The organism is Bacillus fungorum (genome assembly GCF_002746455.1).
GTDB lineage: Bacteria > Bacillota > Bacilli > Bacillales > Bacillaceae_G > Bacillus_A > Bacillus_A fungorum.
Window position 1 is genome coordinate 1 of the sequence record NZ_NWUW01000016.1, and the last position, 57671, is coordinate 57671.

The 57671-nt window shown below is 35.9% G+C and carries 51 protein-coding genes, 1 rRNA gene and 4 pseudogenes (1 of these 56 running past the window's edge); 19 read left to right on the forward strand and 37 right to left on the reverse strand.

Annotated features, from left to right (window positions below):
* Positions 1–103: ribosomal RNA gene (locus tag CO726_RS20130) — 16S ribosomal RNA — on the reverse strand; the annotation flags it as partial.
* Positions 104–885: 782 nt separating this feature from the next.
* On the opposite strand from CO726_RS20130, the gene CO726_RS20135 reads away from it, so the two are divergent.
* Positions 886–3930, forward strand: coding sequence for an efflux RND transporter permease subunit (locus CO726_RS20135; protein WP_099685467.1), 3045 nt, complete (start codon positions 886–888; stop codon positions 3928–3930).
* 42 nt (positions 3931–3972) lie between these two features.
* Here the strand turns inward: CO726_RS20135 and CO726_RS20140 are convergent.
* The 4 genes and pseudogenes from CO726_RS20140 to CO726_RS20155 all read right to left on the reverse strand — a co-directional run bounded on the left by CO726_RS20140 (position 3973) and on the right by CO726_RS20155 (position 7412).
* Positions 3973–4478, reverse strand: a pseudogene (locus CO726_RS20140) (P-loop nucleotide/nucleoside kinase family protein).
* 150 nt (positions 4479–4628) lie between these two features.
* The gene (gene pstA / locus CO726_RS20145; protein WP_099685468.1) at positions 4629–5549 is read right to left on the reverse strand and encodes a phosphate ABC transporter permease PstA; all 921 of its coding nucleotides are present in this window, start codon (positions 5547–5549) and stop codon (positions 4629–4631) included.
* Positions 5550–5551: 2 nt separating this feature from the next.
* Entirely contained in the window at positions 5552–6442 is an 891-nt protein-coding gene (pstC, locus tag CO726_RS20150) for a phosphate ABC transporter permease subunit PstC (RefSeq protein WP_136699777.1), read from the reverse strand.
* Positions 6443–6512: 70 nt separating this feature from the next.
* On the reverse strand, positions 6513–7412 hold the full coding sequence (locus tag CO726_RS20155; RefSeq protein ID WP_000245119.1) for a phosphate ABC transporter substrate-binding protein PstS: 900 nt from the start codon (positions 7410–7412) through the stop codon (positions 6513–6515).
* A 512-nt stretch (positions 7413–7924) separates the two neighbouring features.
* Here CO726_RS20155 and CO726_RS20160 point away from each other — a divergent pair.
* From CO726_RS20160 to CO726_RS20170, 3 genes are read left to right on the forward strand one after another with little or no spacing between them, the layout of a single operon-like run.
* The gene (locus CO726_RS20160) at positions 7925–8182 is read left to right on the forward strand and encodes a FeoA family protein (protein WP_000252989.1); all 258 of its coding nucleotides are present in this window, start codon (positions 7925–7927) and stop codon (positions 8180–8182) included.
* Positions 8179–8901: a FeoB small GTPase domain-containing protein gene (locus tag CO726_RS20165; RefSeq protein ID WP_099685470.1), complete on the forward strand. Its 723-nt coding sequence runs from the start codon at positions 8179–8181 to the stop codon at positions 8899–8901. The genes CO726_RS20160 and CO726_RS20165 overlap by 4 nt, the downstream gene beginning before the upstream one ends.
* Positions 8879–10279 (forward strand): nucleoside recognition domain-containing protein, encoded by a 1401-nt coding sequence (locus tag CO726_RS20170; protein WP_099685471.1) that lies wholly within the window; start codon positions 8879–8881, stop codon positions 10277–10279. Before CO726_RS20165 ends, CO726_RS20170 begins: the two co-directional genes overlap by 23 nt.
* 202 nt (positions 10280–10481) lie before the next feature.
* Here the strand turns inward: CO726_RS20170 and CO726_RS20180 are convergent, their stop codons facing one another.
* The 7 genes and pseudogenes from CO726_RS20180 to CO726_RS20210 form a co-directional block, all read right to left on the reverse strand.
* Entirely contained in the window at positions 10482–11648 is a 1167-nt protein-coding gene (locus CO726_RS20180; protein WP_136699779.1) for a Ger(x)C family spore germination protein, read from the reverse strand.
* Positions 11632–12753, reverse strand: coding sequence for an endospore germination permease (locus CO726_RS20185; protein WP_099685474.1), 1122 nt, complete (start codon positions 12751–12753; stop codon positions 11632–11634). The genes CO726_RS20180 and CO726_RS20185 overlap by 17 nt, the downstream gene beginning before the upstream one ends.
* Complete coding sequence (gerLA, locus tag CO726_RS20190; protein WP_136699781.1) at positions 12754–14232, reverse strand: spore germination protein GerLA; 1479 nt, start codon at positions 14230–14232, stop codon at positions 12754–12756. It abuts the gene before it with no gap.
* 48 nt (positions 14233–14280) lie between these two features.
* Positions 14281–14769: pseudogene (locus CO726_RS20195) on the reverse strand (sodium:solute symporter family protein); the annotation flags it as partial.
* Complete coding sequence (locus CO726_RS20200; RefSeq protein ID WP_099685475.1) at positions 14766–14963, reverse strand: DUF3311 domain-containing protein; 198 nt, start codon at positions 14961–14963, stop codon at positions 14766–14768. The pseudogene CO726_RS20195 and the gene CO726_RS20200, both read right to left, overlap by 4 nt.
* A 1-nt stretch (position 14964) precedes the next feature.
* Positions 14965–16140, reverse strand: a complete 1176-nt coding sequence (locus CO726_RS20205) for an amidohydrolase (RefSeq protein ID WP_099685476.1) — start codon at positions 16138–16140, stop codon at positions 14965–14967.
* 131 nt (positions 16141–16271) lie between these two features.
* Positions 16272–16982 (reverse strand): C39 family peptidase, encoded by a 711-nt coding sequence (locus CO726_RS20210; protein ID WP_099685531.1) that lies wholly within the window; start codon positions 16980–16982, stop codon positions 16272–16274.
* Positions 16983–17083: 101 nt separating this feature from the next.
* On the opposite strand from CO726_RS20210, the pseudogene CO726_RS20215 reads away from it, so the two are divergent.
* From CO726_RS20215 to CO726_RS20255, 8 genes and pseudogenes are all read left to right on the forward strand, one after another.
* Positions 17084–17227: pseudogene (locus CO726_RS20215) on the forward strand (amino acid permease); the annotation flags it as partial.
* Positions 17228–17518: 291 nt separating this feature from the next.
* Positions 17519–18394 carry a cytochrome aa3 quinol oxidase subunit II gene (locus tag CO726_RS20220; RefSeq protein ID WP_098761510.1) on the forward strand — a complete coding sequence of 292 codons (876 nt, stop codon included), beginning with the start codon at positions 17519–17521 and terminating at the stop codon, positions 18392–18394.
* Between the two features lie 33 nt (positions 18395–18427).
* Positions 18428–20362, forward strand: coding sequence for a cytochrome aa3 quinol oxidase subunit I (qoxB, locus tag CO726_RS20225; protein ID WP_136699783.1), 1935 nt, complete (start codon positions 18428–18430; stop codon positions 20360–20362).
* 13 nt (positions 20363–20375) lie between these two features.
* Complete coding sequence (qoxC, locus tag CO726_RS20230; protein WP_098761514.1) at positions 20376–20978, forward strand: cytochrome aa3 quinol oxidase subunit III; 603 nt, start codon at positions 20376–20378, stop codon at positions 20976–20978.
* Positions 20979–21290: a cytochrome aa3 quinol oxidase subunit IV gene (gene qoxD / locus CO726_RS20235; protein WP_000531382.1), complete on the forward strand. Its 312-nt coding sequence runs from the start codon at positions 20979–20981 to the stop codon at positions 21288–21290.
* A 371-nt stretch (positions 21291–21661) separates the two neighbouring features.
* Positions 21662–23491, forward strand: a complete 1830-nt coding sequence (locus tag CO726_RS20245) for a monovalent cation:proton antiporter family protein (RefSeq protein WP_099685478.1) — start codon at positions 21662–21664, stop codon at positions 23489–23491.
* Between the two features lie 52 nt (positions 23492–23543).
* A complete protein-coding gene (locus tag CO726_RS20250) occupies positions 23544–23801 on the forward strand; it encodes a DUF4022 family protein (protein ID WP_136699785.1) in 258 nt (85 codons plus the stop codon).
* Between the two features lie 14 nt (positions 23802–23815).
* Positions 23816–24253: a GNAT family N-acetyltransferase gene (locus tag CO726_RS20255; protein WP_099685479.1), complete on the forward strand. Its 438-nt coding sequence runs from the start codon at positions 23816–23818 to the stop codon at positions 24251–24253.
* Between the two features lie 39 nt (positions 24254–24292).
* On the opposite strand, the gene CO726_RS20260 is transcribed toward CO726_RS20255, so the two are convergent.
* The 3 genes from CO726_RS20260 to CO726_RS20270 form a co-directional block, all read right to left on the reverse strand.
* The gene (locus CO726_RS20260; RefSeq protein WP_099685480.1) at positions 24293–24721 is read right to left on the reverse strand and encodes a hypothetical protein; all 429 of its coding nucleotides are present in this window, start codon (positions 24719–24721) and stop codon (positions 24293–24295) included.
* Between the two features lie 4 nt (positions 24722–24725).
* The gene (locus CO726_RS20265) at positions 24726–24926 is read right to left on the reverse strand and encodes a helix-turn-helix transcriptional regulator (RefSeq protein ID WP_000301182.1); all 201 of its coding nucleotides are present in this window, start codon (positions 24924–24926) and stop codon (positions 24726–24728) included.
* Positions 24927–25064: 138 nt separating this feature from the next.
* Positions 25065–26357: an NCS2 family permease gene (locus CO726_RS20270; RefSeq protein ID WP_099685481.1), complete on the reverse strand. Its 1293-nt coding sequence runs from the start codon at positions 26355–26357 to the stop codon at positions 25065–25067.
* Positions 26358–26637: 280 nt separating this feature from the next.
* Between CO726_RS20270 and CO726_RS20275 the strand changes: the two genes are divergently transcribed.
* Together CO726_RS20275 and CO726_RS20280 are read left to right on the forward strand one after the other, a co-directional pair.
* On the forward strand, positions 26638–28029 hold the full coding sequence (locus CO726_RS20275) for an amino acid permease (RefSeq protein WP_099685482.1): 1392 nt from the start codon (positions 26638–26640) through the stop codon (positions 28027–28029).
* 182 nt (positions 28030–28211) lie between these two features.
* On the forward strand, positions 28212–29759 hold the full coding sequence (locus tag CO726_RS20280) for a DNA-binding protein (RefSeq protein ID WP_099685483.1): 1548 nt from the start codon (positions 28212–28214) through the stop codon (positions 29757–29759).
* A gap of 35 nt (positions 29760–29794) precedes the next feature.
* Here the strand turns inward: CO726_RS20280 and CO726_RS32160 are convergent.
* Positions 29795–30013: pseudogene (locus CO726_RS32160) on the reverse strand (DUF2339 domain-containing protein); the annotation flags it as partial.
* Positions 30014–30019: 6 nt separating this feature from the next.
* Positions 30020–31321: a branched-chain amino acid transport system II carrier protein BrnQ1 gene (brnQ1, locus tag CO726_RS20290; protein ID WP_099685484.1), complete on the reverse strand. Its 1302-nt coding sequence runs from the start codon at positions 31319–31321 to the stop codon at positions 30020–30022.
* Between the two features lie 252 nt (positions 31322–31573).
* Here brnQ1 and CO726_RS20295 point away from each other — a divergent pair, with 252 nt between their 5' ends.
* Positions 31574–32959 carry a peptide MFS transporter gene (locus CO726_RS20295; protein ID WP_098761524.1) on the forward strand — a complete coding sequence of 462 codons (1386 nt, stop codon included), beginning with the start codon at positions 31574–31576 and terminating at the stop codon, positions 32957–32959.
* 29 nt (positions 32960–32988) lie between these two features.
* Here CO726_RS20295 and CO726_RS20300 read toward each other — a convergent pair whose 3' ends face one another.
* From CO726_RS20300 to CO726_RS20315, 4 genes are all read right to left on the reverse strand, one after another.
* Entirely contained in the window at positions 32989–33621 is a 633-nt protein-coding gene (locus tag CO726_RS20300) for a class A sortase (protein ID WP_098761573.1), read from the reverse strand.
* 116 nt (positions 33622–33737) lie between these two features.
* Positions 33738–34211 (reverse strand): DUF2178 domain-containing protein, encoded by a 474-nt coding sequence (locus CO726_RS20305; protein WP_099685533.1) that lies wholly within the window; start codon positions 34209–34211, stop codon positions 33738–33740.
* The gene (locus CO726_RS20310) at positions 34204–34422 is read right to left on the reverse strand and encodes a helix-turn-helix transcriptional regulator (protein ID WP_061531504.1); all 219 of its coding nucleotides are present in this window, start codon (positions 34420–34422) and stop codon (positions 34204–34206) included. The genes CO726_RS20305 and CO726_RS20310 overlap by 8 nt, the downstream gene beginning before the upstream one ends.
* A 112-nt stretch (positions 34423–34534) precedes the next feature.
* Positions 34535–35806: a 3D domain-containing protein gene (locus CO726_RS20315; protein ID WP_099685485.1), complete on the reverse strand. Its 1272-nt coding sequence runs from the start codon at positions 35804–35806 to the stop codon at positions 34535–34537.
* A gap of 484 nt (positions 35807–36290) precedes the next feature.
* Between CO726_RS20315 and CO726_RS20320 the strand changes: the two genes are divergently transcribed.
* The gene (locus tag CO726_RS20320; protein ID WP_425427812.1) at positions 36291–36971 is read left to right on the forward strand and encodes a methyl-accepting chemotaxis protein; all 681 of its coding nucleotides are present in this window, start codon (positions 36291–36293) and stop codon (positions 36969–36971) included.
* Positions 36972–37103: 132 nt separating this feature from the next.
* A complete protein-coding gene (locus CO726_RS20325) occupies positions 37104–37916 on the forward strand; it encodes an undecaprenyl-diphosphate phosphatase (RefSeq protein ID WP_099685487.1) in 813 nt (270 codons plus the stop codon).
* A gap of 116 nt (positions 37917–38032) precedes the next feature.
* Here CO726_RS20325 and CO726_RS20330 read toward each other — a convergent pair whose 3' ends face one another.
* Entirely contained in the window at positions 38033–38236 is a 204-nt protein-coding gene (locus CO726_RS20330) for a hypothetical protein (protein ID WP_098761528.1), read from the reverse strand.
* A gap of 172 nt (positions 38237–38408) precedes the next feature.
* Here CO726_RS20330 and CO726_RS20335 point away from each other — a divergent pair, with 172 nt between their 5' ends.
* Positions 38409–39560 (forward strand): VanZ family protein, encoded by a 1152-nt coding sequence (locus CO726_RS20335; RefSeq protein ID WP_099685488.1) that lies wholly within the window; start codon positions 38409–38411, stop codon positions 39558–39560.
* A 7-nt stretch (positions 39561–39567) separates the two neighbouring features.
* Here CO726_RS20335 and CO726_RS20340 read toward each other — a convergent pair whose 3' ends face one another.
* From CO726_RS20340 to bdhA, 6 genes are all read right to left on the reverse strand, one after another.
* Positions 39568–40881, reverse strand: coding sequence for a D-arabinono-1,4-lactone oxidase (locus CO726_RS20340; protein ID WP_099685489.1), 1314 nt, complete (start codon positions 40879–40881; stop codon positions 39568–39570).
* Positions 40869–42041, reverse strand: a complete 1173-nt coding sequence (locus CO726_RS20345; RefSeq protein WP_099685490.1) for an amino acid deaminase/aldolase — start codon at positions 42039–42041, stop codon at positions 40869–40871. Before CO726_RS20345 ends, CO726_RS20340 begins: the two co-directional genes overlap by 13 nt.
* 109 nt (positions 42042–42150) lie before the next feature.
* Positions 42151–43152 carry a sphingomyelinase C gene (gene sph, locus CO726_RS20350; RefSeq protein ID WP_099685491.1) on the reverse strand — a complete coding sequence of 334 codons (1002 nt, stop codon included), beginning with the start codon at positions 43150–43152 and terminating at the stop codon, positions 42151–42153.
* A 72-nt stretch (positions 43153–43224) separates the two neighbouring features.
* Positions 43225–44076, reverse strand: a complete 852-nt coding sequence (gene cerA / locus CO726_RS20355; RefSeq protein ID WP_000731010.1) for a phospholipase CerA — start codon at positions 44074–44076, stop codon at positions 43225–43227.
* Positions 44077–44333: 257 nt separating this feature from the next.
* On the reverse strand, positions 44334–44678 hold the full coding sequence (locus CO726_RS20360) for a potassium channel family protein (protein ID WP_000948239.1): 345 nt from the start codon (positions 44676–44678) through the stop codon (positions 44334–44336).
* A gap of 118 nt (positions 44679–44796) precedes the next feature.
* On the reverse strand, positions 44797–45849 hold the full coding sequence (gene bdhA, locus CO726_RS20365) for a (R,R)-butanediol dehydrogenase (protein WP_098761533.1): 1053 nt from the start codon (positions 45847–45849) through the stop codon (positions 44797–44799).
* A 225-nt stretch (positions 45850–46074) separates the two neighbouring features.
* On the opposite strand from bdhA, the gene CO726_RS20370 reads away from it, so the two are divergent.
* Positions 46075–47247 (forward strand): MFS transporter, encoded by a 1173-nt coding sequence (locus tag CO726_RS20370; RefSeq protein WP_098761534.1) that lies wholly within the window; start codon positions 46075–46077, stop codon positions 47245–47247.
* A 289-nt stretch (positions 47248–47536) separates the two neighbouring features.
* Here the strand turns inward: CO726_RS20370 and inhA2 are convergent, their stop codons facing one another.
* The 9 genes from inhA2 to CO726_RS20420 all read right to left on the reverse strand — a co-directional run.
* The gene (gene inhA2 / locus CO726_RS20375) at positions 47537–49936 is read right to left on the reverse strand and encodes a M6 family metalloprotease immune inhibitor InhA2 (protein ID WP_099685492.1); all 2400 of its coding nucleotides are present in this window, start codon (positions 49934–49936) and stop codon (positions 47537–47539) included.
* 468 nt (positions 49937–50404) lie between these two features.
* On the reverse strand, positions 50405–51052 hold the full coding sequence (gene fsa / locus CO726_RS20385) for a fructose-6-phosphate aldolase (RefSeq protein WP_000667664.1): 648 nt from the start codon (positions 51050–51052) through the stop codon (positions 50405–50407).
* A gap of 34 nt (positions 51053–51086) precedes the next feature.
* The gene (rbsB, locus tag CO726_RS20390; protein WP_099685493.1) at positions 51087–52013 is read right to left on the reverse strand and encodes a ribose ABC transporter substrate-binding protein RbsB; all 927 of its coding nucleotides are present in this window, start codon (positions 52011–52013) and stop codon (positions 51087–51089) included.
* Between the two features lie 14 nt (positions 52014–52027).
* The gene (locus CO726_RS20395; protein WP_099685494.1) at positions 52028–52963 is read right to left on the reverse strand and encodes an ABC transporter permease subunit; all 936 of its coding nucleotides are present in this window, start codon (positions 52961–52963) and stop codon (positions 52028–52030) included.
* Positions 52964–52965: 2 nt separating this feature from the next.
* Positions 52966–54450, reverse strand: coding sequence for a ribose ABC transporter ATP-binding protein RbsA (rbsA, locus tag CO726_RS20400; RefSeq protein WP_099685495.1), 1485 nt, complete (start codon positions 54448–54450; stop codon positions 52966–52968).
* An 18-nt stretch (positions 54451–54468) separates the two neighbouring features.
* Positions 54469–54864, reverse strand: coding sequence for a D-ribose pyranase (gene rbsD, locus CO726_RS20405; RefSeq protein WP_099685496.1), 396 nt, complete (start codon positions 54862–54864; stop codon positions 54469–54471).
* Positions 54861–55757 (reverse strand): ribokinase, encoded by an 897-nt coding sequence (gene rbsK / locus CO726_RS20410; protein WP_098761540.1) that lies wholly within the window; start codon positions 55755–55757, stop codon positions 54861–54863. The genes rbsD and rbsK overlap by 4 nt, the downstream gene beginning before the upstream one ends.
* A 13-nt stretch (positions 55758–55770) precedes the next feature.
* Positions 55771–56742, reverse strand: coding sequence for a ribose operon transcriptional repressor RbsR (gene rbsR, locus CO726_RS20415; protein WP_098761541.1), 972 nt, complete (start codon positions 56740–56742; stop codon positions 55771–55773).
* A 137-nt stretch (positions 56743–56879) separates the two neighbouring features.
* Positions 56880–57671: the 3' end of an MDR family MFS transporter gene (locus tag CO726_RS20420; RefSeq protein WP_099685497.1), read on the reverse strand. Its footprint extends 822 nt past the window's final position; only the last 792 of its 1614 coding nucleotides appear in the window; its start codon lies beyond the right edge, outside the window — the gene reads right to left on this strand; the stop codon is at positions 56880–56882.

Here is a 57671-nt window from a genome sequence, read left to right on the forward strand (position 1 = left end):
CCGCTAACTTCATAAGAGCAAGCTCTTAATCCATTCGCTCGACTTGCATGTATTAGGCACGCCGCCAGCGTTCATCCTGAGCCAGGATCAAACTCTCCAATAAAGTTAGTTTGTCTAGCATCTAAAATAAAAATTGACGTTTCACGTTGTTTGTTTCGTTCAGTTTTCAAAGAACTTGTCCGCCGCTCAGAAGCGACTTCATCATATTAACATCTTCATTTTTTGATGTCAACTAAGTTTTAAAATTTCTTTTTTGTCGTTTTCTGCGTTTCCGCATCAGCGACGTTTATTAATATACCATCATGAATTTTAAATAACAAGTGTTTTTTATAAAAAAACAAAAAAAAATATCCACCCTACTTTCTTCTATATAGATACACCTCATCCTCCTCTACGGAAAACAGCTATTTAAATTGTATACCAATACACTCTAATTGACCAAACTGCATTTCATAATCCCTTCCTAGCTTTTCATTCTCTTCTATACTAAAGCACGTAATCATTTACTTCTCTATAAACTAACAATATAAAAAAACAAATCAATCCACACTAAAAAAAGAAAATATATACGCAACTTCTCTCTCTAATCAATATCTTCACTTCCTAAATAAAGCGAACATGCTGATTTTTTATTTTGTTCCTCCACACAAATTATTAGTTGAACGAATCAGGTGTTTACAGGTATCCCGACTCCAACCGAAATTTCAGGTGAGAGTCTTATCGCCCTGCGAATAGCGGGATGAATAACAAAATCCCAACAAAAACATTAACTTAAGATTATTGTTAGAATTTTTTTGCATTTAATTAATGAAAAATATCCAATTTTTGTTATATAGTAAGAGAGGACGTACTCAACTATAAATAAACCAATGGAGGAATTATTTTATGGATAGGTTAACAAAGTTTTCATTAAAAAACCGAGCAGCTGTTATCATCATGGTTTTTCTCATTTCCATACTTGGTGTTTATTCCGGCTCTAAATTACCTATGGAGTTTTTACCAAGCATCGATAATCCAGCAGTCACTGTCACAACCCTATCTCCAGGACTCGACGCTGAAGCAATGACGAAAGAAGTAACTGATCCCCTCGAAAAACAATTTCGCAATTTAGAGCACATCGACAACATCACTTCTTCTACGCATGAGGGGTTATCACGTATCGATATTGCGTATACATCCAAAGCAAATATGAAAGACGCAGCACGCGAAGTCGAAAAAGCCATTAATACAATTAAATTACCTAAAGATGCAACGAAACCCGTAGTTAGCCAATTAAATACTTCTATGATTCCACTCGCCCAAATTGCGATTCAGAAGCAAAACGGATTTTCAAAAGCAGATGAAAAACAAATCGAAAAAGAAATCGTACCACAACTTGAAAGTATTGATGGTGTCGCCAACGTTATGTTTTTCGGGAAATCAACTTCCGAATTATCCATCATACTAGACCCAAACAAATTAAAAGATAAAAACGTAACAACAGAGCAAATATTAAAGGTTTTACAAGGAAAAGAAACTTCCACTCCAGCTGGATCCATTACCGTTAAGAAAGAAGAATATAATCTTCGCGTCATTGGGGATATAAAAAATGTAGATGCCATTAAAAACATCACCGTTGCACCTCAAGTAAAATTACAAGATGTTGCTCAAATTGAACTTAAACAACACTACGATACAATCTCACATATAAATGGAGAAGAAGGCACTGGATTAATCATCATGAAAGAGCCAAGTAAAAATGCAGTTGCAATCGGAAAAGAAGTTGATAAAAAAATCAAAGATATAAGTACACAATATAAAGATCAGTTTTCTATTAAACTTTTAGCCTCAACTCATGAGCAAGTTGAAAATGCTGTTACTAGTATGGGAAAAGAAGTAATCCTTGGAGCAATTGCTGCAACTCTAATTATCTTAATCTTTTTGCGTAACTTCCGAACGACACTCATCGCCGTTGTCAGTATTCCATTATCTATTTTATTAACACTCTTTTTACTACACCAATCTAATATCACGCTTAACACCCTAACGCTTGGTGGTTTAGCTGTTGCAGTGGGACGTCTCGTCGATGATAGCATCGTTGTCATTGAGAATATTTTCCGTCGTTTACAAAAAGAATCTTTCTCTAAAGATATTATTCTCGATGCAACGAAAGAGGTCGCCGTCGCAATTACTTCTTCTACTTTAACAACAGTCGCTGTTTTTTTACCTATCGGCCTCGTATCAGGAGTGATCGGAAAATTAATGTTACCTATGGTATTAGCAGTTGTATATTCTATACTATCATCCTTAATCGTCGCACTAACAGTTGTTCCACTTATGGCTTTTTTACTACTCAAAAAAACAAAACACAAAAAGCCAAGTTCTTCACCACGATATGTCGCTACATTAAAGTGGGCTCTTTCGCATAAATTTATTATTCTACTTACTTCTTTTTTATTATTCGCAGGATCGATTGCTGCCTATGTATTACTACCGAAAGCGAATATAAAATCTGAAGACGACACAATGTTATCTATTAACATGACTTTCCCTGCTGATTACGCTCCTGAAACACAAAAACAAAAAGCCTTTGATTTCGAAAAGAAGCTACTTTCTAATTCGGATGTAACGGATGTTATTTTACGAATGGGATCTAGCGCAGAAGATGCACAATGGGGGCAAACGACAAAAAATAATCTTGCCAGTATATTTGTAGTCTTCAAGAAAGGCTCTGATATTGATCAGTATATTAAAGAGTTAAAAAAAGAACATAAGACTTTTGAGCCCGCTGAACTTGATTATATAAAAACGAGTTATTCAAGCTCTGGCGGCGGCAACAATTTGCAATTTAACGTAACAGCCACTAACGAAACGAATTTAAAAGAAGCAGCTACTATCGTCGAAACAAAACTAAAAAGCATGGATGCTCTTTCTAAAGTAAAAACGAATTTAGAAGACTCTAAGAAAGAATGGCAAATTCATATTGATCAAACAAAAGCCGAACAACTAGGTTTAACACCAGAAATAGCTGCGCAACAAGTAGCATTCCTTATGAAAAAATCACCTATTGGCGAAATTACAATTAATAATGAAAAAACAAATATTATGATAGAACACAAAAAGGAAAGCATCTCTAAACAAGAAGACATTTTAAATACAAACATATTATCACCTATTAATGGACCAATTCCTTTAAAAGACATTGCAACTATTTCAGAAAAGCAACTTCAAACAGAAGTCTTCCATAAAGATGGAAAAGAAACGATTCAAATTACGGCAGAAGCTTCAAATGAAGATTTAAGTAAAGTAAGCGCAGAAGTAAACAAAGCGATAACCGACTTAGATTTACCTAGCGGAGCAAAAGTAAATATCGCAGGCGCCACTGAATCTATGCAAGAGAACTTCACGGACCTATTCAAAATTATGGGAATTGCAATCGGGATTGTATATTTAATTATGGTTATTACCTTCGGGCAGGCGCGTGCTCCTTTTGCAATCTTGTTCTCCTTGCCATTAGCTGCTGTCGGCGGTATTTTAGGATTAATCATTTCAGGAACACCAGTTGATGTAAATTCCTTGATCGGCGCATTAATGTTAATCGGGATTGTCGTTACAAACGCTATCGTATTAATAGAAAGAGTGCAACAAAATCGGGAACACGGCATGGAAACAAGAGAAGCCTTACTAGAAGCAGGATCCACTAGATTACGCCCAATTATTATGACAGCTATAACAACAATCGTCGCTATGCTACCACTCCTATTTGGTCAATCACAAGCAGGAAGTATGGTATCAAAAAGTTTGGCAGTCGTTGTCATCGGCGGTTTAGCAGTCTCAACTGTTCTTACATTAGTAGTCGTTCCTGTTATGTATGAATTATTGGATAAAATCGGGCGGAAAAGACGCTCTCGTAGAAAAATAAACACTTCTACAGAAACACCTGATATTTAAAAGAAAAGCGTTATCTTCATGAATGAAGATAACGCTTTTTCTCTACCTACTCATATAATCCATCATTTTTTCCACATACCGCTCTAGAGGTTCACTAGAATCCACAATAAGATATTCACTATTTAAAGGTCTTTTACTACCATCTAACCACTTTTTAAAAGCTACTTCCGAATCCACTCTTCCAATCTGACTAACCATACGTTTACGTGTTTGTAGCCTATTATTGATTTCTTCCATATCATTAAGATAACATTCAATATATTTATATTTTACACCATGTTTATTAGACAGCTTCATTCCTTTTTCAACCATCCCTTCATATAGACATGGACTATCCAATATCACACTATGCCCTTGTTCTAAATAAGAATCAATACCCATTCAACATCGTATGATACTCCTCCAACAATCGTCGATTCAATCCCTTTCATTTCTAATGATTGCCACAATGCAGATTTCAAAACATCATGATCTACAATTACAGCACCTGTTAACTTCGCTATATACTTAGAAATCGTCGATTTTCCTGCCCCAGGAAAACCTGACATTTGTAAAAAAAAAAAAATTCCTACACTCCTCCCTTTGCACCTATTCATCTACATAATCAATTACAAATTCAACAATCATTACATCCATTCCTTCTATATTAAGATACAAAAAGAACCCCTACTTATAAGTAGAGAGTTCCCCTTTACAGCTTATGCCGCTTTTACCTTCTTCGTCGTTTTACTTTTTCTTTTCGTTCCTGTAAAACGTTTGTGCAATATAGATGCTACCAAGCGTGAAATAACATTGAATAGTAATACCATAATAATTAATACAGCTGCAGATTTTGTCGCAATTAACTTCGCATCCGGGATAATCCCTTCAGAATTTAACTTCCAAATGTGAACCGCTAACGTTTCAGCTGGTCTAAATGGATTTAAAGGATGAGCAGGACTTGAAAAGTCCGCTGCTGAATTTAAAATCGGAGATGTTAAACCCGCTGTGTAAATTAATGCCGCCGCTTCACCAAATATACGACCTGCCGCTAAAATAACACCTGTAATAATTTGTGGTAATGACGACGGGATAATAATACGAGTGATCGTTTGCCACTTTGTTGCACCTAATCCAAGACTCGCCTCTTTTACATTAGAAGGAACTTCTGAAATCGCATTTTCACAAACACGCGTTAAACCTGGCAAGTTTAAAATAGTTAAAGCAAGGGCACCACCCATTACTGTGTATCCCCATCCTGTCATTGTAACGAACACTAACAAACCGAATAAACCAACAACAATAGAAGGTAAAGATGCCATTGTCTCGATACATAAACGAACAAAGTTTAAAAAACGTCCTTGCTTTGCATACTCTGCTAAATATATTCCAGCGCCTAATCCAAGAGGAATAGATATAATAAGCGTTATAACAAGCATATAGAAGGAATTGAATAACTGCGGACCAATCCCACCACCAGCTCTTGTATTGCTTGGTTCTCCAAACAAGAAATTAGGATCCCAAAAACCCCATCCCTTTTGTAAAATCTCAAATACTAAGAACACTAGCAAAGCTACAACTAAAGCTGCAATCGCATAAAAGATACCTGTCCAAACTTTATTTACCGTTCTTGCATTCATTATTATCGCTCACCTCTTTGCCCAATTGCTCGAATCACTAAAATAAACAGGAATGAAATAACAAGTAAAATCATCGCTAAAGTCCATAGCGCATTGTTCCAAGCAGTTCCGTTTAATGTATTTGTCATGTCCATTGTCAAAATACCTGTTAACGTTGCTGTCGGACTATATATTCCTTCTGGTAATTTAATCGTGTTCCCAATTACCATTTGAACCGCTAATGCTTCACCAAAAGCACGCGCTAAACCTAAAACAACACCTGTTAAAATCCCTTTTTTCGCAGCAGGAACAATCACTCGGCTAATCGCTTGCCATTTCGTTGATCCTAAACCATAAGAAGCTTCTAAATAATCAAATGGCACAGAGCGTATTGCATCAGAAGCGATACTAGCAATAGTAGGTAAAATCATAATGCTTAATACAACAATACCCGCAATTAAACTAAAGCCCACTCCCCCAAACGAATCACGTAATAGCGGCACTAAAATCGTAACCCCTAATAATCCGTATACTACCGAAGGAATACCAACTAGTAATTCTAAAACAGGCTTCAATACTTTATTTCCAAACTTCGGTGAAATTAAATTCATGAATATAGCAAGAGCTATAGCAATTGGTGCACTAATAATAACCGCACCTAACGAAACCACCGTTGAACCTACAATAAAAATTACAGCCCCGAAAGTTCCCTCATCAGCATTTGGACTCCATTTTGTCGATGTTAACATCTCAGTAAACGAGATACCGCTTTGCGTAAAAGATTGAATCCCTTTACCGCAAATAAACGCAATAATAGCTAATGTAACTAAAACAATAAAAATACCACAAAACGTAACAAGTGTTCTTCCTATATATTCACTTTTTACGTAATTAATTTGTTTTTTCCCCTTCATCACAGGACAGACCCCACTTCATAAATTGAAATGAACAGGACTGGCCTTGCAGCCAGCCCCATAAATTTTATTACTTATTTAATTTAGACATTGGAATATAACCCATATCTTCTACTTGCTTTTCAAAATCTTTACCTTTTACATAGTCAATGTAGGCTTTCGTTGCTTCTTTTGCCTCACCTTTCGTTACCATATACTCGTAAGACCAGAATGGATATTTACCAGACGCAATGTTTTCAACTTTTGGTTCAGCACCATCAATTTTCACTGTTTGCAGCGCACCTTTTTTCTCGCCAACCATGTAAGACATTGCCAAATAACTTACTGAACCTGGAGTAGAGTTAATCGCTTGCTCTACTGCGCCGTTAGAATCTTGTGTAGTACCAGTTCCATCATTGATTTTCGCGTCTTTCATAATTGTTTTTTCAAATGTAGCACGTGTACCAGAAGAAGCTGGACGATTAATTACGTTAATTTTTTCATCTTTCCCGCCTACTTCTTTCCAGTTTGTTACTTTTCCAGTGAAGATATCTTGTACTTGTTGTACTGTTAAATTATCAACTTTTACATCTTTATTTACGACAAGTGCGAATGCAATACCCGCTACCTTGTTATCTACTAATTCTTTCGCCTTATCAGCATCTTTTATTTTATCTGCAGATGGAACATCTGAGTTACCAATTTGGACTGCACCAGAAGCTACTTGGTTAATTCCAGTTCCACTACCGCCACCTTGCACTTGAATAGAAACGTTTGAATTTTTCTCCATAAATTTCTTTCCAGCTTCCTCTGCAAGAGGTTGAAGTGCTGTAGAGCCTGCAGCTGCTATCGTACCTGACAATTCTTGTTTTGCATTATCGCTTCCTTTAGCATCTTTACCTGATGTCTCTTCTGCTTTTCCACATCCCACTAATGAACCTGCTACCACTAAAGCTGCTAAAGAAAATTTAATACCCTTTTTCATAACCATGTCTTGTACCCCCATTTGGATTATCACTTTTCACATTTGTCTACTTCTTTCGAACACAAATTCATTGTAGGACAATAATATTATGTGAGTGTTAAGCAATTTTTAATTTTAAGTAAATGACGATAATAATCCTTAAAAACTAGGAATCCCAACATTTATAGTTAAAGAACCCAACAAAATCCACACTAATTAAGTTGAAATGTAAATTTATTCTTAACAATGTAAATTCAATGTAAATGTTTTTCACTCTTTTTCCCTTTTAGTTAAAGTTACATTTACAATTCCGCTATATTTCGTTACTTTTACACACCTAATTTATGCACATTAAACAGAATTTCAGTAATATTTTTTAGTACAACTAAATAAATTGGAACAATTCTAAAAATAAATGAATATTTTTAAAGTACCAATTGACAGCATCATCCAATGTAGTCTACTATATTACTAACAAAAAGTTTACCTAAGGAAACTTTTTAAACTTAAACTAACAATATAGAGATGAGGTAACTTTTATGGTATCGGCTAATACAAAACCACTTTCCGAATTTAAGACAGGAGAGTTTGTACAAATTGAGAAGATACAATTAGAAGGAACTATGAAACGACGTTTATTAGATTTAGGATTTATCCCTGGCGCAACGATTAAAGTATTACAACGCAGTCCACTTGGAGATCCGGTCGCTTATCAAGTAAGCAACACAACTATTGCACTACGCAAGGAAGAAAGTTCCCTTATTTTCGGGGTATTAATAGGAGATGATTTCAGATGAGCAAACATCGCATTGCTTTAGCTGGTAACCCGAATACCGGGAAAAGCACATTATTTAATACTTTAACAGGCTTAAAACAACATACTGGAAACTGGACGGGAAAAACTGTTTTAAAAGCTGAAGGGGAATATGAACATAACGGTAGTAAATATACATTAATAGATTTACCTGGAACTTACTCACTATATTCAAATTCTGCGGATGAAGAAGTAGCAAGGGATTATATTATATTTGAAAAACCAGAAGTAACTGTAGTTGTTATAGATGCAACTGCTATGGAGAGAAATTTAAATTTAGCACTCCAAGTGATGGAAATGACGAGCAACGTAGTCATTTGTATTAACTTAATTGATGAAGCTGAGAAAAAAGGCATCGTTATTGATGAAAAGAAATTAGCAAAATCACTCGGTGTACCTGTAGTTAAGATTTCTGCTCGTAACCGAGTAGGCATCGGTCATTTACTAAATGTCATTGCCAAAGTAGCAAATAAAAAATTAATTCCAACACCAATTAAAATTTCTTACAGCGAAAAAATTGAAAATATGATTCAGGAATTAGAACCACAAATTTATAAAGTGTTCGGTGATACGTATCCAGCACGTTGGATCGCGTTACGCATATTAGATGGAGATAAAAACTTCTTAACTACACTCCAAAAACATCATAATGAACCACTTGTAAGGGAGGTCGTAATAAATGGAATCTCACTCAGCCAGTAAAGCTCTTCCATTGGACTATATTATTCAACATGCGCAAACACTATCAAAAGAAGATATACGGGATGATATTGTCGGAGATATTTACCGAACCTCTGCAAGCATATGTAAAGAATCTGTTCAATATACAAATACTGATAAATTGTATCGTTCTGAAAAACTAGATAAAATTTTCACATCTCCAATCTGGGGATTCCCAATCATGCTCGGTATTTTATCTATCATTTTTTATCTTACAATTGCAGGTGCTAACGTACCGTCTGATATGATTGCTGAGTTCTTCGGATGGGCCGAAGGATATTTAACATCTTGGTTCCAGGCAGCACATGCACCTGAATGGTTACATGGTATTTTAATACTTGGCTTATTCCGTGGTATCGGTGCTGTTATTAGCGTTATGTTACCACCTATGGCCATCTTTTTCCCTATGTTCGCGCTATTAGAAAACTACGGATACTTACCACGTGTCGCGTTTAATATGGATCGCTTATTCAAACGATCTGGTGCACATGGCAAACAATCTTTAACAATGGCAATGGGCTTTGGTTGTAATGCAGCCGCTATTATGTCAACACGTATTATCGAATCACCACGTGAACGTATGCTTGCAATCTTAACAAACAACTTCGTTCCTTGTAACGGTCGCTGGCCTATGTTAATTTTAATGGCTTCATTATTTATGGCTGCTGGTTATACAGGTAGTATGAAAACATTCGTTACCGCGGGTGTCGTAGTTGGTATGGTTGTAATTGGTGTTATTATGACATTAACTGTTTCTTGGGTACTATCAAAAACAGCTTTAAAAGGTATACCAACCCACTACACTCTTGAGTTACCGCCGTACCGTAAGCCAAAAGTTTGGAATACAATTGTACGTGCAACACTCGATAAATCTATTTATGTTTTAAAACGAGCTATAGTTGTAGCAGCTCCTGCGGCTGCATTAACTTGGTTACTAGCTAATATTTTTATCGGCGACACAAGCCTACTTATGTATTTTGTAAACTTCCTAGATCCATTTGCTAAAATGTTAGGACTTGACGGTTTTATTCTAGCTGCGTTCATTCTTGGACTACCAGCTAATGAAATTGTTATCCCGATTTTATTAATGTCTTATTTATCAACAGGAGCTTTAACTGAAATAGATGATTTCAATCAAATTAAAAATCTATTCTTAGAAAATGGTTGGACTTGGTTAACAGCGTTAAACACAATGTTGTTCTCACTTCTTCATTTCCCATGCGGAACAACACTGGTTAACATATATAAAGAAACAAAAAGTGCAAAATGGACATTCTTATCGTTTGCAATCCCTACCGTTATCGCCATTGTTGTTACATTCCTCTCTACACAATTGGTACATTGGTTAGGGCTTGTATAGAGCAAAGCATACATAGAAGGTATCCCCCTTCACATTTGCTTTGCGCGAAAGAAACCTGAAAATCATTCAGGTTTCTTTTTTTCTTTCCACGGCTGCGCTCCATACGTTGAAATTTTTTTATGAAGGAAGTATATAGCTCCCGGAAGAACCGCCATTAATATCGTGCAACTAATTCCTAGGTCAGTAAACAACTTACATCACCTTATTTCACTCTTTTCGGTAAGGCTGAACCTGAATGCTCAATTGTCGGATGAACATGAACAGTAACCTCAGCATTACTAAAGTAATTTTCACCTTGATCCCAATTCTTATCTATCTTCTTCCATTCTTTATAATTATGCCGCTTATACACTTCTCCTAACTCTAATACATCTACCTTATATTTTTTTTGAACGAGCTTAATCGATTTTTGAATACGCTTCTCCATTTCCTCCGCAATTGTTTTCTTTAATCGACTTTCATTCATAATTTGTTTATGATCACTAAAGTGTAACTCAGCTAAAGTGCCTTCAAAAGATAAATGAATATCAAACTTCGGTTTTGTGAAATTTTCTGTAGATACTTTAATCTTTCGGCGCATCTTATGAATTTCATATGTAATATGCTGGTCTTTCTTACGGATTGTAAAGAATCCACCAATTTTCTTACCTATTACATAATTCATTCCAAATGTTTCTTCTCCATTCAAACTGCCTACACACTTATTATCCTTCCCGCGAAACAACGCTGCCCCGTTCATTTGCACACCTTGTTTTGTTAGTTCGAGAATAGGTAATACGAAACTTCGGTTAGCAATCATTTTTTGCTGTACCTCACCAATTCTTGCAGCCTCAATCATTTGAGCATTTTTCGGAGGATGTTCAGCTAACATATCAATATACTGCGCCGGTAAATTTTCAGGCTTCGCACTCTGCTTCAAAATAGCTTCTGCATCTTCCTTAGAAACGAACAAACGAATATTTCTTCTCATCTCATGATCACGAATATATACATCTAACGTATTTTGTAAAACATATGGATTAGCTAATAAATCTTTAGAAAAAATTATCACTTGTATATGTGGAAAGAATAATGAACGACTAATTTTTTTGGCGATAATTCGTATTTGCTCAAAGACACTATCTGCTTTCGCACTAACATTAATATAATTTTGGCTATCTCCACCACTTGGTCCACCTTGCTGCGCTAGCTTACTGGGAAGTACCATCTGATACGTCCCTTTCATAATTGGATTCGATTTCTTTTTTTTCACAATATCATAGGCTGCACCGACTACAAATCCTCTTTCTTCTATTTCTTCTAACTCAGAGCACCCACTTATCGATCCAGCTAAAACCACGATCATTATAATTTTAAGAAGGTGTTTCATTCCTACCATTCCTTCTTTTTATTTTATATACAATAAAAACTAACAAAGGTGCTAACACGACAAAGCCCATGTCTACCCAAGCTAAATACGTTCCGTAATTTGATAAAGTATTTAAATTACCAGGGAGCATATTCAATACAAAAATCATAGGAGCACTTACGAAAATAAAAATATGTTTCTTAACTTTCGGAAACATGGCACAAAACAATAAAGATGCAACGTCATAATACATTGCTGTCGTGTTATAAATCGTAATAATCCAAGTCGTAAAAAAGATCGCATCGAATCTTTCTAAAAATCCCCCACCAATTTCAATCTCCTTCCCTAATTCAATTGTTGGATATGTTAATCCCCGGGTTGTCATATACGTAAAGACACTAATACAAGTTACATAAATTAAAATGTATGACAACACGTTCACCATCACCGCTTTCGCAACTGCCATTGGTGCCTTTTTGGCTGTGTCATTTAACATCACGGCGTAAAACATAGCTACTTCAAATCCAATAAACGTAAAAATAGAATTCTTAACTCCAACAGCATATTGACTCACTTTCGTTTGAAAAGCTGGTAGTAAATTATTTATTTCCATTAAATTTATATTCAATAAAGAAAGAAGCACGATCGCAATTAAAACGATAGGCAAGAATAAAACATTTAGCCTTAATAAAGCAGCCCTAGATCCAGCAATTCCATAAACAACAACTAACAAAAAAAAGAAGGATAACAACTGTATTGGTGTATCACTAAACAAATAAGTTTGTGAAATAATTGCAATTTTCCGGGCCTCATATGCCGTCAAAGCAACGAATGTTAACACTAAAATGATACTAATTGTGTATGCAACAGGCTTCGTCAAGTGCTCACTCGTATATTGAACAAAATTTTGTTTTGGGAATAAAATAGCCACTCGCGTCACAAACCAACCTAAAAACGCACATATCAATCCGCCAACAAGTAAAATAATCCAACCATCTGAAAATAAGGTTTGCATAGCGATATCTCGTGGCATAGATAGTGCACCTATACCAATAATCGTTGACGATACCGCAAAACCCAGCTCCCGAGATCCAATTTCTTCATCGCCATACTCAAAGGGTTTCAATTATTCTCTCTCCTTTGGACGTATTGTAGAATCTTTCGTTTGTAAATATTCTGGTCTCTCTTTCAGCATTGATTTTGGCAAACGAATAAACTCTTCTTTCCAATCCTTATAAAAAGCTGGAGCAATAGGCGTTGTATATGGGACACCAACACTCTTCAAATTCGTAATATGAACTGCAAGTGCAATAAGCGCTAAAATAATTCCATACAATCCAAAAGCAGTTGCTGCTAATACAAAGATGAAAAGTAAAATCCGAAACGTAATCGTAATGCTATATACAGGTAGAGAAAATGTAGCAATAGCTGTAACCGCAATAATGATAACTAAAAACGGATTTACAATCCCTGCGTTCACCGCTGCTTCTCCAATTACAAGACCACCTACAATCCCAATTGTTTGTCCCATCGGTTTAGGCAACCTAATTCCAGCTTCTCGTATTAGCTCCATCGTTAATGCCATCATTAATGTTTCAATATATGCAGGAAACGGAACACCCTCTCTTGCCCCAGCGATTGAATAAGCCAGCTTTGAAGGAATAAGCCCTTGATGATATGAGACAAGCGCTACATACATCGCCGGCATTAAAACTGCAATTATGCCGGCAACCATTCGCAAAATTCTTAACAACGTCCCAATTATCCAACGCTCATAATGATCTTCTACCGATTGAAAAATATCGACAAATACTAGTGGAGCTATAAGAGCAAACGGTGATCCATCCACCAAAATAGCTGCCTTTCCTTTCGCTAATGAGGCTACGATATTATCAGGCCTTTCCGTATTCAAAAACTGCGGAAACGGCGATAAATTATTATCTTGAATTAATTGCTCAATCGTACCTGTCTCAAAAATGACATCTGTCACTATTGATTGAAGACGCCGATCTAGCTCTTTTACAATGTGAGGATTAATAATATCTTCTATATATACTAACGTCACTTCTTTTTGGGATCTCTTCCCCATAATATAAGATTGAAATCTCAGCTTTGGATCACGTAAACTACGACGAATTAACATTTTATTCACGTTAATATCTTCATTTAATCCAACCCTCGGTCCACGTATTAAAGCTTCTGTTACCGGCGGTTCTAAACTTCTTTTCTCCCAAGCTCTACTATTAATTACGATAGCGGTTTGAATATTATCGATTAATATAACTGTATCTCCCGCTAAAATCGCATTTATAATATCCGGAAACGTTGTCTTCTTACCAACTTCTGCAATAGAAATAAAACGATCCAATAACGTTTGAACAACAGCCGCTTCTTGTTGCACTTCTTCATATTGAAGTGTACGAACTACATATTTATAAACATTATCCTTATCTGTTAACCCACATAAAAAAATAACAGCACAGCGTGTAAAACTACCCGCAAGGGTAACTTCCCTAATTGTTAAATCATTAGGCGAACCTAACTCATCCCTAATTTCTTTCATAACTTCAAATAAGTTACCTTTTAACTCTAACAAGTCCCCCACCTAACTTCCTTTTCAACAAGTTTTTAGTTAGATTCCGCTAATAGAAGAAAATATATACAAAAAAGAGCTATCTCTTTTCAAAGATAGCTCTAGCACACGGATTACTTTTCTACTATATCCTTTTAACTGTAAAACAAGGTACGGGATAATCGAAATAACTCCAATAATAGAAACGATAATACCAAGTGTCTGACTCTTATATTTCTTCACAAAAAAATCCGATTGCGAAACAAGATTATGCTCTTTCGCATACTTCCAAATTGGCGGCAATAAAAAATAGGATAAAAGATAAGCTAACGCGTCATACCCTAAAATATAAAAGGTAGGTGCGCCTTTACTATACGCCCATCCACTTCCTCCTAAAAATGTGAATGTCGTATAAATTTCACCTGCCATAAGGAGAAAAACAAAAATAGTGCCGAATCCTCTTCCACCAACTGACCATTGTTCTAAATTCATATCTTTTCCATGTTGTGCCCGAATTCCTAAAAATAGTGCGAGAAACAAAAATAAAATAATGATAAGTAATGCGGTCATTTTACATCCCCCTTATTCGCAGGATCAAATACGTACACAAGCCCCATACAAAGAGACGTAATGAGCACTGATAATAATATCCAAAATAATAAAAATGGCATCCCTAATATGTAAGGAGTAACTGAATTCGCAAATATTGGCCCAACAACTAAGCAAAAAACTGGAATAAGCGCTAGTACGTGTATTTTCTTCATCTCATTCTCCTTTACTTATAAAATTCATAATGGATGATACAAAGACTTGCACGCCAATCGGTAATGCATCTTCATCAATCGTAAAACGAGGGTGATGGTGAGGATATATAATTCCTTTCTCTTTATTTCCCGCTCCGATAAAAAAGAATGTCCCTGGCGCCTTTTGTAAAAACGCTGAAAAATCTTCCCCAGCCATCGTCGGCTGTAAACGAGTAACTCGTTCCCTTCCATAAAGCTGTAATGCTGTTTGCTCAATAATCTCTGTAACTTCATAATCATTTACTACTGGACGATATCCATATTCATAAGAAAATGTATACCCCGCTCCGTAAGCACCCGTCACATGCTTCACAATCCGCTCAATCCTTTTCTCTGTTACTTCTCGTAACTCATGTCTTAAACTCCGCACTGTTCCTTCAATCTCCGCTTGTTCTGGAATCACATTATGGGTTGTCCCAGCGTGAAATTGCGTAACAGATACTACAAGGGAATCTAACGGGTTCGTAAGGCGAGATACAATTTGCTGAATTTGCGCAACAACTTGTGTGCCGATGGCAATACTATCAACCGTTTCATGAGGGATTCCAGCATGTCCACCTTTTCCTTCTATCGTAATTTTAAAAACATCTGGTGCAGCCATTGCAGGACCATAAATTACACCAACTTTCCCAACCTCTAACGACGCCCAAAGGTGAGCACCAATAATATAATCCACGCCTTCCATTACACCTGCTGCGACCATTTCCTCTGCACCACCTGGAAAGTTTTCTTCAGCATGTTGGAATAGAAAACGAATTTCCCCTTTAATCTTCTCTCTTTCTTCTACTAATCTATGTACGACTCCAAGTAATATCGCTATATGCCCATCATGACCACATGCATGCATCACACCCGGATATGTAGAAATAAAGTCAAACTCATTGTCTTCATGAATAGGAAGAGCATCCATGTCAGATCGAACCGCAACTATTTTACCGGGCTGCTTTCCAATCAACCTTGCCATTACACTATATTTAGTAGGTCTTGATACTTCTAAACATGGAATTTTTCGAAGTATATTGAACACAAACTGCGATGTTTTCTCTTCTTGAAAAGATAACTCTGGATACTTATGAAAATGCCTTCTCCACTCAACCAACTGATCCTTTGACAAAACAAGTTCTTTTGCAACATCCATTTCTCTTCTCCCCTTCTTCACCAAGTTAAATGTTATTATAACGTGAATCATTAATTCCTAAAAGAATTCTAAGAATTTTCAGTGTTTATATTATAAAAAGAAAAAGTCATCTTTTAGATGACTTTTTCTTTTTATAATATAGTAATAGCTTGTTTCCCCATTTGCTCCCAAGCTTTCTCAAATTCCGCTCGTGGAACAGCGAAACGCGGATTATTCTTTAGAGGATCGTTTACATATACAAAGTTTTGATCATATCCAACCACTACTGCACTATGCTCAAAATATGTAATTTTCACTTCACCAGAGCTTGTATTCCATGTTTCAAAACTACTTTCAGCTAGCGGCTTAAACGTTGTATTAATAATAACCCATACTGGAGAACCAGAACTAATTACCTTATATAGATCTTTCACGTCTCTATCTGTTAAATTAATTACTTTTTCAGGAACATATTTTTCTGCTAAATTAAAGATTGGTTTATTGTATACACCATATCCTGGCTCAGCTTTCGTATAAATATTTCCGACGAATCCCTCATAAGGATTTCCACGCAAACCATTTTCTTCAAATGGAACACGATGAATTTCACTAGCAAGTTGCATCTTATCTACTTGCACACCTTTATATTGTAGCAACATAGCTAAACTTGTCACTTCACATCCACGAGGTAATTCTGGTAACTGCTTTATAAACGGAACATTTTCAATCATAGCCGCTTCTTTCATTTCAGATAGAAAATCTAAGCGTAGCACTTGCGCCTTTTGTATAATTTTATCTTTCCCTATAAAAAACGCGGCAGCAAATATAATTCCAAAAACAAAAAGATATTTTAACTTTTTCATTTTAAACAAAACTCCATTAATTATTATTTTACAGACATACCTCCTATCATTGTACCTTTCTTCTTACTAGTTGGCTAGAAAGATTCTGTGAATTATTGTTCACATTTGTTAGTCTAGCTTTCATTCCAGATCAGCGAATCGCTCTTTATTGCGGCATTCCATTTATGGTTATTTGTTACATTTTATATCAAGTGAAATATAAAAAAGTTGTCACATTTGAACAGCAACAGACTATCTCACGATAAATAAACTAAAAATACAAAATATTCAACTATCTTTCTTATGATAAGATAGCTTTTTTCTATTTCTTGGGTATCCTGGTATAACTTTATTTATCTTAAAATTTTCACAATCGCATTTTCCTCTGAAAAATAGTTTACAATGTAATCAAGTTACAAATGATATTCACCTTAAAAAATGTGCATTTGTGTCTATTTTTTAACAATATCTCAAAAACTATTGCCTTCTATAAATTAATAGGTTTATATTGTTTTATTGGCATAGTTTCAATCCAAGGAGAAAGGAGATTTTCAATCGTGCAACTAAAGAAAGCGTTTTGGAAGTTGGCTTCACTTCTTCCGTTATCATTACTTCTGTTCCTCGGCGGCTGTGATAAAAAACTCGCAGTATTAAATCCGCAAGGACCTGTTGCAAAAGCACAGTATGATTTAATTGTTTGGTCATTCTTGCTTATGTCATTAATTATCGCAATTGTATTCATCTTGTTTACAGTCATCTTGATTCGTTATCGTGAAAAACCAGAGAATATGGACTATGAGCCACCTGAACAACACGGTAACACATTATTAGAAATCGTTTGGACGCTTGTTCCTGTTATTATCGTTATTGCATTATCGATTCCAACAGTAAAAGCAACTTATGCTTCGGAAGAGGTTCCGAAAGAGTCCGAACATATTAAACCAGTGGAGATTTATGTTACATCTGCAAACTGGAAATGGTTATTCAGTTACCCAGAGGAAAAAATTGAAACCGTTAACTATTTAAACATCCCAGCTGGTGTACCAATTCAATTCAAACTGACTTCTGTCGGCCCAATGAATGCTTTCTGGGTACCAGAACTTGGTGGTATGAAGTACACAATGGATGGCATGATTATGGACCTTTATTTACAAGCTGATAAGCCAGGTTCTTACCTAGGTCGTAGCGCGAACTTCTCTGGTGAAGGATTTACTCACATGGAGTTCGAAGTTGAAGCAAAAACTAAAGAGAAATATGACAAGTGGGTTAAAGAAGTACAACAAACTGCTCCTAAACTAACAGAAGATAAGTACAACGAAATTGTTAAACCTGGTGTAGTTGGTCGTATGACATTCTCTAGCCATCACTTAAGTTATGTAGATCCAAAATCACTTGAATATTGTGATTACAACTACTACAAAAACAAAAAATAATAGCTATAATTCCAACAGATTGGAGTGAACACAGTGAAGCTTGATGAATTCTTTGTCACAGGTGACCCGATTATTTACGGTGCAGACGCTTCTATCGTTCTTGTGACATTAGCAATCATTTTCGTACTAACAAAGTATAAAAAATGGAAATGGCTTTGGGACGAATGGTTAACAACTGTTGACCATAAAAAAATCGGAGCTATGTATATTATTTCTGCGGTTATCATGTTATTCCGTGGTGGTATGGACGGTTTAATGATCCGTGCACAGTTAACATTCCCAGAAACAACTTATTTAAACGCTGAACACTATAACGGGATCTTTACAACACATGGTACAGTAATGATTCTTTTCATGGCAATGCCATTCGTTATGGGATTAATGAACCTTGTAGTACCATTACAAATTGGTGCTCGTGACGTTGCATATCCGTTCTTAAATGCTTTAAGTTTCTGGTTATTCTTTGTCGGAGCAATGTTATTCAACATCGCTTTCGTAATCGGTGGTTCTCCAGACGCTGGATGGACTTCTTACTTCCCAATGGCGGGTACAGAGTTTACTTCTGGCGTAGGAAATAACTACTACGCAATTGCAATACAGATTTCAGGTATTGGTACGCTAATGACCGGTATTAACTTCCTTGTTACTATCTTAAAAATGCGTACACCTGGTATGACTTTAATGAGAATGCCAATGTTTACTTGGTCAATCTTAATTACAACAATTATTATTATTTTCGCTTTCCCAGTATTAACAGTTGCTCTTGCATTAATGACATTTGACCGTCTATTCGATGCTCACTTCTTTACGATGGCAAGCGGCGGTATGCCAATGTTATGGGCCAACCTATTCTGGGTATGGGGTCACCCTGAAGTATATATCGTTATTTTACCGGCATTCGGTATTTTCTCTGAAATCATTAGTACATTCTCACGTAAACGTCTATTCGGTTACAGTGCGATGGTATACTCAATGGTTGCAATTTCTTTACTAAGTTTCGTCGTATGGCTTCACCACTTCTTCACGATGGGTGCAGGTCCAGCGGTTAACTCATTCTTCTCGATTTCGACAATGGCGATTTCGATTCCAACCGGGGTTAAGATCTTTAACTGGTTGTTTACACTGTATAAAGGACGTATTCGTTTTACAGTTCCAATGCTTTGGTCATTGGCATTTATTCCAAACTTCGTAGTCGGTGGGGTTACAGGGGTTATGCTTGGTATGGCAGCAGCTGATTATCAGTACCATAACAGCTACTTCCTAATCGCTCACTTCCACTACGTATTAATCGCAGGTACAGTATTCGCTATGCTTGCTGGATTCACATTCTGGTATCCAAAAATGACTGGTCATATGTTAAATGAACGCCTAGGTAAATGGACATTCTGGATCTTTATGAGCGGATTCAACATCTGTTTCTTCCCAATGTACTTCTTAGGTTTAGACGGTATGACTCGTCGTATGTACACTTACTCTGAAAGTCTTGGATGGGGATGGCTAAACCAAATCGCATCTGTTGGTGCAGTAATGATGGGTATTGGCTTCCTACTTCTTTGCTACAACGTAATTTGGAGTGCTCGTCACGGTGAACGTGACACAACTGGAGATCCATGGGATGGCCGTACACTTGAATGGGCAACTCAATCTCCTGTACAACATTACAACTTCGCGCAACTTCCTGAGATCAAAGAAGCTGATGCTTTCTGGTACATGAAAAAACGCGGAGAAACAGTTACACCAGCAGCAGAAGATATCAAACCAATTCACATGCCAAGTAACTCTGGTGTGCCTATTATTGCGTCTGGATTCTTCGGTCTTGCAGGTTTCGCATTAGTATTTAGCTGGTTCTGGCTTGCAGCAATCGGCGGCGTTGGTATTTTAGCTTGCTTAATCTATCGTTCATTCGATTACGATGAAGGTTACTATATCAGTGTTGATGAAATTAAAAAATCAGAACATGTAGCATGAGAGGTGAAATGATATGGCGGCTTTAGACAAAAGCTTACCTTTGGAATATCAATCCGAACAAAGCAGATTGAATATCCTAGGATTCTGGATTTTTCTTGGGGCTGAAATTATGCTGTTCGCAACACTTTTCGCCTCTTATCTAGTCCTTGCTGGTCGTACGGCAGATGGCCCAACACCAGCGCAACTGTTTGAACTTAAAACGCTTTTAATTCAAACACTACTACTTTTAACAAGTAGTTTCACATGTGGTATCGTCATTCACGAAATGCGTAAGCACAACCAAAAAGCAATGCTTGGATGGTTCGTCCTTACATTACTTTTAGGAGCAGGTTTCCTATTCTTTGAAATCGAAGAATTCATTATGTACGTTGGTGAAGGCGCAACAATTCAAACAAGTGCTTTCCTATCTGGATTCTTCGTTCTTCTTGGAACGCACGGAGCCCACGTAACAGGCGGTATCATTTGGGCAACTTGTGTTATTATCCAAATTTTAAAACGAGGTTTAACACCAGTTACAGCTCGTAAAGTATTCATTATTAGCTTATACTGGCATTTCCTTGATCTTGTTTGGGTCTTTATTTACACACTAGTTTACTTGAACGGGATGGTGGCGTAAATGGGTCAAAATAACAACCAAGCAAACGGGCATGCGCATAGCGGATTCCCTTGGTCACACGTTTTCGGATTTATTTTATCGCTTGCACTAACGTTCCTAGCGCTATACGTGGCACTTTACACAAACCTGCCACTTTCAACGATCTTAACAACTATTATCGTAATGGCTGTTGCGCAAGCGTTGTTACAATTAATCATGTTCATGCACTTAAAAGAAGGAGAAGGAAGAGTTCAAATTCTTACAATGATATACAGTTTCTTCGTTGCAACTGCAACAGTTGGTTTAACTGTATGGATCTTCTTCTCAATGTAATGTACATGAAAAAGACTGCTGAGATTCCTCAGCAGTCTTTTTTTATCCCGCATTAACGAGCAGTAAGACCCCCACCTCAAAATTCCGCGGAAGCAAAGAAGTTAGGTGGGGGATCAACTGCCCGTAAAAGCCCGATTGGTTCAACTAATAATCAGTGGGGGATGAACAAAACCCCACTGATTAAAGTTTCACTTTATCCCCTCCCCTATTACATCCACATTACGGAATTAACAACAGAATCATGAAAAATATACTTATTATGACAAATCTTAAGAAAACTCTTTCTTTATGAAATCGAATCCATATGCGTTGCTTTTCTACCTATTATATGGCTAAATAAGTACTATATTTATTTGAAGGGAGAGAACGCAATGGAACATCATACTTCTGTTCTATCACTTATGGTTGTAGTTGCAATCGCGTTTTTCGTTCCCCTTTTGTTACAACGCTTTAAATTAAAAGCACTTCCTGTCGTTGTTGCAGAAATCATCGCGGGAATCTTTGTAGGTAAAAGTGGGTTTAATATTATTGAGCCAGATATGTGGCTTCAAGTCTTATCGACACTAGGATTTATCTTCCTTATGTTTTTAAGCGGGTTAGAAATTGATTTTTCTATCTTTAAACAAAAAGGGAAAAAGAATACGACAAACGAACCAAACACATTCCAAGCAGCAAGTATTATCTTCTTATTTATTTTCATCTTATCTTATGCGCTATCATTACTATTCGTATGGCTAGGATTTGTAGATAATGCAATGTTTATGACTTTAATTATTTCAACTATTTCTTTAGGTGTTGTTGTACCAACATTAAAAGAAAATAACTTAGGAAAAACGGCAATCGGACAAATCATTTTATTAGTCGCTGTTATTGCAGATTTAGTTACAATGATTTTACTCGCTATATTCGTCGGATTAAATTCCGAAAGTGGCCAAAGCATGTGGCTCCTTCTTCTTCTATTCGGCGCTGGTATTGTTATTTACTTCGTTGCAAAACGCTTTAAAAACATTCCATACTTAGATAGCTTAAAAGCTGGTAGTGTACAAATTGATACACGAGCTGTTTTTGCACTCATCTTAATATTAGTAGGGTTATCTGAATCGGTTGGAGCAGAAAATATTTTAGGTGCCTTCTTAGCGGGTGTACTTGTATCGTTATTATCACCAAATGAAGATATGGTTGAAAAACTTGATTCCATCGGCTATGGTTTCTTCATCCCAATTTTCTTCGTAATGGTTGGTGTAAATCTAGAAGTTTGGTCTATTTTCAACGAACCTTCTAGTATGCTAATGATCCCAATTTTAATTGTAGGACTCTTTATTTCAAAACTTTTACCATCACTCGTCTTACGAAAATGGTATCCACGTAATATCGTACTGGGAAGTGCCATCTTATTAACATCAACACTTTCTTTAGTTATTGCAGCAGCTCAAATTGGTGAAAAACTAGGAATCATCAGTCCAAGTTTATCTGCTTCCCTTATTTTAAGCGCAGTTATTACTTGTATATTTGCACCTATATTATTTAAAAAAATGTTCCCGAAAGTAGAAACACCAAAACCAAAAGTTTCTATTATTGGTGCGAGCAGAATTACCCTTCCATTATCACTTGATTTAAAACGAGAAGATTATGACGTGACACTATATATGATGCGTCAAAATAAAATAAATGATGAGGAAGCGAAATCACATGACTTCCCAATCGTGAAATTAGATGACATCACAATTGCATCATTAGCTGAACAAACAGCATTTCATGCAGACCGCGTTGTTGTTGCAACAAGCGATGATGAACAAAACTTATTATTAGCAGAACACGCAAAAGAACTAGGTGTTGAACATGTTATTGCAAGTGTAGAAGATCCGCTTCTACAAGAAAAAGCAACGCAAGAACATATCGCCGTATTCTCAACAATCAACTCTACACGTATTTTATTACGTGCACTTATTGATAAACCAAGCCTCGTTCGCTTAATTACAACAGCAAACGAAACAGTGCGTGAAGTTGAACTACAGAACAATAAATATAACGGCGTGGCACTTCGTCGCCTTCCGTTCTTAGGCGATGTACTAGTCATTCAAATTTATCGTGGGAATAAAGCATTAATACCACATGGTGATACAAGACTACAACACGGTGATACATTGCTTGTCACAGGTTCAAAAGAACATATTGATACACTAAAAAACATATTAGAATAGAAAAATGCTCCTCACATAATTGAGGGGCATTTTTCTATTCTAATATGGTAAAATGTTACTATCATATATTATGAGGATGGATCAAATTATGTCTATTGTAACTTTAGCTCTCTTATTATTAGCGGAAATATTCGTTGCCATTATTCTCATCGGTGTTAGCATTGAAATTTGTAGTTACGGATGGAAAAAATCGAATGGAATAAAATACTCCTGCCTCTTACTTTCACTCCTTCTCGGAACTACTAGCATACTTGGACTTTTCGCCGCACCTGCCTATTTCTTTATACAACTAACAGAAAAAAGCTTATAAGAAAGGATGTTAATATGATTACCGTGAAAAATATTGATGGATCTGAAACTTACGTATTACGTCAAAAAATTTTGCGCCCGAGTCAAACATTAGCAGATTGTAAATACTCTTCCGACTATGAAACAGACACCTTTCACTTAGGCGCATTTATAAACGATGAACTGATTAGTATCGCTTCCTTCTCAAAAGAAATATGCCCTGACTTAATAACAGGTGTTCATTATCGTCTACGAGGAATGGCCACATTACCTGAATTTCGAAACAACCGTGCTGGAAGCTCCTTAATTCAGAAGGCGGAACAAATCTTGCAAGAACGTCAAGCAAATATATTATGGTGTAATGGCCGAATTACTGTAGCTGAATATTACAAGCGCTTAGGCTTCCAGGAACATGGTGAAATCTTTGAAATTGAACCGATTGGCCTTCATAAAGTACTGTATAAAAGGATATAAGAAAAGCTTTCCTCAATACGGGAAAGCTTTTCTTATGTTTCAATCTTCACTTTTTATTTTTTTCATATATATGTATATAAACAAACTAGGAACTAAAAAACAAACAAACATAATAAGTGCTGTTATACTGATTTCTTTTATCGAAATATCCGGTGTTACAATAATACAAATAGCTAACAGTCCAATAACAATACCTACCGGAATGAATAATAGTTTCATGAAATAACTGCGTGATACTCCCCCTGTATGCTCATATGCCTCTACAGAATGTTTTAAATTTAAGAAGTTAATGACTATAATCCCGCCCATAAATACCATTAATAAATCCGAAACACTTTCATATCCTGCACCTTGCAAAACGTAGCGATAAAAAACAATACCTAGTATGACGATATTTTGTAAGATGAAAACTAGTCTAATATGTTTTAGCCCCTCAATCATTAAACGCTCATCTTTCACGATTTTCATCCTATCACTCCTTTTCCTCCCAAAACAAATCATTCAATGTTTTATCTACTGCATAACAAATTTTCAAACATAAATCTAAAGACGGGTTGTATTTCCCCTTCTCAATTAAACTAATCGTTTGCCTTGTAACGCCTACTTTTTCTGCTAATTGTTGCTGTGTTAAATCTAACTGAACACGTGCGACTTTTATTTTACTTACAGCCATTCATGTTCCTCCTCTACCTTTATTGTAATATATATATATTCCATTAAGTAATTTATAATTTACCTAGTCAATTTAATTTTCACCTTATTATACACAAAAAAAGAGCTCCTCATAAGAAGCCCCTCTTCCATATCTATATTATAAGAATAAATGACACCCAAATAAAATTGTAAATAAGTATAGTAACGGATGTACTTCCATCCCTTTCCCTTTCACAATTTTTAAGACTGGATACACTAAAAATCCAATTGCTATTCCATTCGCAATACTAGACGTTAACGGAATACCAACGAAAATTAAAAATGCTGGTAATGCATCTTCAAATTCATTCCAATTAATATCACGAATACTTTGTGCCATTAAACTCCCTACAATAATTAATGAAGGAGCTGTAATAGCGGCTACACTTGATAAAGAAGCAATAACAGGGCTGAAGAATGCAGTTATAATTGTTAGACCAACAACTACAATACCTGTTAATCCCGTTTTACCACCCGCAGCAATACCTGCTGACGATTCAATCGTCGCTGCTGTTGGGCTTGTGCCAAAGATAGAGCCTGTCGTCCCACCAATTGCGTCTGCAATAAACGCTTTACCAAAACGCTTATCTGAATTGTCTGTAATTAAACCTGCTTGTTTAATTAAACCGAGTAATGCACCTGTTGTATCAAATAAAAGCACAAGTAAAAATGAAAATACAACACCATATAATCCGTATTCGATTACATCTGAAAATGCATTGATTGGATTTGAAACGATAATTCCCTCTGGTAAATGAGGCATCGCCACAATTTCATTGGCAAACTTCAGTTGTCCTGTAAAGAAGGCGATAACTCCTGTCACAATCATGCTAATAAATAATGCACCACTCACACGTAATGCCATTAATACCGCTGCTAAAATCAAACCAATTAAAGTTAAAATAACGGCTGGAGAATGGAAGTCACCAATCGTAACTAAATTAGATGGATGATCAACGATAATTCCAGATAAACGTAATCCAATAAAAGCAATAAATAACCCAATTCCACCTGCAATCGCATGTTTTAAACTGTCAGGAATTGCGACAATTAGCTTTTGCCTAAATGAAGTGAAAGATAATAAAAGAAAAATGATACCTGTTACAAATACTGCCGAAAAAGCAATGACATATGTAATCCCCTCTGCCTGTTGAACAACAGAATAAGCAAAATACGCATTCATTCCCATAGCTGGAGCAATAACAATTGGATAGTTAGCTAAAAACGCCATACATAGCGTCCCTACAACAGTCGCAATAATAGTTGCCGTAAAAGCTTGATCAAATGGTACACCTGCATCAGATAATATTTTCGGATTGATGACAAGAATATACGCAAATGTAAAAAAAGTTGTGATGCCAGCTAAAAGCTCTTGCTTCACAGAAGTATTATATTTTTGTAATTGAAACATGGTTATGTACCCTTCCTACATCTGAATTATTATCACACATTCTTTTCTTACTAGTATGTGAGAAAATATAATACTTAATCTTAACAATCAATAAAAAGAAGAGTCAATATATCCCCTAATAGTTCGAATTTTAAGTTTAAGTCTGACAAGTTCAGATGTAGTACAGTTCATTATGATTATTTTTGTAGCATAACAGATAGAAATGTTTTATAATTTAAAATAGTTAAACATTTAGGAAGCGCATTCAACTAACGCTCATTCTACAAGGAGGATTCTTCTTATGCAGCATTCAAACAAATCTGGAACTTTAAATCGAGGTTTAAAAGAACGACATATTACTTTAATGTCACTCGGGTCAGCTATTGGCGTTGGCTTATTTTTAGGATCTGCTTCCGCTATTAAATTAGCTGGCCCTTCTATTTTACTAGGCTACATGATTGCAGGACTCGTTATTTTTTTCATTATGCGAGCGCTCGGGGAAATGGCAATTGAACAACCTGTTGCCGGTTCTTTTAGTAAATATGCATATGATTATATTGGACCACTAGCTGGCTATATTACCGGTTGGAACTACTGGTTCTTATGGGTTGTTACTTGCATGGCTGAAATTACAGCAGCTGGTATTTACATGCAATACTGGTTCCCAGATATCCCGCGCTGGACTTGGGCGTTACTCGCTCTATTATTAATGAGCGCTTTCAACTTCTTATCCGTAAAAGTATTTGGAGAACTTGAATTTTGGTTTGCTCTCATCAAAATTGTCACAATTATCTGTATGATAGTAGTTGGTGCTGGAATTATTTTATTTGGATTCGGAAATGGTGGAATAGCTACTGGCATTTCCAACCTTTGGTCACATGGTGGCTGGTTCCCAAATGGTTTTTCTGGGTTACTACTCTCTTTACAGATGGTACTATTCGCTTACTTAGGCGTTGAATTAATCGGTGTTACAGCTGGTGAAGCTCAAAATCCGAAGAAAACACTCGCAAAAGCAATTGATAACGTTTTTTGGAGAATTCTACTCTTTTACGTTGGGGCTCTATTCGTTATGATGGCAATTTATCCATGGAACGAACTTGGTGAGAAAGGAAGTCCATTCGTACTAACATTCCAGCAAATCGGTATCGCAAAAGCAGCAGGGATTATTAACTTTGTCGTATTAACAGCAGCTCTTTCTTCTTGTAATGGTGGTTTATTTAGTACAGGCCGTATGCTATATACATTAGCTCAGCAGAAGAAAGCTCCTGAAAGATTCGGTCGTTTAAATAGAAATGGGATTCCAAGCCAAGGAATTATAGCAACAGCTATCGTTTTACTCGTTGGTGTTATATTAAACTATCTTGTGCCAGCAAAAGTATTTACATGGCTCACTAGTATTTCAACTTTCGGGGCGATTTGGACTTGGGGCATTATATTAGTCGCTCAAATGAAGTTCCGTAAAAGTTTGTCTACGCAAAACAAACAAAAGTTATCGTATAAAATGCCTTTATACCCATTAAGTTCATATTTCTCACTCGCTTTCCTTGCATTAGTATTAGGTGTAATGGCGTATTCCGAAGATACACGAATCGCATTGATTGTCGGTCCTATTTGGCTTATCGGCTTAGCTATCGTGTATTACATGAAAGGGTTTCATAAGATTGATGAAACCCCTAATTCAAAAATTAGTTAAACAAAACATCCCTTCCTTATTACTTGGAAGGGATATTTTTATGTCTATATAAATATTTCTCAACAAAATTCACGGTATTTTTACAATTTTTTAATATTTTTTATGTTTTCCGTCTTTATTTTTACAGAAAAATAAATTACATTATTAAAGCACATATAATTTATTATTAGGGGGATTCTTCTATGAAGAATAAAAAATGGATTACATTTTCTTTAGCATCAGCAATTACACTAAGTATAGGGGCTTCGTTCATACCGTCTACTTATGCCGAAAGCTCTGTAGACCCAGCTCCTGAAATTGCTGCAAAAGTTGTAAATCAAAATAATGGGAAGAAAGTATTATTCGATAATTCACACGGTCAAACTGCCGGGACAGCTGACTGGGTTATTGATGGCGGCTTTTCTGACTTCGGAAACGGCATTGCTCAAAATGGATATCACGTAAAAGAACTTCGTAAATCAACACCTATTACATACGAAGATTTAAAAGATTACAATGTGTTTATCGTTCCAGAAGCAAATATTCCTTACAAAAAATCTGAACAAGATGCTATGTTACAATATGTGAAAAATGGCGGTAGTATATTCTTTATTGCCGATCATTATAATGCCGATCGTAATAAAAATCGCTGGGACTCTTCTGAAGTATTTAATGGATATAGACGCGGTGCTTGGGATAATCCAGCAAAAGGACTGTCTAACGAAGAAGCAAATTCACAAGCTATGCAAGGAGTAGAAAGCTCTGATTGGCTATCTGACAACTTCGGTATTCGCTTCCGCTACAATGCAATGGGCGATGTTTCAGCGAAAACTATTGTGTCACCTGAACAATCATTCGGAATTACAGAAGAGGTTTCATCTGTAGCAATGCATGCTGGTTCTACTTTAGCCATTACAAATCCGAAACTAGCAAAAGGACTTGTTTACCTTCCAGAGAACCCATCAAAATGGAATAACGCTGTTGATAGCGGTGTTTATAATGGCGGTGGTGTTGCAGAGGGTCCTTATGCTGCTATCGCAAAAGTAGGACTTGGAAAAGCTGCTTTTATTGGGGACTCTTCTCCTGTTGAAGATGCTACGCCAAAATACGTTCGTGAAGACTCTGGCCAAACAAAGAAAACTTACGATGGATATAAAGAAGAAAACGATGCTATCTTACTAGAAAATATCGTAAATTGGCTATCGAATAAAGAAACATTTACAAGTTTAGATCAAGTTAACGGTTTACAACTTGATGCACCTACAGCTCTACAAACATTTGAACAACCAAGCTTATCAACTGAGCCACAACCAGAACCTTGGAGTGCGCCAAATGCAGGTTATCAATGGTTTAATACAAATACTTTTAAACCTGGTTCATATGGCTATAACGGTGCAGTAACAGCAAATGACTACGCAGTTACACACCCTAACACTCTACCAAACAATGAAGTGTTCCAAATCAAAATTCAAGTAAATAACTTATTACCAAATACAACATACAATAATTACTCTTTAGGTATATTCACTACTGGTGGTACACAAGTAGCAAAAGTTCAAAATACAAACGGCACTTGGCCATCTGCTTTCGGATATAGTAGTGCATTTTCTTTTACAACAAACAGCTTAGGTTCTGCTGAAAAAATTGTGAACGTACAAATCGATCCAAATACGACTGGACAAGCAACACTTCGTCTACGCCAAAATACAACAGCGAAATATAATGAAGCTGTAACGATTAATAAGAAATAATGAAAAAGGCAATCCGGATATGGATTGCCTTCTTCTCACTTCGCTTCTTTTGAGAAAAACATTCTTGAAATAACGATACCTATACTTCCTACGATTAAGAATAACACTGCCCTGATCATCATTAAAACTTCTGGTAAGTCTAGAAGAAATAGCTTTCCTATCGTTACGACTAACACGACTAAGCCAGCATACAATATTTCATTCATATTTTTATTCCGTCCAAGCCAAACTGCAAATAATGCATATACCATCCATTTTACTCATTTATTCTTATTTAGAGGAACACTAACGATAACACCAATACAAGCTCCTATAATAGCTGGAACAATCCACCCAACACCTTCTGTATAAAACGGAATGTATTTCAATACTGATGTCCACTGATTCATCATTACATTTTTATTGAAAATATCGATTGCACTAAATATCGCTACAATCACAATTGTAACAGGATATATGCATACATACTTCCCAATATACTTATGGAATAGCCCTAAAATAATGAGCGTTAATGCAACTGGATAAATAAATCCAAGAATCGGTACTGATACTTTTAAAATTTGTGTTAATCCTAAATTAGCTAAAATCATACTAACAAAACTTAAGATAAATGCCCAAACTTTGTAAGACACTTTAGGAAATACACTTGCGAAAAATTGACTACAAGATGTAACAAGTCCGATCGAAACACATAAACACGCGATCGTAAAAATAAGACCTAATAAAACGACTCCGCCTTGTCCAAATAATGTAGTCATCATTTGTGCTAACACTTGCGCGCCATTATTAAATGTCCCCAATGAACCACTCATTGAACCAACATATCCAAGTATGACATAAATAATAGATAATAATAGTCCTGCACCAATTCCAGCAATACTCATATATTTCGCTAAACCTTTATCATCTTCAATACCTTTTGCACGGAGAGCATTTGCAATAACAATCCCAAAAATTAAAGCTGCTAGTGCATCCATCGTTAAATATCCATCTAAAAACCCTTGGAACATAGGCGCTTGTCCATAGTTTCCAGCAGCCTCTTTCACACTACCTACTGATGTAAACATGCTTTTTATAAAGATAAGAGCAATCATACCTAATAATAACGGTGTTAAAACTTTTCCGAACAAACCCATTAATTTAGACGGTGATAAACTTAACCAGTACACAATACTAAAGAAAATAACTGTGTAACATAATAAGACTACGCTACCTGCTTCCGGGAATAGCTGACCCGGTCCCATTTCAAAAGCTAAACTTCCTGCACGTGGTATGCCAAGGCCTGGTCCAATAAATACATACACGATACATGGAAAAATAATGGCGAATGAAGAATGAACCCTACCCGCTAGCGTTTGAAAACTTCCTGCTTTCGCAATCGCAATAACTCCCAATATAGGAAGACCTGTTGCTGATATAATAAACCCTACTAATGAAATCCACACATGTTCTCCTGCTTCATACCCAAGAAAAGGCGGGAATATAAGATTCCCCGCTCCAAAGAACATTGAGAATAACATAAGACTAATAAGTAAAATTTCTTTTTTCTGTAACAATTTCATCTCTTTCTCCTTCTTTAATTTCATCTTTTATGAAATCAATTTCACATATAAAAAAGTGTAAAAAACCGCTTCCTTACAAAGAAAACATAGTCCATAGTCTATCACAAAAGAAACACCCATTCTATAGCTATCCCTCTTTTCCAATTTCTTCTGAAAAATCAACCTTTATTGACTTATAATAGTTAATAAAGTAAAATATTAAATGTGCAAAATTATTAACTTTGTTTTTGTTTGTGTCAGGAGGAAAATAACATGGAATCAGCGATACAACTAGAAAGAGAACAACAAAGAAAAAAGAAACATCCTCCAGGTTTATACTTACTCTTCTTTACAGAAATGTGGGAAAGATTTAGTTACTATGGATTACGAGGATTATTAACATTATATTTAACGACAGCTTTAGTAAGCGGTGGTCTTGGGTTTAGTCCCGCATGGGCACTCTCTATTTACGGATTTTATACTGGAGCCTGTTATTTCACACCAATGATTGGTGGATACTTAACAGACCGTTTTCTAGGTAGACGAAAAGCGATCACAATTGGTGGTATAACAATGGCAATCGGTAACCTTACACTATTTGCCTTGCAAAACCAATTAGGCCTATACCTCGGATTAGCGCTTATTATTATTGGTAATGGATTCTTCAAACCGAACATCTCTACACTGGTTGGAGAATTATACGAAGAGAATGATCCAAAACGTGATAGTGCATTTACCATTTTCTATATGGGTATTAACGTCGGGTCATTTTTAGCTCCACTCGTTTGCGGATTTTTATCAGAAAATTTATTCAAAACAACAGTTGATGGCGTTGTACATTACGGATTCCGTTACGGTTTCTTAGCAGCTTCAATCGGAATGATTGTTGGACAAATTTTATTTACAACACTATCAAATCGCTTCCTTGGTGATATCGGTAAAAAACCAACTCGCGATTTGCAAGCAGCTGCTGGACAACCATCAGTAGGAGATACACCGTTAACAAAAAAAGAAAAACAACGTACTGCAGTTATCGTCATTTTAACATGCTTTGTTGTCTTCTTCTGGGCTGGCTTTGAACAAGCTGGTAGCTCATTAACATTATATACAAACAAATTTGTAGACCGCTCTGTGTTCGGATGGGAAGTTCCAACATCTTGGTTCCAATCGGTCAATCCATTATTTATTATTTTACTTGCTCCAGTCATTTCAGCATTATGGGCAAAACTTGCAACTCGCAAGCGCGGGGATTTAAAAATCCCAACAAAAATGGGACTTGGTATGATCTTGCTCGGTATCGGTTATATCATCCTCGTTATTGCTACATTAAAAACAGGTAGTGATGAACATAACATTACAGAAAAAGCAAACTTACTATTTATCGTCTTTACGTATCTTTTCCATACGTTGGGTGAGCTATTCTTATCACCTGTTGGACTATCAATGGTTAGTGCACTTGCCCCAGTAAAACTTGCTTCTTTATTAATGGGAGTATGGTTAGCAAGCTCAGGAATCGCCAACATTTTAGGTGGACAACTCGCAAGCTTCACAACTTCACTTGGGTATGCTGAAGTATTTACCGTAATCGGAGCTGTAGCAATTGTATTAGGTTGTGTTTTATTACTAATTTCTAAGAAATTAGTGAAATGGATGGATTAAAAAAAGATGAGGGATTCCCCTCATCTTTTTTATTTCTTCGCCTTCGTTCCTACTAAATCACCAGCAACAACATAACGTTTAGAATTATCTTTCACAGATACACATGTAATAAGCGTTATCTCATCTTTCCCATGATCCTCAACAACTTCCCATTTATCAGGAGTTACTTCAGATACACCAGTAACCGCATACTCATATTCGTTTTCATTATCATACAAATAAATTTTATCGCCTTTTTTTAAAGATGCTATATCACTAAATAAAACACCTTTTTTAGACATGTTATGTCCCGCTAATGCATAATTCCCTTTTCCCATTACTTGATTTTCTTTTACTGTTGCTGCACCTGATAATAGGTTTTTCTCAGTAGAAGACTTTAAAACAGGAAGTTCTAATGAAACACTTGGAATCGAAATACGACCAATTACTTGTTTCTTATCTAAAGATGCGTTCGCTACTTCTGCCAAGTCTGGTTGATTAATTTTCGAAGCATCTACAAATTCCGTCTCATGCTTTTCATAATTCATCTTTTGAACAGCCTGCACATTCGCTGTTTGTTTCTTCTCTGCCTGATATCCATCATAAAATGGCTTTCCAATTAATACACCTCCTACAACAAATAGAAGGATTGCTACTATACTATAAATTCTTTGCTTATTCATATACAATTCCTTTCCCTTACAAAATCTTGCTCTATATAAAATGATAAGATAATATTGCTATATGTACAAGTATAAGCTGAAAAGAAACCTTCTTGCATTGGCAAGAAGGTTTCTTTTTAGACTAACTTATTTCTATAAAGTGATACATAAAAGACTGTCATTTGAATAAAAAGCATGAAAAATAAAATGTATAACGGATATCCAGGAATATATAAATTAGCTACAGGAGAAAGCGTTAAAAATCCAATAGCGATGACTACTCCATACCAGAATGAAATAAATGTTGTCCGGCATGCCTTTTGCGTGATTTCTTTTTCCCGCTCATCTTCTTGTGGGAATAATAATGGGTACATCCAATAAGAAAGAGCTTTATGTTTCTTCTTTTGAAATTTATAAAAAATCGTCGTTATACTAGCTACAATAATTAATAATCCTAACGGTATCATATTGATCGTTACTTCAAATGGCAATTTCTCAGTTTTAATAATATTTGCCAGCTCTATCCAAGCATAATAGAGTTCAATAAATGCCCAACAAGCAATCATAAACCTCAGCACATTTAAAATATACGAAACCGCAATTTTATTCATCATTCTCCCCCTCCTTATTTAAAACAAACACATCTTCCATCTTTAACTGAAATACATCGCAAATCATAAGCGCTAATAATAATGAAGGAACATAATCCCCTTTTTCAATTGCCGCGATTGTTTGTCTCGTCACTCCAACCTTTTCTGCTAATACACTTTGCGAAAAATTAAACCGAGCTCTTAATTCCTTCACTCTATTTAAAATGGTCAAATTTACCACCTCTTAATTTTATTGTATGATATCCTTAACAAAATATAAACCCAACTTAACATTGTTTTTATAAAAAAATCCAACTTTACGTATTGTAAAGTTGGATTACATGTTAGTTTAAAATTGTAACTTTAACTGTTCTTCTGCCCCAGCTACTTGATGAACCTTTATCTGGCATTAAAACATCAATTCTGTGACCTTTAATAGCTCCGCCAGTGTCTGCTGCAATAGCAACTCCATACCCGTCAACCTTTACAGTAGAGCCTAATGGAATAACAGCTGGATCAACCGCAATTAATTTCATTCCTGGATTTGCAGTTAGATTATAACCTTTACCACCTGGTCCCCATGCAGAAAATACTTGTTGCCCTGCCCCATAGCCATTTTCAGCTGGATCTGCTGTATAAGCTGTAGCTTCTACATAAATTTCTTTTCCACCAGCAGTTGGCTTAGGTTGTGCAGGTTCTACCTTTGAATTATTATTAGCAACAGGTTCAGCTGGTTTATTAGCTTTTTCTTGCTTTTGCTTTTCAGCAATTTCTGCTTGCGCTTTTGCAAAAGCTTCTTGCTCAGCCTTTGCAGCTGCTTCTGCTTTCGCACGCTCTTCTGCTGCAATTCTCGCTGCTTCTTGTTCACGAGCAATTGTTTCTTGTACTGCCTTCATATTTGACTCAATTTTAGCTTTTTCTTCTGCTGCTAAATTAAGTTGGCTTGCAACCTGATTATATTTAGCTTGAACTGTTTGTAAGTTATCTTGACGTTTTTTCAAGTTATCTTGCAGTTCAGCTTGCGCTTTTGCTAATTTTTGTTTGTCTACTACTAAAGATGCTTCTTTCTCGTCAATTGTTTTCTTATCTTCTTCAATTTGACGAAGATCTTGTTCTTGTAGACGTAAAATTTCTTTATCAGCTTCTAAAATAGTAGAAACTGCGTTCATACGTTGTAAGAAATCTGCAAAGTTTTTTGACTCTACTACAACTTCTACTACTAAACTCGTATTTGAACTGTTTTGAACAGAAACCATACGTTTTCTCATAATGTCCTTACGAGCAAGGACTTTATCTTCTAAAACGACAATTTCTTTCTTTTTTTGTTCAATCTGCTTATGTGTTTCATCAATTTTACGTTGAATAGCAGCTTGATCCTCTTTATTTTTTGCAATTGTATTATTTAAATTATGTAGTTCGTTTTCGATACCTTGAATTTCTTTACTAACAGCTTGCTTCTCTTGCTCTTTCTTTTGCATTTCTGCATCATTTTGCTGCAATTGCTGTTGCATGTTGTTAAGTTTCTCGTCGTTTGACTCTGCTTTTACAGCGACTGTACTAGAAAGACCGATAATTCCTGCTAATACTAGACTACTGATTCGCTTAAAATAGTTCATAATCCGACTCCCTTCTTATACAGTTATACATGATTTATTTTACAGTTTGTTTACAATACCATTAAATACAGTTTATTTTTCATGACGAAAAAAAGAGAATTATGAATAAAATGTAATAGATTCTTAAATATTTAACAATTCCTATATTTAAAAATTATAAAAGATGCTAAAATCCAAATATAGAGAAAATATAACTTCTAAAGGCGGTTGAAATAAACACATGTTTACTCAAAAGAAATCACTCCAACATAAAATTGATCAATTAGAAAATCGTATACAAGAACTAGAAGCAGCATTAAAACAAAAAGATATTGAAAAACAAGCGACTATTACTTCTATCCACGATTGTGTACAAAGCGTTGTTCAAGAGCATCAACTTGTAAATAACCAGCACAATACACTTCAAAATTTAGTTCAACAATTAAGCTCATGTTTCGAAAATGTTTCAACGCGTACAACACATTCCAATGAATTGAATAACGAAATGTTACAAAAAGAACAAAGCTTAATTCAATCTATTGAAGAAATTATTGATTGTTCTAACGAAGGAAAAGAATCTGTTCATCGTTTACTTATTGTAATTAACAAATTAGGTGAACAATCTCAGCGCACGTCTAATAGTATGAATCATTTAAGTGAACGCTCAAAAGAAATCGAGCAAATTGTAGAAGTCATTCAAAACATTGCAGCACAAACAAATTTACTTGCTTTAAATGCAAGTATTGAAGCTGCTCGTGCTGGAGAGCACGGTAAAGGATTCGCTGTCGTTGCCAATGAAGTAAGAAAACTAGCGGAAAGTACCGCGGAAAGTACAAAAAACATCGGCAACTTAACGAAAAAAATTCAAGAAGAAATTGAAAAAGCATACGATAATACAAAAGATAATTTGCATTTAGTCGATGAAGGTGTAGAAATGAGTGCTGATACAAACGCTAGAATTGAAAATATTTTAATTATGATTCAAACGTTACAAAACGGTGCTACTAATGTTATTAAAGCTATTGAAAAACAAAAGTCTTGTAATGATGATATATTACGAGAATTCGCTAATACACAACAAATGTTCCAAAAGTTAAATACTACTATTATGAATCACATTCATGATGCTGAGAAAGTCGATGTTCAATTAACGAAAAGTCTTGAAGAAACAGTAGTTTCTCATTAATAATAAAAATCCCTTATACTGTTATAAGGGATTTTTATTATTTTTCGAATATTTATTTCTTCTCAATATTCATCCATATCTTTGTTATAATGGACAAGTTGTTTCTTTCGACTATTAAACAAGGAGGTTATTATGGAACAATTTTACTACATTTTAAAATATTTAATTCTTGGTCTGTTCCAAGGACTAACAGAACCGATTCCGATTTCTTCAAGCGGTCACCTCGTTTTAGCACAGCATTTGCTAGAACTAAAAATAGAAGGATTTAGTTTCGAACTACTTGTTAATTCAGCTTCATTATTAGCTGTATTACTTATTTATAGAAATGATTTAATTCGTCTAACGAAGAATGGTCTATCTTATATATTTACAAGAGCGGAAGACGCAAAATCAGATTTCTTCTTTATTATTTACCTTGTTATTGCAACCATTCCAGCAGGTGTTATTGGTGTTTTATTTAAAGATTACATCGATCAGTACTTAAAAGGTGTGAAGATGGTTGGGATTTCCCTTCTTATTACTGCTGTTGGCCTTTGGATTATTAGAAACTTGCGTGGACGTAAAAATGATGGCGATCTTTCTATGAAAGATGCAATCATCGTCGGATTAGCACAAGCTTGCGCACTAATTCCTGGAATAAGCCGATCAGGTGCAACAATCGTAGCAGCGATGTTACTTGGTATGAAGCAAGAAACGGCTCTTCGTTTCTCATTCTTACTATATATCCCTGTTAGCTTAGGCGGTTTATTACTAAGTATTACAGACATTGCAAAAGATCCAAACCTAGACACATTATTCGTACCATATGTCGTTGCATTTATCGCAACATTTATCATGACGTATATTTCGTTAAAATGGTTTATGAACATTATGGCAAAAGGAAATTTAAAATATTTCTCTTTCTATTGTATTATCGTAGGTGTACTTAGTCTTATTTTCTTATAAAGTGACACTTACAAAGCGAAAAGCGAGTCATTCTATTAAACTAGGATGACTCGCTTTTTTATATCTTTATAATGATAAAGCCCCTCTTACTTTTTTGTCGAGTAAGAGGGGCTCTTTTATGCGTATACTTTCTTTTCTTGACAATACAAACGAATAACATGTTTATTTTGTTGAAATACATCATGCGTTAGGCGGATAATAATAAAATTTCGTTTTGTTTGATCATCATGAACAAAAATCTGTTCTCCCTCTTGAAAACGCCATGCACTTTCAATAGTTGTAATATGATCCCCACTTACAGAAAAAAGCTCATATCGCATATCTTGTACCCTCTCTCAACTTATAATAATCACAATATCCTTATATTAAATTTATTATAACTTAATTCTATTGAGATTTGTAATTTTTTCTATTTCAAAATATTTTAATTTTGTTTTCAGGCTCTTTTAGCGTTATAATGATAAGCGAATTTTCATTGAAAGGAGCTTCATTTTGACTGCATATTTATTTCCAGTAAAAACAGCATTTATTTTATTTCCTATTTTAGCAATGTTCCTCTTAATACCTTTTTTAATATTTAATTATCGAAAATATGGTTATTTAAATAAATGGCGCTCATTTATTTTATACTCATTATTACTTTACTTATTAAATGCCTATTTTCTTGTGATTTTGCCGTTACCACAAACATATGATACTTGTAGCCTACAACCGGCTAATACGCAGCACATGCAACTATCACCATTTTATTTCATACAAGAAATTAGTAATCATACCTCGGCAATTTTAACGAAACCAGCTACTTATTTCTACCTATTAAAAGAATCTGCGTTTTTACAAGTAGCATTTAACGTTCTATTAACCGTTCCATTTGGTATATACTTACGTTATTATTTCCGACGTAGTTTCTTACAAACAATTTGTATTTCTTTTTGTCTTTCACTCTTTTTCGAGCTAACACAAGTGACTGGACTATACGGCATATACAATTGTGCATACCGCTTATTTGATATAGATGATCTGTTTTTAAATACATTAGGTGGCGTAATTGGCTTTATTATTGCACCAATATTTACGTACTTCCTTCCGAAAGCAAACGAATTAGATAGTCATATTGATTTGGAAACGAAACCAGTCGGATTCGTTCGTCGCTTTATCGCGATGCAAATTGATTGGATTTTCTTATCTATCGTTGTACCTGTCATTAAAAACAAAGGAAATTCTTTCTTTGTTTCTAATATTCAATCTTACACGAACATATACGAACTCATTTTCATAACGTGTTCGATCTTTATTTACTTTATTATCATTCCATACTTTACGAATGGAAAGACAATTGGGAAAGCATTACTTCGTATTTACGTGAAAGGAAAATCAAATCGTATTACGTTGAAGGAACTATTCATCCGTTACGGTATATTCTATTTCATTTTAGGTGGAATCAATTATATTCTTTCTAGTAGCTCTATCTTAAATCTTACAGAGCCTTTAGTATTACTAGTTATAGTATTATTCCAATTCGTAATTAACGGCCTATTTATTATTCATGTTTTATTACATGTATTTAGTCGTGATAAGTTACTATTTTACGAGCATATCAGTCAAACAAAAAATGCAATTACACTAAAAAAAGCTGACAAGTAATACTTTGTCAGCTTTTTTTCATAGGCGTAAATAATTTTTCTGTATAAGGGTTTAAAAACATTTCTGCTTCATCTAATAACTTCCTCACCTTTAGAAACGAGTGTAATTCCGGATATATATTTTGTAATTGTTCGTACGTTAACGTATGCATTTTCCCCCAATGTGGCCGTCCTTCATACTTTAGAAAGATTTTCTCCACTTCCCCAAAATAAGCAGCATACTTCATCCCTTTATACATATGAACAGCAATATACGCTGAATCTCTTCCATACGCTGGACTGAGCCATATATCATCCCTTTTCACATAACGGCATTCAATTGGGAAGTGCACCTTATACTTTTTCTTTTCAATAAGATTTGAAATTTCTTCTACAACAGTCCTCATATACTTTGAAGGAACACTATACTCCATTTCATAAAATGGAACCGCACGCGATGTAGCAAATACTTCATAACTCGGACCAATTATTTTTGTATTCGGTACAGCTTTAGCCGATAATCGACTTACTCCCTTACTTATAGAGGGAAACCATTTACATCCTTTAGATAACAAAGAAAACATCTTATTTTCAAGCAACTCTACCTTTAGTTTATGCCATTTCAAATCACTTTTTTTACTCGTTGTTTCGTTTGTAACTTTCACTTGCACTTCATCTGAATAAGGAAAAACAAAAAATTCAAAGTGACGATTCTTCTTATATTCTTCTAATTTGTTCATTACATTAGATAATGACTGTTTTTCACTTTCATACACAAGTGAATACGCCCTGATAACTTTCAATTTTATCTTTACAATGATACCTAGCATCCCAAGTGACAACTGAAAGGCTCTCCAATATTCCACATTCTCCGTTTCCGAACAAACTATACCCTCACCTGTAGATAAAACTGCGGTAATCTCTATAACTTGTGTTGATAAACTCCCAAAGGTAATACCCGTCCCATGTGTCCCCGTACTAATTGCTCCTGCAATAGATTGCGAATCAATATCCCCTAAATTTTCTTGCGCATAACCTTTTTCCTCAAGTAACTTCCCTAGCTCATGTAACTTTGTTCCTGCCCATACTTCGACAACCATCTTCTCCGTATCAATATTCACAATGCCCTTCAATTCATCTAAAGAAACTAAAATTTCTTCCGTTTGCACGAGAGGTGTAAACGAATGTCCTGAACCGACAACACGAATTTTCTTCCCTTTTTTTCGCGCAAGCCCTACAACTTCTACTACATCTTGTATACTCTCTGGATACATCGTATAATGCGGCGTTCCTTCTACATTCCCTGTCCAATTTCTCCATTTTTGTCCCTTTATAGAAAGCATTGGCCATCCCCCCGATATGTTAAATACTCCCCAACAATCTCTCCTTCTTTCACACGATATAAAAAAGGAAACCGCTCACATAATTCTCCAGCTTTACTATGGCGAAACAAGATAGAATCTCCTATCTCTACTCGTTCCTCACCGTTATACAAAATCGGTGTTTGTACCTCACCAGCACCTTCTAAACCTACTAATTTTGCACCATCGGGCCTCCAAACCTCAGGTTCTTTATCTTTCCCAATTGCGCCTGAGGCAATATATCCACCACCTAGACAAGTGTAAATAGTTGGGGCTGGTTTACGCACAACTGGTAAAGCAAATCCGACAGCTGGATGAAATTGCACATCTTTATAATAATCAAACAACTTCGGGGCATAAAAAGCAGAACCTATTGTAATCTCTGAAACTGAATGATCTTGCTCAGTTGTTTTTATACTTCCTGTGCCTCCCCCATTTACAAACCTTAGTTCAATACCTAGATTTTGTATTTCTTTTACGATATGTCCTCTTCTTTCTTTAACTTCTAACACTGATTTCTTCTTTAAATATGAAATCACTTTACTTTTCACTCGTTGATTCGGTATGTGATCTCCTACCCCAGCAATTTGGGCTTCATACCCCATTACACCATCTAGTATTAAAAATGATGATTCTTTCACCCTTTTTACTATTTTCAAAACACCTTGCACATCTTTTACCGGTGATCTTTTGACCCCAAAATGAAATTGAAAAAAACGACTACTCATATCAATATCCAAACAAACACGAAAACACCCTTTAGACTTCTCAGCAATTTTTTCTAAATAAACAATATGGTCTTCACAATCCACCATACAAGTTATAATGAGCCCTTGCTTTGTTAGCAAACTTATTTCATGTAACGCTCTTTCATCATAAGCAGGATATCCGAGCAATAAATCATTGAATCCTTGTTCAATTAAAAACAAAGCTTCCCTAGGTGAAAAACACATAATACCTTGAAATCGATCATGTGCAGATAAAATCTTTTGCATAACTGGAACAGAACGTAACGATTTACTCGCTATACGAATCTTCTTATTTCCACTTAATTCTATAATCGATTGAATATTTCTATCTAAAGCCACTTCATCCAAAAATGCACACGGTAATGGGACTTCTTTAAAAATTCCTCGATCCACATTTTTCTCCCCTCTTCTCTATATGTCTTATACATATTGGAAAGAAAGTTTAAATTTCCTCTTACAAAATAAAAAAGTTTCTTCCTATTAAGAAGAAACTTTTTTAGGACTACTTCAGAGAAATAGTCGCCTCTACTGGATAATGATCAGAGTAATCATTATATGTATATTTTTTGAGCCATGATGTAACAGTCCACTGTGGAGATTTTGGCTGTAACACTTTATTCTCTATAAGTGATGGATTCGCATGATCTTTACTTGCAATAATATAATCTAAATACTCGGCAGGGCTATCAGGGAAATTATATTTCGCAATACTGTTTGTCGTCGCATCCCAAGTTGCTGTATGTCCCGTATAAGATGGAATTGACGCATGCAATGTTTTGAACATGGATGCGTACTCTGAGTCACTATTGTTCTCTGCATTTATTTTATTTACGTTCATATCACCACCAAATAGGACGTACTCGTCATTTGGTATATTCTTATTTTTAATAAAATCTTGAATTTCTTTTAGCTGGTTTGTACGTACAGATGCAGGTGAAGTTTTTCCGCACATACTATCTTCAGCCTGCAAATGCGTCCCAATTACATGAACGAAACGATCATTTTTCTTAATTTTCGTGTATACAAATCCTTTATTTGATAAATTATCTGGCCCGCATCCTTTTGCAAATACATATTGAATCTTTTCAACGATCGGCCATTTGCTCACGATTGCAACGCCCCCATCTTCAGGAGTTGAAGATGAATAGCTACCTAACGTTTTATCCCACTCGTTTCCGTTACTACGACCTAATACTGCCGTTTGGTTTGGATATTCTTTCTTCAAATTCCCTAACAAACGATCTGATGCGCTATTATCAAACACTTCATTTAATATAACTACATCCTGATTCTTAATATAATCCGCTGCCCCAATTAAATCAGCACGCTCACTTTGTCCCCAGTTCGGATATAAGTTAGTTGATAGCATGTACACATTATGTGTCATCACTTTTAAAGTACTATTTTGATTTGTAGACATGTCTGCTTGAGCTGAAGATCCTCCGGATAAAACTCCTAAACCAATCCCAAAGCTAAGTACACCTTTTAGCAAATTACCTTTCACGTTTCATACCTCCATGTGTATAGTGATAAAAAGGCCAAATACTCTATTATGAGATTTGACCTTTTTAAATACTTAACGATCTCCGTACGTATCAAACCAAAGCTGAATGTATCCGGCAGTAACACGTTGTGCATCCATTAATCGCTTACCTGTCATTGGTGTAACTTCAGCACGCCATTTATCTGCATATTCTTGTGATACAGCTGCTTTTACGAACCAATCTTTCGTATTATCATTTACAATTCCAGAGTAATCTTGTTTTGCTACTACTGCCGCTCCATGAATCCACTCTTCTGGATTTGTACCTTTCCAGTTCCAATATCCATTTCCATCCGTTACTTTATAATTATCTTTTATCGTATCTACAAAGTTTTCATATTTAGAATGGAATCCTTGTGGGTATGAAAGATTTGTAAAGTTTGCCGCATGCATCGGTTGGTTTACATCTCCTAAATAATGAAGAGATAATCCTAAATAGAAGAATGCTTGTTTCATATCTTTATTTTTGTATGACTCACCAGCTAATTTAAAATATTTAGCTCCAGTTTCTTTTGCCTGCTTTGCAAATGGAATATATGTTTTTCCATTGTCTGGATCATAGAAATGTGAAGCAAATGTGCTATTATCATAATAAGGATTTTCATAGTCAGCTGCATAAATACCGTTCTCTAACTCCGTACGCCATTCATTTAATTGTGCAACTCGATCTTGTTTTACAAGTGTTGTATTGCGAGACATAATATCAATGGCACGGTTTACAATCCATAAATGAGAGTTTACGCCTTCTTTATGTTTATCTTCAGCAGACCAGCGGTGAACTATTTTTATTTTACTTCCCCCATCATTTTCATGAGCAAATGCAACACTTTGTAACGGAGCTACTAATGTAATAGCTGCTGCTAAAGCAAGTACTTTCTTTTTCATCTGAAATCCTCCATTTTATAATTGAATTATTGTAAACTTTTTGTTAAGATCCTATGATGTCATCCGGTTAACCTATGACTAGAATATCCCACCTTTCATGAAATTTCTATCACTAAATTAAAATATGCAAATTTTCATATCATTATAACTTTATACATAGTGAATATAATGAATGCACTTATGTAATAAAGTATCGTTAAGCTACTACGAATGATTATCTAAACTAATGTAAAAAAAGAGTAAAGCATACACATGCTTTACTCTTTTTTTCTATTCGATAATATACTTGGTAGCTGTACATTAACTGCCAACTTATGAATAAATCCAAACACTAATCCAATTCCAATAAATATGTATAAGATTGTAAATACCTTTCCAAAATCAGTTTGCGGACTAAAATTTCCATCACCGACAGTCGTCAGCGTGACCACACTAAAATATAAAGCGTCAAGAGGACGTAAACCTTCAACTGTACTATAAAAAATCGTACCAGATGTTAATGTTAAAAATGTTAATACGAATAATACTTGAAATTCTTTATCTTTCCACGCTCGTAAACAAGCTTTTAGCATCCGTTTCAATGTCAACATAAATGAAAGCATTAGACTTCCCCTTCCAAACAAAATACCTTTAGTTAAAGGAAAGTCTATCACCTTTCTGTATAGAAAAAAAGTAGCCCTCTTCTATTTCTAGAAAAGGGCTACTTTTTACTATTCTCTATTATTTAGGTGAAACAAGAATTTTCACTTGTGTTTTATCTTTTACAAGTGCTTCAAATCCTTCTTCAACAACTTGATCCACTGTAATTTTTTTCGTAATTAATTTCTCTGCTTGAATTTGGCCAGAGCTAATTAATTTAATAACAGCTGGGAAGATATGACGGTATCCTAAAATACCAACCACTTCTTTTTCTTTTAGTACAAGATTGTTTGGAGTAATTTTTGCGTCTTTTTCCCATACACTAACAATTACAGTTTGCCCTTCGAAACTTGTACTTTCAATCGCTTGACGAAGTACTACTTCAACACCTGTTACTTCAAAGCTCACATTTACACCTAAACCATTTGTTAAGTTACGAATTTCTGCTAATACATCTTGAGTAGCTGGGTTTAATACGTAATCCGCACCTGCTAATTTTGCTAACTCTTGACGTTCTTTAGAAAGTTCAACTGCAATAACAGGAGTTGCTCCTGCTGCTTTAGCTGCTTGAATGACAAGAAGTCCAATTGGACCACAACCAAATACTGCTACAGCTTCCCCTTCTTTTAATTTACTTTGACGTACTGCATGAACTGCTACAGCTGCTGGTTCTACAAGTGCACCTTGTTCATACGTCATTTCATCTGGAATATGGTGAACCATATCTTCTGGTACTACTGTATATTCAGAGAAACCACCGCCTTCTCCACCAAGACCGTGGAAAACAAGTTGTTCACAAACATTGTAATGTCCATGTTTACAAGCTTCACATTTACCACAAGAATAAATTGGTTCTACAACGACGCGGTCTCCCACTTTATGAGATGTAACGCCTTCACCGATTTCAACTACCTCACCGCTAAACTCATGACCTAAAATAACCGGTGCTTTTACATGTGTTAATGGATGCTCTTCTGTTGGAATAAAGATAGGTCCTGCTAAATATTCATGCAGGTCTGTCCCGCAGATACCACACCATTTAACTTTAATCTTAACTGCTCCTGGTTTTACAGTTGGTTCTGGTACTTCTTCTACTCGTACATCACGTTGATTATGCCAAAGTAATGCTTTCATTTTATACATCCCTCTCTACGTATATACTTAACCTGGTGAAGTTTACAAATCTATTATAATACTTCTATCCATATATTTCAAAAAAACAATCTTATTTCCACTAAATTTTAACAAATAACGTTCAATATTTTGTCACTTTGTACTTTTTTCCACATCTGTTAATTCAATTTCATTGCGGTTAAAATTAGCATTATGCCATAATAGCATAGGAGAGGTGAATATCGCTTGAAATATTTTATTTACTTTATTGTTATCGTAGCATTTCTAGATACATTTTCACAATTACCTATTATGAGTACGTTCGCTCAAAGTCTTGGAGGATCCCCTCTTATTATTGGGCTAGTTGTCGGTATGTACTCATTCGCTAATATGATCGGTAATATTATTGCTGGTGCTGCCGTCGATAAATTTGGTGCAAAAAAAATACTTTATATAAGCATGGGACTTACGAGTTTCATAGTCTTGTTATACACCGTTGTTCAAAGTGGTGAACAACTATTAGTTGTGCGCTTTATGCATGGTTTTAGTGATGGATTTTTAATTCCTGCTGCTTTTACGTTTTTATCAAAACAAACAAATTCAGCAAAACAAGGTAAGGCAATGGCTCTATCTGGTGCTGCTGTTGGAACAGCGGCAATTGTAGGACCTGCTTTCAGTGGGATTATGAAAGCAACTGCTGGTATAGAGTGGGTGTTCATTACCATTTCTATTTTAATGGTTCTTGGTACAATCGTATCTCTATTCTTCTTACCAAATAACGTATCAAGAAAAGATACTTCAAGAACACAAATGATGAACAAAGAAGATATGATTGAACTATTGAAATCAGAACCGTTATTACAAGCATATATTGGTGCTTTCACACTAATGTTTTCACAAGGAATTGTCACGTATATGTTACCTGTGAAAGTTGAGGCATTAGCCCTTAAAGCATCTACAACAGGCATGATGTTAAGTGTGTTCGGAATTACCGCTATCCTCTTCTTCTTACTGCCAACAAACCGTATTTACGATCGATTTAATCGTTCAAAACTCATGCTAATTGGGATTACAGTAATGGCATTAGCATTATCTTTACTTGGATTATTCGCAACAAAAGGTATGCTCTTTATCGTTATGATGATTTATGGCATTGGATTTGCTATCCTCTTCCCATCAATAAATGCATTACTTGTTGAAAATACAACAGATGATCAACGCGGAAAAGCATTCGGATTGTTTTATGCTTTCTTCTCATTAGGAGTTGTTGCTGGATCCTTTACAGTTGGAGCAATTGGGGCATCACCTAGCGTCAGCTTCGTTATCGGAACTGCATTCTTATTAACATTTGCCGGAATGATTTATGTAAGAAGCAAAGTAAAAGGCAGAGACAAAGTAAAAAAGACAATGATAGGATAATTCCATCATTGTCTTTTTTTAATGATAAACTTCTATTCAACTTTTAACTTTCAATAAGCCGTATTTAATAAACAATATGGCATTATATTTTTCATAAAGATAATACAATGGATAACAAAATAAGAAGAAAATAAGTACAGTTCGACAATTTCCTCGGAAATATTTCCTTTCCCCTCATAATTTGATACACTACCTATGAACAAACACTTGTATTATATAAGCTAAAATAATAACTTACTGCACAAATAAAAAAACACACTCTTCATATGAAGAATGTGCTTTTATGTTATTAACGTTTAATCCAAACAGCGCCTGCCGATTTATCCTCTGCCTGTCCAACAACTTGGAATTTAAGTCCAAGGTTTGGAACTTTTCTTCCTGCGTCTGCAATTTGTTTGTTACTATATACTTTTGAATCATCGAAAGTTGTAACACCTTGTAATCCAGAATAGTTAAACTGTCCACGTGTTAATGAATTTACACTCCATGCTGGTGTTTGATCAAATGAAAATGCAGCGTCTGCAATTTGCATACCTGTATTACCGTACGCTGGTTTCCCATTTAAATTACCAACAAGTGCCTCTGGATGCGAATCTACAACACCAAGGAAGCCTTCACCTGGATGTACCCCAACCCAGTTATCTTTAAAACTATCATCTGCATACCAAACGACAAGACCTGTATTATATACTGGACCTTTTCCTGCTTTTAATCCATTATCTGATCCCGCATAGTTTCTCCACTCTAAGTAGTAATAATGAGCTTTTTTCTCTGTCCCATCAGAAACAACAAAACCATTTAAATTCATTTTAGATGTTCCTTCTGCATCATCAGAAAATACTACTTGTCCATCAACTGTTACATTTACATTATCCATCGCGAAACCTTTATATGTTACAGCTGGATCTGTAATATAGTCGAATTGTAGTTTCACTTTCTTCCCTTTAAATTGACTTAAATCGTATGATTTATCAATCCATTTTCCATCTGTTGTGTCTTTATCTCCTTGGACTACTTTTTCGCCAAGTCTATGAATTAATGTTTTCGTTCCATCTTCTGTTACTGCATGTACTTCGACAAAATCGCACTCTGCTTCTAACTCATAATTTGCTTTATAATCAAATTTTGCCTTTGTCCCTTTTGTTAAATCAAAAAATGGTGTTTCTAGTGTTGTATGCATATCATCTCCTCTTGTACTATAATATGCATGCTTTCCAAACTCCGGTTTAATCGTTTCAACACTTTTACCTGGTAAGTTAACGCGTACAACACCTGGACGATTAGATTTCGTAACACTTTGATCAATATATGTAGGAACTCCTACACCACGCTTAATTTTATCGTAATCTACTTCTAAAATGTTTGCCCAGTTGCCACCCATATTCTTTTGTAAGAAATCTTTATTTTGTGGTGAGAAACTAGTTGGCTCTGTTCCTGCAATTTTCCCTGTCCAACTACCTCCACTCATTAACGACCAAGCTTCAACAGGTGAACCATTTCCAGTATATTTCGTGTCATATTCATCCGGTAATCCAAGGTCATGTCCAAATTCATGCGCAAATACACCTACTGCTCCATCTTCTGGTTCAATTGTGTAATCATGCGCTGCTACTTTTCCACCAAAGTAATCTACCTTTGATTTTGTACCTTCAATCGCTACTGGATCTATTGCTAATTTTGAACGATGTGACCAAATTGCATCATCACCTAATTTACCGCCACCAGCTTCTTGACCAACACCAGCATGGATTACCATTAAATGATCAATTACACCGTCAGGTTCATTTTGATTTCCATCACCGTTTGTATCATATCTATCAAATTGATCAAATTGAGATAAATCTAACCCTTTCTCAGCAGCTGCATGTAAAGCTTCTTTCACTAAATCACGTGCGCCTTTTGGTCCTTTATTATCGTGACCACTACTACCATCAGCACCGTAGTCAGACGCCTTTCCTGGGACAGTTAACCACTCCGTTACATATCCGTCCGTCGTATAACTACCGCCAGACTGCTCTTCGTAATATTGTTTAAACGTTTTTACTTTCGAACCATCAAATAACGTGTATGGTTCATTACCAAATAACATTTTTTGATAATGCTCTCTACTAAAGTCATTCGAATACATATACCCTGGTGTTTGATCAATATTATTATGTTTATAATCACTAAATTCAACGAGTAATACTAATACTTTATCAGTGCGAACAGATCCTTTATAAGGCGCTTGCTTTGCCTTAGATGTTGGAACTTGCCCATTCAATTGTTTTTTATTTGGTTCTGGCTTTTGCTCAGGGCTAACATTTTTTTCAGGTTTCTTTACTTTCTCCTTTTCTTCCATTTTCTTCTCTTTTACTTTTTTCACGAAATCAGATGCCTCTTTAGCAGTATCCGCTGGAAGAATTTCTTTATTTGCCTGATCCCCTTGTTTCTTTTCAATATATTTCTCTACAGCCTTTTTCGTATCTTCTTTAGAAGATGCTGGATTAATTGTTCCTCTTTCTTTCAACGCTTCCGCTAAACGATCTTCTTGAATTAAATTGTAATCAATTGGTGTTGTAGATACATTATCTTTCTCTTTTGCTGGCGTTTCTGCGTATGCTAATGGAGCACTTATTACAGATGTGCATCCGATAATTGCCGCAATTGCTAATGACGATAACACTTTAAATGGCGCTTTTCTTCTCATTCTATTTCTCTCCTTTTATAAAACTTAAAATTCCGATAATTCAGTGTGTTTTTTGCCGAAATCTCTGTTTACTACCCTCCCTATATAAAAAGGCATAATTCTATAAACGTTAAACTTTCTGTCATAGAATCATGCCCTCCAGTTTTCTGGTCAGACCCTCTATCTTTTTATCCCGCTTTAACGGGCAGTAAGACTCCCACCTCAAAATTCGGTGAATGCGAGGAAGTTAGGCGGGAGATAACTGCTCGTAAAAGCCCGATTGGTTCAACTAATAGTCAGTGGGGGGATGAACAAAGCCCCCCACTGATTAAAGTTTCACTTTATATCAAAATATGAAAAATAAAGAGTGATTTGTATATATTAAATAGTTTATATAACAAATTTAAAAGACAATATGCAAAATTGCATGAAAATTCTTTTAAATAAAAAAGAATCCTAGTCAATTAAACTAGGATTCTTGATTTTCTATTATTTCTCTTGTGTTTTTTCCCAATCAGCTAAGAATTTCTCAATTCCTTGATCTGTTAATGGATGCTTCACTAATGAAGCAATTACATTTGCTGGGATTGTTGCAATATGTGCACCGTTTAATGCTGCGTCAGTTACGTGAACGCTGTGACGTACAGATGCTGCGATGATTTCTGTTTCAATACCGTGAATTGCAAAGATTTCTGCGATTTGGCGAATTAAGTCCATACCGTTATGACCGATATCATCTAAGCGACCTAAGAATGGTGAAACGTATGTCGCACCAGCGCGAGCTGCAAGTAATGCTTGAACTGCTGAGAATACTAATGTAACGTTTGTACGAATTCCTAAGTCAGAGAATGCTTTTACTGCTTTTAAACCTTCTGTTGTCATCGGAACTTTTACAACAACGTTTGGAGCAATTTTCGCTAATTCTTTTCCTTCTTCGATCATTTTATCAGCTTCTAAGCTAATTACTTCTGCACTTACAGGACCCTCTACAACGCTGCAAATTTCACGAATACGCTCGTGGAAATCTACGCCTTCTTTTGCTACAAGTGATGGATTTGTCGTTACTCCAGCTAATACGCCTAATGCATTTGCCTCTTTAATTTCGTTAATGTTTGCTGTATCAATAAAGAATTTCATTTGTTAGTCTTCCTTCCTAATTTTCATTTTATATTTATTTGTTTTTCTTAATAAGCTCTAATTCAATCGGAATAGATTTGTCCACTTTTTTACCTTGTGTTATCTCTTTTGCTGTTTGCATCGCCTTCTCCCCGATTAATTCCGGTTTTTGAGCAACTGTTGCAGCCATACGCCCATCGTTAACCGCTTTTACAGCATCTTCTGTTGCATCAAATCCAACAACGACTACATCTGTTTTTCCAGCAGACTTCAATGCTTCAAGTGCACCTAATGCCATCTCGTCGTTATGCGCAAACACGGCTTTAATATCACCATTTGCTTGTAAAATGTTTTCCATAACAGATAATCCTTTCGCTCTATCAAAATCAGCCGCTTGTTTGGCAACTACTTTTAAAGACTTATCAGCTACATTATGGAATCCTTTCCCGCGCTCACGAGCAGCAGAAGAGCCAGGGATTCCTTCTAACTCAGCAACGTTTTCTCCCCCGCCCACTAATTCACGAATGTAATCACTAGCCATTTGACCACCTTCAATATTATTAGAGGCAATGTGAGAAACAACCTTGCCTGAATTCGCAACGCGGTCTACTGTAATAACAGGAACATTTGCTGCATTTGCCGCACTTACTGCTGAAGCAACAGCATCTGAATCGGTTGGATTAATAACAACTACATCGACACCTTTTTGAATTAAATCTTCAACATCATTTGTTTGCTTTGCTGCATCATTTTGTGCATCAACAGCAATCAATTCAATGCCGCTTTCTTTCGCTTTCTTTTCTGCCCCTTTTTTCAAAGTTACAAAAAACGGATTATTTAAAGTTGAAACAGAGAATCCAACTTTAATAGTTTTATTTCGACCTTTATCGCTAGAATCCTTTGCCCATTCTGGTGGTTCCATTGAACAACCAGCAGTAATGACCATAATACATGCAACGAGTATAAGTAACCACTTTTTCATGAACTATCCCTCCATTACGCTTCTTTTCGACGATCAATTAATACAGCTAGTAAGATTACAAGCCCTTTTACAACTTGTTGGAAGAAAGAAGATACACCTAATAAATTTAAACCGTTATTTAGTACGCCGATAATAAGTACACCGATGAATGTACCAACAATCCATCCTCTTCCTCCAGAAAGACTTGTTCCTCCTAATACAACTGCTGCAATTGCATCTAATTCGTAAGAAGTACCTGCAGTCGGCTGTGCAGAATCTAGTCGTGATGTTAAGACAATACCTGCAAGCGCTGCCAAAATTCCAGAAAGACCGTAAATCATTACTTTAATTCTCGTAACATTAATACCTGATAGTGCTGCCGCTTCTTCATTTCCACCAATTGCAAATGTACGGCGACCAAATGTTGTTTTCTTCAAAATGAAGTACAGTACTGCGAAAGCGATCATCATTGTAACAGCTGGTACCGGAATACCGAGAAAATAACCGCGGCCAAACATTTGGAACATTAAATGATCACCAAGACCAGTGATCGGACGTCCGTCCATATAAACAAGCGTCAACCCACGAAAAATAGTCATTGTTGCTAAAGTCGCAATAAACGGAGCTACTTTTCCTTTCGCAATGATGATACCGTTTACAATTCCCATTACAAGACCAGCAAGTAGTCCAACTGCCATTGCAAGGAACGGATCCATACCACTTGCCATCATTCCAGCAACAAGTGCACTTGATAATGCTAAAATAGAACCTACCGATAAGTCAATACCCCCTGTTAAAATTACAAAGGTCATTCCGAATGCAATAAGCGCATTAATCGATACTTGACGCAGTATATTAAATACATTTGGAATTTCAATAAACGCTGGATTTAAAGCCGTAATTACTACAATAATTAGCGCTAGTCCAATTAAAGACCCAAGTTGTTGCAATACATTCCCCTTCTTAGCCATCCTTACTCTCCCCCTGTAGCTAGTGCCATAATAGACTCTTGTGATACCTCATCTTTCTCTAAAATTCCGCCGACTTTTCCTTCATGAATAACAAGAACGCGATCACTCATTCCTAAAACTTCTGGAAGCTCAGATGATACCATAATAACGGCATCGCCTTGCTCGGTAAGCTTATTCATAATAGAGTAAATTTCTTTTTTCGCTCCAACATCGACACCCCTTGTTGGCTCATCTAAAATGAGTAACTGCGGGTGGATACCTAGCCATTTTGCAATAACAACCTTTTGCTGATTTCCACCAGAAAGAGATTTCACCGCTTGCTCTCCGCTAGCTGCTTTCACATTAAGCAATTTCATCATGTCTGCTGTAAACTGTTGTTCTAGTTCGTTACTTAAGACACTTCCCTTTGAAAGACTTTCTAAATTTGGTAAAGCTAAATTTTCTCGAATTGAGAAATCTAGCACTAACCCTTCGGATTTTCTATCCTCTGTAATGAAAGCTATTCTTTGTCTAATCGCATCTATCGGACTATCAATCTTTACTTCTTGTCCATTTATGAAAATTTGGCCAGAATCTAAAGGTTCGTATCCAAATATCGCTTTCATAATATCTGTACGGCCAGCTCCCATCAAGCCGGCAACACCAAGGATTTCACCTTTTCTAACTTGAAACGAAACATTTTCAAACTTTCCTTTTTTCGTTCCATTACGCATTTCAAAAATAACATCGCCAATTTGACTATTTCGTTCTGGGTAACGTTCACCAATGCTGCGCCCCACCATCATACTCACTACTTCATCAAACGATGTTTCCGGAATAAATCTCTTTCCCACATATTCCCCATCACGTAAAATCGTAATGGCATCACATATTGAAAAAATTTCTTCCATTCGGTGTGAAATATAAACGAACGAAACGCCTTCTTTACGTAATTTATTAATGACAGTAAACAACGTTTCAATTTCACGATCTGTTAATGCAGCGGTAGGTTCATCCATAATAATAACGCTCGCATTTGTCATTAATGCTTTCGCAATTTCGATAATTTGCTGTTGTCCAACCGATAATTCTCCTGTCAACATAGCGCCTTTTACATGTAACCCTAACTCCGCTAGTTGCTGCTGCGCAATCGCGTTCATTTGACGCGTACGTAAAATACCTGTCTTCCCATACATTAACTCTTTACCGAGAAACATATTTTCAGCTACTGTTAAGTTCGATAATATGTTCAATTCTTGATGTATAAATGCAATACCGTGCTCTTCAGCTTCTTTCGCATTTTTAAAAGTTCGTTCTTGTCCATCAATCGTGATTGTTCCACCATCTTTTTTGTATACACCTGTTAAAATCTTCATGAGCGTTGATTTACCCGCTCCATTTTCCCCCATCAATGCATGAACTTCTCCTGTTTCAATCATAAACTGTGCATTCTTCAAAACAGGATTGCCATTGAACGCCTTTGAAATATTTTTCATTTCAATATGCATTCTCATCACTTCCCTTTATTAAAAAATCACGCCTGCATGTAAAATTACATTGGCATAAGGCGTAGCCTCGCCTGTACGAATAACCGCCTTCGCTTTCTTTGTATGCTCTTTAAATTGTTCATGCGATACATATTCAAATGCTGGCTCTATTAATTTCAGCTCGATCTCTTTATTTACTTCCTCATTATTGTTAATGACTTCTTCTGCTAACGTCACTTTTTCAATTTCCATATCATCAGCTACCACTTGCAATACATCTAAAAAGCTAGGTTTTCCAATTTCAACAGCTAAATCAATTCTTTTTACTCCGTCAGGAATTGGTAAACCGCAATCAGCGATTACAATTGTATCTGTATGCCCGAGTGAAGCAAGGACTGATGCAATCTCACTGTTTAATACGCCGTGCTTTTTCATCCGACAATCACCTGCACTTCACGTACTTTATCTCTCGTTGGCATACCGCCCTGTGCCCCAAGCTTCGTTACGGAAAGACCACCAGCAATATTCGCAAAGCGAATTGCTTTTTGAAGTGTTTCTCCTTCAGAAAGCGCAACTGCTAATGCACCATTAAATGTATCACCAGCTCCAGTCGTATCTACTACATCAACAGCAATACTAGGAACATGTACAATCTCCGTACCGTTATGGAAACGTACACCGTTAGAACCTTCTGTCATCAATAGTTTATTTGGATATTTAGCCAGTAAATCTTCAATTGGTGATGTGAAATCATCTAATACGATGCGGCACTCATGTTCATTTGGAGTAATATAAGTTGCCTTTTCTAAAATATCTTCTGATAGCACTTGTGCTGGCGCTGGATTTAACATAATCGGGATTTTGTATTCCGCACAAATAGCCAATACATATTTTACTGTTTCAAGTGGAATCTCTAGTTGAAGAACAACCATATCTGCTTTTATAAGAAGATCTTTTGAGCGATCTACAACTGACTGATTTACAAGAGCATTCGCCCCTTGCACCACAACAATACTGTTATCCTCTTCTGCTAAAACGATATGAGCAATTCCTGTCGCCGCATCTGTAACCGGTACCACATAGTCGATAAAAACGTGTTCGTTCTCTAAATTTTTCCTAACTACCGTTCCATAATTATCGTTTCCTACAGCCCCAACCATCGCTACATTTGCTCCTAATCTAGCTGCAGCAACTGCTTGGTTCGCCCCTTTTCCACCTGGAATTGTATGAAAAGCTTCACCAATTACTGTTTCTCCTGCTTTCGGCCGTTTTTGTGAAACAGCCACTAAGTCCATTGAAATGCTTCCTACTACTGCAATATTTGGCATCTGTTTCATCTCCTTACTTCGTTGTATTTCGTTCTATAATTTCAATCGGTAGACGATAGTGTTTTTCTTCTAACGGACTACCTTCCATCTGCTTTAACAGTAACTCTGTCGCGATTTTCCCCATCTCATAAATTGGTTGGGCAACCGTTGTAATAGATGGATACATCATTTCCGTTAGAGAAATCCCATCAAATCCGATAATTTGTAAATCATCTGGAATAGAAATCCCCTTTTGCATTGCAGCTTTTACGATACCAATTGCAATTAAATCATTTCCAGCGACAATTCCATCAATATGCGGGTATTCTTCTAATAATTCCATCGCTACACGCTCACTATTAGCTGGATCGAACGTACTCTCTGCAATCATATATGAAAGATTATTTTGCGTAATAACATCTACAAAACCTTCAAAACGTTCATTCGCTGTACTCACATCACGCGGTCCACGAATATGCGCAATATGTTTACATCCTTTATCTATTAACAGCCTTGTTGCGTCCTGGATCCCTGCATAGTTATCAGCATATACAGTAGGAATACGCTCATTAAACATGCGGTCAATCGCAACAACTGGAACAGATAAATTCATGTAATTAACACTATTTTGTAGATTCGTCGCTACAATAAATCCATCCACATTATTTTGCCTAAGTACATCAATATATTGCTTTTCTTTCTCTAAACTCTCATCAGAGTTACAAAGTACAACTGTGTATCCTTGCTTATGCGCTACATCCTCTACGGCACGTGCAACTTCTGGAAAGAATGGATTCACGATATTTGGAACAACTAAACCAATTAAACGGGACTTTTTATTATATAGCGAACGCGCTACTGTACTAGGTTTATAATCTAGCATCTCAATTGCTCGTTCTACTTTCTTCAATGTATCTTCATGAACATATCCATTTTTATTTAACACTCTGGAAACGGTCGCAACAGATACTCCCGCTAATTTTGCAACGTCTTTAATCGTACTCATTCTCTTCCCTCTCCATTTCATGTAACCGTTTACAGAAAATAATATAACGTATTTCTAGAAATACGTCAATCATTTCTCACAAAAAAGCTTTTAAGGTTATACTCAAAAAAGCACCGCCATAAGGCGATGCTTTTTCATTACGAATATGATACAGTTTGTTCTTTTTCCTGTGCAGCAGGCTCTTCAGCGCCTTTTTTACGATCTGATAGTTTAATCTTCTGTAAGAAGATTGTAAAGATGGCACCCACTACAATGAATACTAATCCTGTTAGAAATACAGTATGAAGCGAGTCTACTAAAGAGTTTTTCAAAATTGGTACAATGCTATTAGCAAATGCTTCTGGCATTTTTTTTAATGCCTCTGGACTAAATAACATTGAATATAAACCTTGTGGGTCTGTATGAATCATATCTTTAAATTTCGTTACCATTTGTCCCGCTTCTTTCGGGAACGTATCTAATACGGGTACTAAATTCTTTGTTAATGTTGTACCTGAAGTGTTATTCATAATTGATCCTAAAATTGTAATACCAAATGTTCCACCGATTTGACGAAAGAACTGGCTTGATGATGTTACGACACCAAGATCTTTTTTCGGGAAGCTTTCTTGTAACGCCAATGTTAATGTTGGCATGACAAGCCCCATTCCTAAACCGATAACCATCATATAAGAAGTAGCAGTCAGCTTCGTTGTGTGCATATCCATCGTTGTTAATAACCAGAATCCGCCAGCCATAATAAGCATTCCTGTAATAATTTGTGGTTTTACACCAACTTTTAATACAAGCTGCCCGCCGATAATACTCATCACGATCATTGTAATCATCATCGGTGTCATGATTGTTCCTGATTCAGCAGCACTTACTCCTACAATTCCTTGCATAAAGAATGGTACGAACATAATAGCACCAAACATTCCGATACTCAT

Coding starts and splice junctions, on each gene's coding strand:
- CO726_RS20135 (WP_099685467.1), top strand. CDS start 886: ATGGATAGGTTAACAAAGTTTTCATTAAAAAACCGAGCAGCTGTTATC.
- pstA (WP_099685468.1), bottom strand. CDS start 5,549: ATGAATGCAAGAACGGTAAATAAAGTTTGGACAGGTATCTTTTATGCG.
- pstC (WP_136699777.1), bottom strand. CDS start 6,442: ATGAAGGGGAAAAAACAAATTAATTACGTAAAAAGTGAATATATAGGA.
- CO726_RS20155 (WP_000245119.1), bottom strand. CDS start 7,412: ATGGTTATGAAAAAGGGTATTAAATTTTCTTTAGCAGCTTTAGTGGTA.
- CO726_RS20160 (WP_000252989.1), top strand. CDS start 7,925: ATGGTATCGGCTAATACAAAACCACTTTCCGAATTTAAGACAGGAGAG.
- CO726_RS20165 (WP_099685470.1), top strand. CDS start 8,179: ATGAGCAAACATCGCATTGCTTTAGCTGGTAACCCGAATACCGGGAAA.
- CO726_RS20170 (WP_099685471.1), top strand. CDS start 8,879: ATGGAATCTCACTCAGCCAGTAAAGCTCTTCCATTGGACTATATTATT.
- CO726_RS20180 (WP_136699779.1), bottom strand. CDS start 11,648: ATGAAACACCTTCTTAAAATTATAATGATCGTGGTTTTAGCTGGATCG.
- CO726_RS20200 (WP_099685475.1), bottom strand. CDS start 14,963: ATGAAGAAAATACACGTACTAGCGCTTATTCCAGTTTTTTGCTTAGTT.
- CO726_RS20205 (WP_099685476.1), bottom strand. CDS start 16,140: ATGGATGTTGCAAAAGAACTTGTTTTGTCAAAGGATCAGTTGGTTGAG.
- CO726_RS20210 (WP_099685531.1), bottom strand. CDS start 16,982: ATGAAAAAGTTAAAATATCTTTTTGTTTTTGGAATTATATTTGCTGCC.
- qoxC (WP_098761514.1), top strand. CDS start 20,376: ATGGCGGCTTTAGACAAAAGCTTACCTTTGGAATATCAATCCGAACAA.
- qoxD (WP_000531382.1), top strand. CDS start 20,979: ATGGGTCAAAATAACAACCAAGCAAACGGGCATGCGCATAGCGGATTC.
- CO726_RS20245 (WP_099685478.1), top strand. CDS start 21,662: ATGGAACATCATACTTCTGTTCTATCACTTATGGTTGTAGTTGCAATC.
- CO726_RS20250 (WP_136699785.1), top strand. CDS start 23,544: ATGTTACTATCATATATTATGAGGATGGATCAAATTATGTCTATTGTA.
- CO726_RS20255 (WP_099685479.1), top strand. CDS start 23,816: ATGATTACCGTGAAAAATATTGATGGATCTGAAACTTACGTATTACGT.
- CO726_RS20260 (WP_099685480.1), bottom strand. CDS start 24,721: ATGAAAATCGTGAAAGATGAGCGTTTAATGATTGAGGGGCTAAAACAT.
- CO726_RS20265 (WP_000301182.1), bottom strand. CDS start 24,926: ATGGCTGTAAGTAAAATAAAAGTCGCACGTGTTCAGTTAGATTTAACA.
- CO726_RS20270 (WP_099685481.1), bottom strand. CDS start 26,357: ATGTTTCAATTACAAAAATATAATACTTCTGTGAAGCAAGAGCTTTTA.
- CO726_RS20275 (WP_099685482.1), top strand. CDS start 26,638: ATGCAGCATTCAAACAAATCTGGAACTTTAAATCGAGGTTTAAAAGAA.
- CO726_RS20280 (WP_099685483.1), top strand. CDS start 28,212: ATGAAGAATAAAAAATGGATTACATTTTCTTTAGCATCAGCAATTACA.
- brnQ1 (WP_099685484.1), bottom strand. CDS start 31,321: ATGAAATTGTTACAGAAAAAAGAAATTTTACTTATTAGTCTTATGTTA.
- CO726_RS20295 (WP_098761524.1), top strand. CDS start 31,574: ATGGAATCAGCGATACAACTAGAAAGAGAACAACAAAGAAAAAAGAAA.
- CO726_RS20300 (WP_098761573.1), bottom strand. CDS start 33,621: ATGAATAAGCAAAGAATTTATAGTATAGTAGCAATCCTTCTATTTGTT.
- CO726_RS20305 (WP_099685533.1), bottom strand. CDS start 34,211: ATGAATAAAATTGCGGTTTCGTATATTTTAAATGTGCTGAGGTTTATG.
- CO726_RS20315 (WP_099685485.1), bottom strand. CDS start 35,806: ATGAACTATTTTAAGCGAATCAGTAGTCTAGTATTAGCAGGAATTATC.
- CO726_RS20320 (WP_425427812.1), top strand. CDS start 36,291: ATGTTACAAAAAGAACAAAGCTTAATTCAATCTATTGAAGAAATTATT.
- CO726_RS20325 (WP_099685487.1), top strand. CDS start 37,104: ATGGAACAATTTTACTACATTTTAAAATATTTAATTCTTGGTCTGTTC.
- CO726_RS20330 (WP_098761528.1), bottom strand. CDS start 38,236: ATGCGATATGAGCTTTTTTCTGTAAGTGGGGATCATATTACAACTATT.
- CO726_RS20340 (WP_099685489.1), bottom strand. CDS start 40,881: ATGCTTTCTATAAAGGGACAAAAATGGAGAAATTGGACAGGGAATGTA.
- cerA (WP_000731010.1), bottom strand. CDS start 44,076: ATGAAAAAGAAAGTACTTGCTTTAGCAGCAGCTATTACATTAGTAGCT.
- CO726_RS20360 (WP_000948239.1), bottom strand. CDS start 44,678: ATGCTTTCATTTATGTTGACATTGAAACGGATGCTAAAAGCTTGTTTA.
- bdhA (WP_098761533.1), bottom strand. CDS start 45,849: ATGAAAGCATTACTTTGGCATAATCAACGTGATGTACGAGTAGAAGAA.
- inhA2 (WP_099685492.1), bottom strand. CDS start 49,936: ATGAGAAGAAAAGCGCCATTTAAAGTGTTATCGTCATTAGCAATTGCG.
- fsa (WP_000667664.1), bottom strand. CDS start 51,052: ATGAAATTCTTTATTGATACAGCAAACATTAACGAAATTAAAGAGGCA.
- rbsB (WP_099685493.1), bottom strand. CDS start 52,013: ATGAAAAAGTGGTTACTTATACTCGTTGCATGTATTATGGTCATTACT.
- CO726_RS20395 (WP_099685494.1), bottom strand. CDS start 52,963: ATGGCTAAGAAGGGGAATGTATTGCAACAACTTGGGTCTTTAATTGGA.
- rbsA (WP_099685495.1), bottom strand. CDS start 54,450: ATGCATATTGAAATGAAAAATATTTCAAAGGCGTTCAATGGCAATCCT.
- rbsD (WP_099685496.1), bottom strand. CDS start 54,864: ATGAAAAAGCACGGCGTATTAAACAGTGAGATTGCATCAGTCCTTGCT.
- rbsK (WP_098761540.1), bottom strand. CDS start 55,757: ATGCCAAATATTGCAGTAGTAGGAAGCATTTCAATGGACTTAGTGGCT.
- rbsR (WP_098761541.1), bottom strand. CDS start 56,742: ATGAGTACGATTAAAGACGTTGCAAAATTAGCGGGAGTATCTGTTGCG.